This window comes from Streptomyces smaragdinus (assembly GCF_009604385.1).
Classification (GTDB): domain Bacteria; phylum Actinomycetota; class Actinomycetes; order Streptomycetales; family Streptomycetaceae; genus Streptomyces; species Streptomyces smaragdinus.
Genome location: NZ_WEGJ01000019.1, coordinates 1 through 56,815 on the forward strand (window position 1 = coordinate 1; position 56,815 = coordinate 56,815).

The window sequence follows — 56,815 nt, forward strand, 5'->3', positions numbered from 1 at the left end:
GTCTCGTACAACAGCCCCCCCGCCGCCGGCTACGCCAGCCCCGCCGCCCCGAAACGGGCGGCATGTGGGTGGGCAAACCGCCCCGCGCCGCCAGGCGCGGGGAGCCGGCGGCCGACGCCGCCAAAATCCCCCGGAAGCAGAACCGCCCCCGCGCAGCGCCCGCACCCCAGCCGGCTACGCCCACCCCATCACCCCGAAACGGGCGGCCGTGGGTGGGCAACCCGCCCCGCGCCGCAGGCGCGGGCAGCCGGCGGCGCTGCGCCGCACCCCCGACGCCCGCCCCGAGGGACCTACGCCCCCGACGCAGCCGCCGCGATATCCCCCCGGTAATGCGACCCCTCCAACCCAATCCCGGCAACAGCCCCATACGCCCGCGAGCGCGCCTCCGCGAGGTCAGCCCCCACCCCCACCACCGACAGCACACGCCCCCCCGCCGACACAACCCGCCCGGCGTCAACCCGCGTCCCCGCATGCAGCACATACGCCGACGGAGAATCCGAACCCAGCCCCGTGATCTCATCCCCCGTCCGCGGCGCAGCCGGATACCCGGCCGACGCGATCACCACCGTCACCGCCGCCCCCGCACTCCACCGCAGCGGCTCGAAGGACGAAAGCGTCCCCGTGGCCGCCGCGTACAGCAGCCCCGCCAGGGGAGTCTCCAGCCGGGCCAGGACCACCTGCGTCTCGGGGTCCCCGAACCGCGCGTTGAACTCGATCACCCGCACGCCGCGCGACGTCAGCGCCAGGCCCGCGTACAGCAGGCCCGAGAACGGCGTGCCGCGGCGGCGGAGTTCGTCCACCGTCGGCTGCAGCACCGTCCGCTTCACCTCGTCCACCAGGCCGGGGTCCGCCCACGGCAGCGGGCTGTACGCGCCCATCCCGCCCGTGTTGGGGCCCTCGTCCCCGTCGTACGCCCGCTTGAAGTCCTGCGCCGGCGTCAGCGGCACCACTGTCTCGCCGTCCGTCACCGCGAACAGGCTGACCTCCGGCCCGTCCAGGTACTCCTCGATGACCACCCGCGAACACGCCGCCGCGTGGGCGCGGGCCTCCGCGAGGGACGACGTGACGACCACGCCCTTCCCCGCCGCCAGCCCGTCGTCCTTCACCACGTACGGCGCCCCGAAGGCGTCCAGCGCCTCGTCGACCTCCGCCGGCGTCGTACACACGTACGACCGTGCGGTCGGGACCGACGCCGCCGCCATCACGTCCTTGGCGAACGCCTTCGACCCCTCCAGCCGGGCCGCCTCCCGCCCCGGCCCGAAGACCGGGATGCCGGCGTCCCGTACCGCGTCCGCGACGCCCGCGACCAGCGGGGCCTCGGGACCCACCACGACCAGGTCCGCGTCCAGCGACTTCGCCAGGGCCGCGACCGCGGCGCCGTCCAGCGCGTCGACCGGGTGCAGCGTGGCGTCGGCCGCGATGCCCGCGTTGCCGGGGGCGCAGTGCAGACCGGTGACCTCAGGGTCCGATGCGAGTGCGTGGCACAGGGCGTGTTCGCGGGCGCCACCGCCGATGACCAGAATCTTCACGGGGCTGAGCCTATCGGCTGGTCACACACGCCCCGGACGCACACGACCACACCGTAGCCAGATCCGATAAAAGTGCTATGCACCCCGTTCGGGCTAATTATCCGTCCCGGGTCTCCCCGGATCGGCTCCACGGCGGTAGGAACGGAACGCCAATCGCACCATCACCCGATGTCACAAGGGAGCCCAACCGTGTCGGAGGAGAGCCCGGGTACGTCCCCGGAGGCCGGACGCGATCTGCTCGGGCGGCCTTTCCCCCGGGGGGACTGGGGCGAGCCCGTCCAGCGGCTGGACGAGGTGTACGCGTGGGTGGAGGACCGGGCGCTGCGTACGGTCGCCTGGTATCTGGGTGACCGGCGGCGCAAGCGCCGCACCGCGCGCGTGCTGCGGGTGGCGGCCGGGGCGGCGGGAGCGCTGGGGGCCGTGCTGCCCCTGGTCGACGGGGCGGGGGGCTGGCCGGATGCCGCCCCCTGGGGGTTTGTGGCGCTGCTGGTCGCCGCCGGGTGTCTGGCGGTCGACCGGTACTACGGGTTCACGGCGGGATGGATGCGGGATGTGGCGACCGCGCAGGCTGTGCAGCGGAGGCTGGAGGCCCTGCAGTTCGACTGGGCGACCGAGAACATCCGCGAGGTGCTGGGGCCCTCCCAGGGGACCGCGGCGGAGGCCGCCGACCGGAGCCTGGCGGTGCTGCGGCGCTTCACGGAGGATGTGACGGAGCTGGTGCGGGCGGAGACGGCGGACTGGATGCTCGCGTTCCGCGCGGGCCCGGCGCCGCTGATGACACAGTCGCTGGCCTGGGCCCCCGTCCCGGAGCCGGGCGGCCCGTCGCACTTCCCCTTCCCCCCGCCGGGCATGCGCCCGACGATGCCCCGCCAGCGCCCGCCGGAGCCGCCGCGCTGAGAACTACCGCAGCCCCATCCGCTTCTCCTGCAGCGTCGTCAGCCGCTGTACGAGCACCACCCCGAGCCCCGCCGACAGCACCGTCGCGAAGTCCGCGAACATGTTGACCGCCAGCGCCTGCTCGGCCGCGTCCACGCTGCTGCCGTCCTCCCACAGCTCCCAGTTGAACAGCCAGCAGGCGAGCGTCACGACCCACGCCCACCACCACGCGTTCAGGATCGCCCGCGCCGCCGGCGGCGGTGCGGTGACCCGCACGATGTCGTTGGCTATCTGCTTGGGGAACCACCACCACACCACGGGTATGAACCAGCTCCCGCCGGCCATCCCCGTGCCCATCCGCAGCTGTCCGGGCGCGAACGCCTCCGCGTTGCACCGGGCGCGGTGGAACCAGATCGGGAACACCACGATCGTCGCCAGGAACGAGAAGAAGCCCAGGGCCAGGAAGGTGTCGTACGTCTCCACCCGGTCGTACCACTCGCCGGAGAGATAGAGGTCCTCCAGCTGCCCGTACGTGATCATGAAGTACAGCAGCTCCGCGAGCTGGATCAGCCCGCACAGCCCCAGCAGAATCGACGTCGTCGTGGCCAGCCCGCGCAGCGGCAGCGCCACCTGCGGCCGGTTCACCACGCCGTACACGGGCGGCGGCGTCTGCCAGCCGGGCTGCTGCCCGGCGTACGGCGCCGTCCCGTAGGACTGCGGCGTCGGGGGCCCCTGATGCGGTGGCGTGTGCGGCGGGGTCTGCGGCCCCACCGGCACGTACGGCACCGGGCCTCCGCCGGACGCGGCGGCGGCCGGCTGCGCGGCGGCGGCCTGGGTGCGGGGCATCGGGGTGCGCGTCGTCGTCGGGGACTCGGCGTCCAGCAACTGCACCGCGCGGCGGCCCAGATGCGCCAGCAGCTCCCCCGGCAGCCAGGGCCGGCCGGCGGCGGCCGCCTCCGCCTCGGGGGCCGTCGTGCGCAGCAGCTCCGCGATCGTCGGCCGCTGGTCGGCCTCCTTGGCCAGGCAGTCGCGTACGAGCTCCAGCAGCCGGCCCTGCAGGCCCGTGAGGTCGGGCTCCTCCTGCGCGATGCGGAACAGCAGCGCGTGCGCCCCGCTCTCCTGCGTGCCGAACGGCATCCGGCCGGTCGCCGCGAACGCCAGCACCGAGCCCAGGCAGAACACGTCGGACGCCGGGCCCACCCGCTCGCCGCGGACCTGCTCCGGCGACATGAACCCGGGCGAGCCGATCACCGCGCCCGTGTGCGTCATCCCGCCGGCGCCGGTGGACACCGAGTCCAGGGCGCGGGCGATGCCGAAGTCGATGACCCTGGGGCCGTCGATGGTGACGAGGATGTTGGACGGCTTGAGGTCGCGGTGCACCAGCCCCGCGCCGTGGATCGCCTCCAGCGCCCGCACCAGACCGGCGGCCAGGGACAGCGCGCTGGTCTCGGGCAGCGGGCCGAACTCCCGCGACACCACGTCGTACAGCGAGGGTCCCGCCACATATCCCGTGGCCACCCAGGGCGTCGCCGCCGTCGTGTCGGCGTCCAGCACCGGGGCCGTCCACTCGCCGCCCACCCGCTGCGCCGCGCTGACCTCGGCCGCGAACCGGCGGCGGAACTCGGGCTCCCGGGCCAGCTCCTCGCGCACGAGCTTCACCGCGACCGTACGGCCGCGCTCCGACCGGGCCAGATAGACCCGGCCCATGCCACCCTCGCCCAGCCGGCCGAGCAGCCGGTAGGCACCCACCCGCCCGGGGTCGTCGGGGCCCAACTGTTCCATGGTGAGCGCTCCCCCTCGCGATCTGCCGGTCGCCAGACTACCGGCCGCCGCCGACAGCGCGCCGGTGCCGGGAAAGGCCGTAGCAGCCCCGTTACCCGGGGCCGGAACGGCGGGACCTGTCGGACCCAGGCCCTAAGGTGGTGGAGCGTCACCCTCCGGAGGAGCACCCCCCTATGTCGTCCATCGTCCGCCGCGACACCCTGCGCTCGCAGCTCGCCGACGCCCTCCGGGACGAGATCCTCGCCGGACGGCTGGCCCCCGGGCAGAACATCACGGTCAAGCAGCTCGCCGAGCAGTACGGCGTCTCCGCCACCCCGGTCCGCGAGGCGCTGGTGGACCTCGCCGGGCAGGGGCTGCTGGACGTCGAGGAGCACCGGGGGTACGCGGTGCACTCGTTCACCGCCGACGACTTCCGGACGATGGTGCAGGCGCGGGCGGTGGTGTTCGAGGGCATCTTCCGCTCCTCCTGCCAGGGCATCCCGCACGCCGCGACGCCGGCGGCGGTGGCCGCGATGCGCCGCCGCGGGGAGGAGGCCGAGCGGGCGGCGAAGGCCGGTGACCTGGACGTCCTCGTCCACTACGACCTGCGCTTCTGGCGGGAGATCGGCCGGCTGGCGGGGAATCCGTATCTGTCGGAGTTCCTGCACGGCATCCGGGTGCGCTGCTGGGTGTTCGCGGTGCCCCTGCTGCGGGACCGGCCGGATCTGACGTCCGTGTTCTGGCAGAGCCAGGGGGCGTTGGTGGACGCCATCGAGCAACGGGACACGGCCGCCGCGGAGTCGATCATCCGCACGCACAACGAGCACTCCCTGGCCCTGATCGAGCGCCTCACCACCGCCGCCGAAGCCGGGGACGACTACGCTGGCACGGCACCGGACGCCGATCCCGGATTTCCCGGATAGGAGCCTTCCTTGGCCTGTGACCTGTGGCTCGTTCCCCTCGTCGACGTGCTCTGCTCGAGCCCCGACAACCCGTTCGCGGAGGATCTCGCCCGGTACGACAAGGCCCTGGGCGACGCCGGCCTGCCGCCCGTGCCGGTGCACAGCTACATGCCGGGGCTGTCCGGCGACGTGGCGCCGGTCGCGGGCTTCGACTACGACGCGCTGCACTTCCTGCGCCGGGCGTATCTGCTGCGGCTGTGCGGGCTGGAGGTGACCCCCGTCGGGGAGCTGGGGTCGGACTACGAGCAGCTGCTGGAGATGTTCGAGTCCACGGCGCGCCAGTCGCATCTGGTGTGGCACTTCGACCACGCGGGCGCGTACGTGCCGCTGGACTTCCCGGCGCCGCTGAGCAACGACGAGCTGCTGGCGGAGGGCGGCCCGCTGGGCTCCTCGCAGGGCCTGCTGCGCGAGCTGGTCGCGATCGCCCCGGCCCTCGGCCTGGACCCCGACAACCCGCCCCCGCCGCCGCCCGCGCCCCCGGGCCCGACGGAGCTGGGCGAGCCGGCGTCCGTCCGGTACGAGGAGGGACCCTTCGGCCGGGAGCGGCACGTGTGGCTGGGGCTGCACGCGGCGGCGACGCGGAGTCTGGCGCAGGGGTCGATGATCGTCTTCAGCTGAGGGCGCCCGGTACGTACCGGGCGCCCCGACTGTTTGTCCGGCTGGGGGTCCGGGGGTTATCCCCCGGGAAAAATCAGAGGAACGAGTTGATCTCGATCGTCTCGTCCCGCCCCGGACCCACCCCGATCGCGGAGATCGGCGCGCCCGACATCTCCTCCAGCGCCTTCACGTACGCCTGCGCGTTCTTCGGCAGGTCCGCGAAGGTCTTCGCCTTGGAGATGTCCTCCGTCCACCCGGGGAGGTACTCGTACACCGGCGTCGCGTGATGGAAGTCGGTCTGGCTGTACGGGAGTTCCTCGACCCGGCGGCCGTCGATCTCGTACGCCACACAGACCGGGATCCGCTCCCAGCCGGTGAGGACGTCGAGCTTGGTGAGGAAGAAGTCCGTGAGGCCGTTCACCCGGGTGGCGTAACGGGCGATGACCGCGTCGAACCAGCCGCAGCGGCGGTCGCGGCCCGTGGTCACACCGCGTTCGCCGCCGATGGTGCGCAGCTTGTCGCCGTCCTCGTCGAGCAGCTCCGTCGGGAACGGTCCGGCGCCCACACGCGTTGTGTAGGCCTTGAGGATGCCGATCACTCGGTTGATCTTCGTGGGACCGACCCCCGCGCCCGTGCAGGCACCGCCCGCGGTCGGGTTGGACGAGGTGACGAAGGGGTACGTGCCGTGGTCCACGTCGAGCAGCGTGCCCTGGCCGCCCTCGAAGAGGACGACCTTGCCCGCGTCGATGGCGTCGTTCAGCAGCAGCGTGGTGTCGGCGACGTACGGGCGCAGCTTGTCCGCGTAGCCCAGCAGCTCCTCGACGACCTGGTCGACGGCGATGGCGCGGCGGTTGTAGAGCTTGGCGAGGACCTGGTTCTTGAAGTCGAGCGCGGCCTCGGCCTTCTGCCGCAGGATCGATTCGTCGAACAGGTCCTGGACCCGGATGCCGACCCGGTTGATCTTGTCGGCGTAGGCCGGGCCGATGCCGCGGCCGGTGGTGCCGATCTTGCGCGTGCCCAGGAAGCGCTCGGTGACCTTGTCGAGCGTGGTGTGGTACGGCGTGATCAGGTGGGCGTTGCCGCTGATGAGCAGCTTGGACGTGTCCACACCGCGGTCGTTCAGCCCGCTCAGCTCGGAGAACAGGACCGACGGGTCGACGACGACGCCGTTGCCGATGACCGGCGTGCAGCCCGGCGAGAGGATTCCCGAGGGGAGCAGGTGCAGCGCGTATTTCTGGTCGCCGACGACCACCGTGTGACCGGCGTTGTTGCCCCCCTGATAGCGGACGACGTAGTCGACGGAGCCGCCGAGCAGGTCGGTGGCCTTCCCCTTGCCCTCGTCACCCCACTGAGCGCCGAGCAGCACAAGTGCGGGCACAGGCGTACACCCCTTCCGGGCGGGGCATGTCCAACGTTGGCGGGGGCTCCCCGCGCTCCCTCGCGCCTTGAGGACCACCGTGGCCGGGCTGGACCGCGCCCCGGAATAGACGAAGCCCCTGGCGTCTGTGCGCAAGGGGCTCTTGCACCGAGATATTACCTGAGGAAAGGCCCGCAGTGTCAGCTGTGTCGCTGCTCGTGGTGGTGGACCCGGCCGCACGGCGTACGGACGCGGAGTCCGTACGGATCGCGAAAGACGTGCTCAGCGCGGGGGCGGCGACCAAGATCTGCTACCCCGAGGACCCCTCCGAGCTCGAGCGGGCGTTCGCCCATCGGGGGGCCAAGCGGCCGGTGCTGATCGGCGACGACCTGGCGCTGCTGCGCACCGTACGGCTGCTCCACCGGGAGCGGGCGCTCGGCGAGGCGGCGCTGTCCGTGGTGCCCGTCGGGGCCGCGGCGAACCTGACGCTGACCCGGCGCCTCGGGGTGCCGCAGGACACCGTGGCGGCGGCGCGGGCGGCGCTGGACGGGGTCGAGAAGAGCCAGGGGCTGCTCACGGACGACTCCGGGGGCGTGGTCCTCGGCGGGCTGCGGATCCCGGCGTTCGCCCCGGAGCCGGGGCGGCCCGCGCACCCGGTGCCGGCGCGGCGCTGGCCCCGGCTGCGCGAGCGGGCGCGGCTGCGGCGGGGCGACGGGGGCTGCGAGGCGGACGGGGCGGCCCCCACGGCGCGGCTGCGGGTGGAGGCGGACGGCGTGGTGCTGGCCGACCTCGACTCCCCCGTGTCGCAGGTGCGCGTCTCCCCCGGCGAGGCCGACGGCCTGGCGGAGGTGCTGGTCGCGGGCGGCGGGGAGCCGGTGCGGGCGACGGCGCGCAGCGTGCGGGTGTCCGGGGCCGACTTCCGCTACCGGGCGGACGCGGTGGTCGGCGGGCCCGTACGGACGCGGACGTGGACGGCGCATCCGGGGGCGTGGCGGCTGACGCTGCCCCGGTGAGCGCGGGGGGCGCCGGCGGGTGATCGTGGACGCATGAGCGACATACGGCGCAACCACCGGCGCCTCAAGGCGGCCACGACGCTGGTGGGCGCCGTGGCCCTGTTCGGCGGGGGCGCCGCGCTGGGAAACGTCCTCGCCGAGAGCGACTCGCCGCCGGTGGAGACCGTCGCGCTGTCATCCGTTCGGACGCACGAGCTGGGGGAGGTCTCCGCCACCGCCGACCAGGAGGGGACGCAGCGCGCCGCCGCCGCGCGGACGGACATCACCGCCGCCGCGAAGGCGGCCGTGGACCGCGTGGCGGGCGCCGCCACGGAGGCCACGCTGGAGAGCGAGCAGGGCAGCCTCGTCTGGGAGGTCGGGGTGCTGGCCCCCGACGGCGACTGGCACCAGGTCACGGTCGACGCCGGCAACGGGAAGGTCGTACGGGAACGCACCGAGCACGACGAGGACGACCGTACGGACGCCGCCCTGGCCCGGCAGGCGAAGGTAACCCTGGCGGACGCCGTCGACACGGCGGTGCAGGCCGTGCCGGGCCGCGCGGACGAGGCGTCGCTGGACGCCCAGTGGGACAGCGGACGGCGGCTGCACTGGAGCGTGGAGATCCGTGGCGAGGGCGGTCGTACGCATCAGGTGTACGTGGACGCGCTGACCGGCCTGATCATGGACAGCCGGTGAGCCGTCAGAGCTTGCCCTCGGCCACCAGCTCCGCGCGCCGCTGGAGCCACCGGTCCATCAGGGTGCCCAGCTCCCCCTGGAGGAACGCGAAGAAGTGCCGCGCCTCGGCGATCCGGTGCCCGGCGGGGGAGTCCGGGCCGACCGCCCGGATCCCGTCGGCGAGCACGCCGTCCCACCGCTTGAGGACGACCTCCCGGGAGCCGAAGCTCTCGAACCACTGGTCGGCACGCACCTGGTACCGCTCCCGCCGGCTGCCCGGCTCGCTCTCCCGGCCGACCAGGCCCACCTGCGACAGATACCGCACCGCCCCGGACACCGCCGCCGGGCTGACCGACAGCTGTTCGCCCAGCTCGGCGGCCGTCAGCGCGCCGGCCGGCGAGGACAGCAGGGCGGCGAAGATCCGCGACGCCATCCGCTGCATCCCCGCGTCGGTCAGCTCCGCCGCGAACCGTTCGACGAACCGCTGCCGCTCGACCTCGCTCATGGGCCCATTGTCCTTCCCGCGCCGCTTCCTGCTCCAGGATTCTAACGCTTCTTTAACTTCACAAATTTGTGAAAGGAGCGTACGTTGAAGGACATGACCAAAGCGATCACCGTCGCCGGCCTCACCAAGTCCTTCGGCCGGACCCGCGCACTCGACGGCCTCGACCTCGATGTCGAGACGGGAGAGGTGCACGGCTTCCTGGGCCCGAACGGCGCCGGCAAGTCCACCACCATCCGCGTCCTGCTCGGCCTGCTGCGCGCCGACTCCGGCACCGCCCAGGTGCTCGGCGGCGACCCCTGGCACGACGCGGTCGCACTCCACCGCCGCCTGGCGTACGTACCGGGCGACGTCGAGCTGTGGCCGGGCCTCACCGGCGGCGAGTCCATCGACCTGCTCTCCCGGCTGCGCGGCGGCATCGACAAGGCCCGCCGCGACGAGCTGATCGAGCGGTTCGACCTGGACCCGACGAAGAAGGGCCGCGCCTACTCCAAGGGCAACCGGCAGAAGGTCGCCATCGTCGCCGCCCTGGCCTCCGACGCCGAGCTGCTGTTGCTGGACGAGCCGACGGCCGGCCTCGACCCGCTGATGGAGGTCGTCTTCCAGGACGTCATCGACCAGGCGAAGGCCGCCGGCAAGACCGTCCTGCTCTCCAGCCACATCCTGGCCCAGGTGGAGAAGCTCGCCGACCGGGTGAGCATCATCCGCCTCGGGAAGATCGTGCAGTCCGGCTCGCTCTCCGAGATGCGCCACCTCACCCGTACGACCGTCGAGGCCGAGACCGAGCGCCCCGTCCCGGGCCTCGCCGACCTGCCCGGCGTCCACACCGTGCGTACCGACGGGAACCGGGTGCACTTCGCGGTCGACGGCGCGCAGCTCGACGGCGCCGTCAAGCTGCTCGGCGCGTCCGGCGTACGCAGCCTCATCGCGCACCCGCCGACGCTGGAGGAGCTCATGCTCCGCCACTACGGCGACGAGCTCGCCGCCAACGGCCACCGCGAGGACGAGGCGGCGGACCGATGACCACCGTCACCTCGGCGCCCCGGACGGCCGCGGCCCGGGACGACTCCCACCGCCCCGGCGCCTTCGCCGGCACCCGGACGCTGATCCGGTTCAACCTGCGGCGGGACCGCATCCGGATCCCGGTCTGGGTACTCGCGCTCTTCGTCGGCACCGTCTCCACCATCGGCAGCTTCACCGCGTCGTACGGGACGCCCGAGGACGTGGAGAAGCTGGTCAGGAGCATGGACAGCCCCGCGGCCCTGGCCATGACCGGACCGCGGCACTACCTCGACGACTACAACATCGGCGCCATGCTCGGCCACCAGATGCTCGGCTTCACCGCCGTCATGGTGGGCATCATGAGCGTCCTGTTCGTCACCCGGTACACCCGCGCCGAGGAGGAGACGGGCCGCGCCGAGCTGGTCCGCTCCACCGTCGTCGGCCGGCACGCCCATCTGGCCGCCGCCCTCGCGGTGACCGGCATCGCCAACGCCGCCCACGCCCTGCTGCTCTTCGCCGGCCTGGCCGGCAACAGCGCCGAGGGCATCGACGTCCCCGGGTCGCTGCTGTACGCGGTGGCGCACTTCGCGATCGGCATGTTCTTCGCCGCCGTCGCGGCCGTCACCGTGCAGTTCACCGCCCACTCCCGGGGCGCGTCCGGGATGGCGATGGCCGTCGTCGGCGCGGCGTACGGACTGCGTGCCGCCGGCGACGTCGGCAACGGCGTGCTGTCGTGGCTCTCGCCGATCGGCTGGGTGCAGCGGACGTACGTCTACGTCGACAACAACTGGCTGCCGGTCCTGCTCACCCTCGCCGTGGCCGCCGCCCTCGCGTACGCCGGCTTCCGGCTGTCGCTGCGCCGCGACGTCGGCGCGGGCCTGCGCCCCGACAAGCGCGGCGCGGGCACGGGCTCGCGGGCGCTGACCTCGCCGCTGGGCTTCGCGGTGCGGCTGCACCGCGGGCTGTTCATCGGCTTCGGGATCGCGACGTTCGTCCTCGGCGTGATGTACGGGTCGATCATCGCCGACGCGGAGGACATGGTCGGCGACGTCAAGGAGATCCAGGAGGCGCTCGAGGAGCTCGGCGGCGCCACCGTCGCCGAGTCGTTCGCCTCGATCGTGATGATCGTGATCGCGATCGTGTCCGCGGTGTACGTGGTGATGGCCGCCCTGCGAGCGCGCGCCGAGGAGACCGCGGGCCGCGCCGAGCCGCTGCTGGCCACGGGCCTGTCCCGGACCCGCTGGCTGGGCAGCCACATCGTGGTCGCCGCCGCGGGCGGTACGGCGACGCTGCTGCTCGCCGGGCTGGGCTTCGGGATCGCGGGGGCCGGGTCGACCGGCGACGGCGGCATGGTGCTGAAGCTCACCGGCGCCGCGCTGGCCTTCGCGCCCGCGCTGTGGGTGACGGTCGGGGTCGCGGTGCTGCTGTTCGGCTGGCTGCCGCGGGCGACGGCGGCGGCGTGGCTGGTGCCGGTGTACGCGTTCGTCGTGGGCTATCTGGGCCAGATCCTGCAGTTCCCCGACTGGACGAACAACCTCTCCCCGTTCGGGCATGTCCCGCAGCTGCCGGCCGAGGACATGTCCTGGACGCCGCTGCTGCTGCTGACGCTGGTCGCCGGGCTGCTGATCTGGGCGGGCCTGGTGGGCTTCAACCGCCGGGACCTGGAGACGAAGTAGGTCACAGCCGTACGAGCAGTTCCGCCGGTCCCCGGATGACGAATCCCCCGGCGTGCCGAGGCTCCGACGCGAGTTCCAGCGTCGGGGCCTCGCGCAGCAGCGCCCCGAAGGACGCCTGGAGTTCGATCCGGGCGAGGGGGGCGCCGAGGCAGTAGTGGATGCCGGCGCTGAAGCTGACGTGGGGGTTGTCCGTACGGGCCAGGTCCAGGGCGTCGGGGTCGGCGAAGGCGGCGGGGTCGCGGTTGGCGGAGCCCATGAGGCAGGCGATCTCGGACCCGCGGGGGAGGACGACGCCGTCGATCTCGATGTCGTCGAGGACCCAGCGCTCGAAGAGCTGGAGGGGGGTGTCGTAGCGCAGCAGCTCCTCCACGGCGGTGGGGAGCAGCGCGGGGTCGGCGCGGAGGGCGGCCAGCTGGTCGGGGTGCTTGAAGAGGGTCCACCAGCCGCCGGAGGTGGTGTTGACGGTGGCCTCGTGGCCGGCGTTGAGGAGGAGGACGCAGGTGGAGATCATCTCCTGCTCGTTCAGCCGCTCCCCTTCGTCGTACGCGGCGATGAGCCCGCTGATCAGGTCCTCGCCCGGGTTCTTCCGCCGCTCACCGATCAGCTCGCGCAGATAGGCGGAGAACTCCTCCGACGCCCGGACGGCCCTGGCGGCTGTCTCCGCCGAGGGGTTCAGCTCGTACATCCCGCAGATGTCCGCGGACCACGGCCGCAGCAGGTGCCGGTCCCCGTCCGGGATGCCGAGCATCTCGGCGATGACGGCGACGGGCAGGGGCTCGGCGACCATGGCGTGCAGATCGCCGCCGCCATCCCGTACCAGCTCCGCGACCAGCTCATCGGCGATGCGCCGCACGGTGGGCGTCAGCCGCTCCACGGTCCTGGGCGTGAACGCCTTGCTGACGAGGCGCCGGATCCGGGTGTGGTCCGGGGGCTCGAGGTCGAGCATGCCGTGGTCGTTGAGCGTGTGGAACGGCTCGTGCTCGGGGGGCGGCGGGGTCCGGCCGAACTCCTCGTGGCCGAAGCGGTGGAGGTACGTCCGCCCGAGCCGCCGGTCCCGCAGCAGGGCGCTGACGTCGGCGTGGTGGGGGACGAGCCACTGCCGCGTCGGCTCGAACCACAGCGCCCGCCCCCGCGCCCGCAGCTCCGCGAAGGCGGGGTAGGGGTCGGCGACGAAGTCGGGGTCCCAGGGGCGGAAGGGGAGGTCGGCCATGGGGGCGACGGTACGCGGGAGCCGAGGGTTCGGGCCAGGCGGTCAGGAGACGTAGTTCTTGAGGACGGTGGTGTCCAGCTCAATGTTCACGGGCTCCGGAAGCACGATCCGTTCTCCGAAGGACACGGTGTGCACGTCTCGGTACCGGTCTTCACCGGGGTTTCGGTAGACGCTGATCGTTCCGGAACGCCGGTCGATCAACAGGTATACAGGAATCCCGACTTCCGCGTACGCGACGGGCTTCTCGCGGCAGTCCCGCTGGTGCGAGTCCCGGTCGTGCGACGTGACCTCGACCGCCATCAGCACGCCCTCGGGATCGCTCCATTCGCCGTTCCCGGCGAAGTGCGCCTCCGGGACGAGGACACTGTCCGGTCTGGCCCGCCCGGTTCGGTATCCCTCCACGGCCAGCCCTCGCTCCAGATACATGTCCAGCTCCGGCCTGGCCCGCATACACCGCTTGGCCAGCCAGATGACGATCGAGTCGTGATCTCCGTCCGGCACCGCCTTGACCCCGATCCGTCCGTTGATGAACTCGAGCCTCACGGACTCGGGAGCGGCGTCGGCGAGCTGTTCGAACTCCTCCACATGCATCTGCATGTACTGCGGCTTGCGTACGGACATGACGACCATGCTGCCCCTCCTCTCCAGTGATCGCCAGCATGTACGGGGTTCGGCCGGTATCGCGTGGGATCTTCCGTTCATCACTCGATCGTGGGGCACGCGGACGCCGACGCCTACCGCCCCCGCACCACCTCCCGCAGCACCCCGTACGCCCCCGTCCCCGGCGTCACCGGCGCGTAATGCCCCACGGCGTCCAGCACCCGCAGGTCCGCCCCCACATGCCGCGCGTACCGCCGCGACAGCGCGACGGGCACCGTCGTGTCCAGCGAACCGTGCAGCAGCGTCACCGCCGGCGCCGGCGACCTCATCCGCATCGGATCCGTCTCGTCGAGGCGCGCCGCGACCTGACCCCCCAGCAACCCCGACACCGCACCGTCCGACAGCCGGAGCTCGTGCGCCATCCCCAGGTCGGACACCGCCGACACCCCCACCACCGACGCCACCGCCGACGGACACCGCGACGCCGCCCACAGCGCCAGGTGGCCCCCCGCCGAATGACCGACCAGGGTCACCGGCCGCGCCCCCGGCAGGGCGGCAAGCGCAGGCGGCAGGTCGTCGAACGTGGCGGGGAACCCCCCGCCACCCCCGACCCGCCGGTACTCGACCAGCGCCACGCACCGCCCGAGGTCGGCGGCCAGCGCGGCGGCCAGCGGCGACAGATGCGTCCGGTCGTACGCCTCACGCCAGAAGCCCCCGTGCAGCAGCGCGATCACCGGCTCCCCGGCCCCGTACAGGTCGACGACCTGCGACGGATGCTCCCCGTACGCGAAGCTCCGCCGCGGAGCCACGGGCGCCAGCCCCAGCAGGGCCTCCGCCTCCACATCGTCGACCGTCACCGGAAACCCTCCTGACCGAGCACCGACCCCAGCACCCGCGCCGCCGTACACGCGTCCTCGAAGGACGTATACAGCGGCGTGAACCCGAACCGGAGCACATCCGGCTCCCGGAAGTCCCCGATCACCCCCCGGCCGATCAGCTCCGCCATCACCTTCCCGGCGTCCGCGCACCGCAGCGCGACCTGGCTCCCCCGCTCGGCATGCTCGAAGGGCGTCAGCGACGACACCACTCCCGCGGGGACAAAAGCAGACACACACCGCAGGAAGAAGTCCGTCAGCGCCAGGCTCTTGGCCCGCACCGCCGCGATCTCCACCCCGTCCCACACCTCGAGCGCGGCCTCGAGCGCCAGCATCGACAGAATGTCCGGCGTCCCGACCCGCCCCCGCACGGCCCCGTCCGCCGCCTCGAACGACGCCCGCATCCCGAACGGCTCGGCGTGCCCGTTCCATCCGGGCAGCGGCGAGTCGAAGGCAGACTGCAGAGACTTACGGATGTAGACGTACGCGGGCGCCCCCGGCCCCCCGTTGAGGTACTTGTACGTACACCCAACAGCCAGGTCGACCCCATACGAATCCAGCCCCACCGGCAACGCCCCCGCGCTGTGGCACAGGTCCCACACCGCGAGCGCCCCCGCGGAGTGCAGGGCGGCCGTGATCGACGGCAGATCGTTGAGCCGCCCCGTCTTGTAGTCCACGTGGTTGACCAGCGCCGCGGCAGTACGAGGCCCCGCCGCGGACGCGATCTCCGACGGCGGCACCGCCCGCAGCGTCGCCCCCGTCATCCGCGCGGCGGACTCGGCGATGTACCCGTCCGTGGGGAACGTCGTCCCGTCGACCAGGACCTCGTCCCGCCCGCCGCTCATCCGTACGGCGGCGACGACGGCCTTGAAGACGTTCACGCTGGTCGAGTCCCCGACCACGATCTGCCCGGGCGCGGCCCCGACCAGCGGCGCGATCCGGTCCCCGATCCGCTCGGGCGCCGTCCACCAGCCGGACTCGCCCCACGAGCGGATCCGCAGCCGCCCCCACTCCCGCTCGACGACGTCCGCGACCCGTCCGGGCACGCCGGCCGGCAGCGCGCCGAGGGAGTTCCCGTCGAGATACACGGCGTCGTCCAGGACGAAGCGGTCGCGTACGGAACGCAGCGGATCGGCGGCGTCCAGCGACGCCGCCTCACGCATGAGGTCAGACATGGGAACGGGCACTCCACAGCTCGGGGAAGACGTTCTTCTGCGCGCGCTTCTCCAGCCAGGCCACCCCGGCGGAGCCGCCCGTACCGACCTTGGAGCCCATCGCGCGCCGGGTGGCGACCAGGTGATCGTTGCGCCATCGCCACACCAGCTCGGCGACCTCCGTCAGCGCCTCCCCGAGCCGTACGAGCTCCGACTCCGGGTCACCGGCGTACACCGCGGTCCACGCGGCCTCCACCGCCGGATGCGATACGTGCCGGGCGGCCGGGTCGCGGCGCAGCACCTCGTCGGGGATGGGGTGGCCGCGGCGGGCGAGGAGGTGCAGCACCTCGTCGTACAGGGAGGGCTCCGTCAGGGCCTTCGCCAGCTCGTCGTGGACGCGCGGGGCGCCCCGGTGCGGGACCAGCATGGACGCCGACTTCTCGCCGAGCAGGAACTCCAGCCGCCGGTACATCGCCGACTGGAAGCCGGAGCCCTCGCCGAGGGCGGCACGGTAGGCGTTGAACTGGCCGGGCGTGAGGTGGGCGATGGGCTGCCAGGAGGCGTTGAGGGACTGCAGCTCCCACGCGGAGCGCTGCAGCGCGGCCATCGCGACGGGCAGGTCGTCGCCGCGCAGGGCGCGGGCGGCGGTCTCCCACTCGTGGACGATGACGGTGAACCACAGCTCCATCACCTGGGTGGTGACCAGGAAGACCAGCTCGCCCGGATCGTCCGAGCGGGGGTGCTGGAGGTGGGTGAGGACGTCCGCCTGGACGTAGTCCTCGTACGGGGTGGTCCCCGCGAAGTCGAGGTGCGGGGTTTCGGGGTCGCTGTCCGGTTCGTGACCGGAAACGGCGTGCTCAGAGGACATGGCTGTCTCCACACAGACGTGCTGCCGGGTAGCGGTCCGCCCCTTCTACTCCGGCAACAGGGCCCCGGTCCCCTCGATCCCGGCATGGACCGGGCTCACCTCGAATGATGCGCGGTGATCGAGAAGAGGGCAAGGGCGGGCCCGTACGGGCCCGCCCGGGGCTCACGACAGCGTGTCCGCCGCCGTCGCCGAGCTGTCGCGCAGGAACGTGGTGCAGCGCGTGTACTCCTCCGTCTCCCCGATCTTCTCCGCCGCGCGGGCGAGGGCGTGCAGGGAGCGCAGGAAGCCGCGGTTCGGCTCGTGCTCCCACGGCACGGGGCCGTGGCCCTTCCAGCCGTTGCGGCGCAGGGCGTCGAGGCCGCGGTGGTAGCCGGTGCGGGCGTACGCGTACGACTCGACCGTCCGGCCGCCCTCGAAGGCGTCGTCGGCGAGCTGGGCCCAGGCCAGGGAGGACGTCGGGTACTTGGCGGCGACCTCCGCCGGGTCGGCCCCGGCCGCGAACAGTTCGCGGGGGCCCGGCTCGTCGGGGAGGTGGGTGGGGGGTGGTCCGGCAAGCAGGTTCTCGTTGATGGCCATGGGGCCAGCCTACGGCGGACCGGGACGGCGAAGGGCCCGGCGCCCATCAGGTGCCGGGCCCTCGTGAACAGCCGGGGTTACTTCAGCTTCGTACCCGTCGAGCGGAGGTCCGCGCAGGCCACGATGACGCGCTCGGCCATCGACGTCTCGGCCAGCTTGCCCCAGGAGCGCGGGTCGTAGACCTTCTTGTTGCCGACCTCGCCGTCGACCTTCAGCACACCGTCGTAGTTCTTGAACATGTGTGCCGCCACCGGGCGGGTGAAGGCGTACTGGGTGTCCGTGTCGATGTTCATCTTGACGACACCGTTCTCCAGCGCGGTCGCGATCTCCTCGCGCGTGGAGCCGGAGCCGCCGTGGAAGACGAAGTCGAACGGGTCGGCCTTGCCGTACTTCGCGGACACGCCGGCCTGCAGGTCCTTCAGCAGCTCCGGGCGCAGGACGACGTTGCCCGGCTTGTACACGCCGTGCACGTTGCCGAAGGACGCGGCCAGCAGATAGCGGCCCTTCTCGCCCAGGCCCAGGGCCTCGGCGGTGCGGAACGCGTCGTCGACCGTGGTGTACAGCTCGTCGTTGATCTCGTGCGTGACGCCGTCCTCCTCGCCGCCGGTCGGGGTGATCTCGACCTCGAGGATGATCTTCGCGGCGGACGTACGGGCCAGCAGCTCCTGGGCGATGGCCAGGTTGTCGGCCAGGGTCTCGGCGGAGCCGTCCCACATGTGGGACTGGAAGAGCGGGTTCCGCCCCTGGGCGACGCGCTCCTCGGAGACGGCGATCAGCGGGCGTACGTAGCCGTCGAGCTTGTCCTTCGGGCAGTGGTCCGTGTGCAGGGCCACGTTCACCGGGTACTTCTCGGCGACGATGTGCGCGAACTCCGCCAGGGCGACGGCGCCGCTCACCATGTCCTTGCTGTACTGGCCGCCCAGGAACTCCGCGCCGCCGGTGGAGATCTGCACGATGCCGTCGCTCTCGGCCTCGGCGAAGCCGCGCAGCGCGGCGTGCAGGGTCTGCGTCGACGTCACGTTGATCGCCGGGTAGGCGAACTTGCCGGCCTTCGCCCGGTCCAGCATCTCGGCGTAGACCTCGGGGGTTGCGATGGGCATCTGTCCGCTCCTTGGGAATGTGCGGGTTCGTTGCGTCTGGAGGTGCGACGTCGTCGTCGGTGCCGCCCCCATACTCCCAGATGTCCGGTCCGGGTCCAGCCCCGCTCAGTCCAGACCCAGCTCCGCCACCCCGTAGGCGAAGCGGTACGGGACTCCCGCGCCCTGTTCGATCTTCTCCGCGGCTCCGGTGGCCCGGTCGACGATCGTCGCGACGGCGACGACCTCCGCCCCGGCCTCGCGGACGGCCTCCACGGCGGTGAGGGGGGAGTCGCCGGTGGTGGAGGTGTCCTCCACGACCAGCACCCGGCGGCCCTTGATCTCCGGGCCCTCGACGCGGCGCTGCATGCCGTGGGCCTTGGCGGCCTTGCGTACGACGAAGGCGTCCAGGGTCCGGCCGCGGGCGGCGGCGGCGTGCAGCATGGCGGTCGCGACGGGGTCGGCGCCGAGGGTGAGGCCGCCCACCGCGTCGAACTCCAGGTCCTCGGTGAGGTCCAGCAGCACCTGCCCGACCAGGGGGGATGCCTGGCCGTCGAGGGTGATGCGGCGCAGGTCGACGTAGTAGTCGGCCTCCTTGCCGGAGGAGAGCGTCACCTTGCCGTGCACCACGGCCTTGTCCTTGATCTGCTGCAGCAGTGCGGCGCGGGGGTCAGTCATGGGTCCGACCTTACGACAGGCGTGGTCAGAGGGTCCGCCACGACCAGGTCATGGACGCCTCGAGGGGCTCGATGGGGGTGACGAGGCGGGGCTGCGTGTTCAGCCCGTTCGGCGGGCCGGTCTGCGGCTCCACGCAGACGGCCTCGGGCTGCTCGTCGTACACCACGACCCACTCCTCGCGGCTGGTGACCTTGAGCTCCAGGGCGCCGGGCCAGGTGAGGGTGACGTCGACGCCGTACGGCATGCCGAAGCAGTCGTCCCAGGGGCCGGGGCGGGGTTCGACGCGCTCGCCGGTGGGGAGGTGGTCGTCCCCGCGCTCCTCCTGCCAGGCGGCGTCGAACGCGATCTCGACCTCGCCGCTGTCGCCGAGGAAGCGGTTGAACCAGGGGTGCCAGCCGGCCTGCGCGGGGAAGGACACCTCGGCGGTCTCGACGCCCATGGTCACGGTCAGCCCGTCCGCCGCCAGCTCGAACCGCTGGGTGACGGTGCCCTTGTACGGCCAGGGGTCGCCGAGGTCGTACGAGAAGACGGCCGCCGTCCCCGGGTCGTCCCCGGTCCGCACCTGCCGCCACTCGACGTTGCGCCCGGTGCCGTGGCTGGCGTGGGGCGGGGCGTTGCGGGGCATCTGGTGCGTGATGCCCCCGGCCAGGAACCGGCCGTTCGCGATGCGCCCGCACCAGGGGACCATGGGGAAGGAGCCGAACCTCTCCCCCTGCCGGAGGAGTTCCCGCCCCCCGACCGTCAGGGACGTGATCCGGCACCCGAGGTGCGGGTCGATGGTCGCGACGGCTGCTCCGGCTTCGAGTCGTGTAGTCACGCGGTCGAGCGTAGTCGCCGCCCCGTCAGGCCATTTCCTTCATCTGGGCCAGCGCGGCCACCCAGAACCGCTGGCGGGCCGGGGTCTGGCCGACCAGATACGTGGCGCGGAGCTTGGGCGGGAGGTGGCGCAGCAGGCGGGACACGGTCTTGGCGTGGCGTTTGAGCTGGGACACCTCGGCGTTGGTGAACAGGCGGTGCACCAGGTCCGTGTCGTTCGTACCCTCCGTGGAGGTCTCCGAGGCGGCGGCCAGCCGGGCCTCCCAGGCGGCCACGTCGCGGGTCAGCTCGGCGAGGCCGATACGGGGCTCCTCCGCGCGCTTGGCGAGCCGGGCCTCGAGCTGGGTGAGCGACACCGGCGCGTACTCGCCCTCGCCCAGATAGATCAGGCCGGGCTCCAGGGGCTGGTCGTGTGTGTGCAGCTTGATCAGGCGCTCCAGGGTGCGCTTGGAGATCCACTCCCGGCCCTCGTCGTCGATGTCGTTCTTCCACCACTCCAGGACGGTCTCCGCGACCTCGCCGTAGGTGGAGATCAGCCATTCGTTGGCGGGGATGTCCTCCGGGCGCACCTCGTAGCTGACGGTGAAGCGGCTGGCCTGGGCAATGTTGTTGGTGCTGACCTGGAGTCTGCGGCCCAGGTGGTACGGCGGGTTCTGCAGGGCGATCTGGGCGGCGAGCGCCTCGATGGGGCGGCCGGCCAGGGTCCACTCCTGGGTGATCTCCATGAGTTTGGCGAACGTGGCCTTGTCCTTGGGGCGGTTGTACTCGTCCCAGACGATGACCTTGGGCTTCGGGCCGGCGAGGCTGCGGGTGAGGAGGGTGTCCAGGGTGCCGTCCGGGGTGGGGACGGGCACGCAGAGGTCCTCCACGTTGGTGACCGGCAGCGAGAAGTAGACCGGGTCGGTGCCGGTCTCCTCCCGTACGACCGCCTTGGCGATCTCCGTCTTGCCGCAGCCGGGCGGGCCCTGGAGCAGCACGGCCCACTGCTCGCGGACCGCGGCGCGCAGGATCCGGTTCACCGGGTCGGCGATCGTGGCCGGGTTGGGGCGGCCGATCGCGGCGGCGATGTCGTCCAGGATCTCCCCGGTGCGGTCGGGGCCGGGCTTGCCGTCCGCCTTGGTGTCCCGCAGGGCGAGGCGCTGCCCGTTCACCAGGGGCAGCCCCCAGGCCAGGGGGAATCCGGCGCGGGCGCAGTCCAGGACGTGCTCGAGGGTGCGCGGGGAGAGGGCGGCGCGCAGCGTGGGGGTGAGGCCGGCCCAGACGCGGAAGACGCCGGTGAGGTCCCAGTCGGGGTAGCGCTCGGCGAGCTTCTCCCGCCAGGGGGTGTCGTTCGCCGTGATCCGCAGGGTGACCATGCGGTCCAGCACCGCCAGATCGCCGCGGCGGGCGCTGGTCTCCGCGAGCGATTCGTTGTCGGTGAGGAAGACGCCGACGCAGCCCAGCTCGCGCAGATCGTGCTCGCCCAGGCTCCAGTTGCAGGCGATCTGCATCAGCTGGGACTGGATCGTCTCGCCGGCCTGCAGCGAGTCGTCGATGAGCAGCACGAACGGCGCACCGGGCCGGAGCTGTTGCATGATCAGCTGGGTCAGCACCAGCTCGCCGCTGTCCCGTTCCCGCACGGGCGCGTTGACCAGCAGGTCGTCCGGGGTGAGGTTGGCCGCGGGGATGACGACCACCTCGGTGCCGGGGTGGGCCTCGGGGACGTGGGTGAGGAACGTGGACGTCTTGCCGATGCCGTGCTCCCCGAACACCTGGCCGGTCTGGCCCATGGCGATCATCGCGTCGATGAAGCGGCCGAGGCGGTGGCCCGTCGTGGGGCTGGTCATGGGTGGGTGCTCTTTCTCGTAGGACGTCACGGAGGGGTCAGCTGTCACCGGTGGTCACCCGGTGGCACGCCATCGGCGGGTCGTGCCGCTCGGGCCAGTCGTCGCCGCCGTCCGTGATCAGCCAGATCCAGCGGTCGGGGCGCTGCGGGGTCACGGCGGGCGCGTAACCGTCGGTCACCATGATCACGGCGTCGGCGGTCTCCTCGAACCGCTTGCCGTCGACCTCCAGCCGGCCCTCGACGTAGTCCACGACGTGCCCGAAGTTCGTACCCCCGCCACCGGCCACGCGCTCGCCCGGGACGAACGGCATCACCGCGCCGTCGAAGCTCAGCCAGTGGCTCTCCACGCCGTCCGTACGCCCGACGAGCGTGGTGAGCCAGTCGACGACCCGGTCCGGCATCGAGCCCGAGGTGTCCAGCGCGACGACCACGACCTTGGTGCGCTCGGGGCCGCGCCGGGAGAGCATCGGCTCGTGGCCCAGCGCCAGCAGCACGGCGCCCTGCTTCTTCGGGTAGACCAGCCGCTCGCCCTCGCGCAGCTTGGAGGCGAGGGTGTCCGAGAGCCAGCGCTTCCACCACTCCACCCGGCGGGTCTTCTGCGTCTCGCCGCGCAGCGCGGCCAGGCCCAGCCGGCCCCACATCCTGCCGAGCCGCTCGCCGCCGGACTCCGAGCGGTCCGCGAGCCCCAGCATCTCGTCGCGGGCGAGGCCCCCGGAGCGCAGCGCGGCCCGCATCGTCTCGGTGAGCGCGTCCTCGACCACCCGGCCCACCGTCTCGTCGTCCAGCGCGGGCCCCTCGCCGTCCGGCGCCAGGTGCACGCAGAGCTGCGGCGGCGGCACCGGAGGGTTCCGCATGCGGCGCAGCTCGCCGTAGATCGTCAGGTCGGTGAGGACGAAGTCGTCGTAGCCCAGGGGCTCCAGGCCCTGCTCCCTGAGGTCGGCCCGGTAGCTCCGGTGGATCTCGCGGGGGTCGATGCCGACCCGCTCGGTCGTCACACCGCCGCGGCCGTCCGGGACCTCGCGGGTGGGCAGGCCCTGGCCGAGTCGCTGAGTCGCCACATGGTTGATGGCGACCTCGGCGGCCAGGGTGAACACCGGGTCGGCCCGCAGCTCCGGCTCGGCGTACAGATGCCGGTGGATGAGGTGGCGCGCCTCGTGGAAGAGGACGAACCGCACACCGCCAAGGCCGATCTCCGTGAAGAAGCCGGGGTTGTACAGCAGCAGACAGGTGCCGTCGCCGCCGGCCACCACCGCGGCCGTCTCCACCGCGGTGGTCGGTATCTGGTAGTGGCACTTGGCGTACAGCCAGGCGGCGACCACGCTCTCCTTGATGCCGAAGTCGAGGAGCGCCGCCTCCTTGAGCCTGCGCCCCGCCTCGGTCACCTCGGCGTCGTCGGGGCGGCAGGCCAGCAGGGCGCGGCGGTCGGCCAGATCGATGAGCGGGCGGCGCCGGGAGGCGGCGTCGGTGGCACGTCCTGTCCGGCCCGCGGTCGCGGAGCTCGCATCCATATGGATCAAGTTATCGGTGGGGTACGACAATTACCCGCCGATCCCGGGGGCTCCCCGTCATCTGTCGGTGCCCGCCGGTACGTTGATCGTGGTCGTCGTCCCGGCAGTCGCCGCGACCTCGCGCCGGCTTCGCGCTTCAGCAACCCGGGGAACCCACCATGACCTACGTCCCGCACGCCGTCACGTCCGCCGTCTACGACCTGGCCGACCGCGCCCTCACCCGCGCGCTCCTGACCCGGATCCCGACGGAGACCGCCGCCCTGCTCGCGGACGACCGCCGCCGGCTGCCGCCGCTGCTCGTCGACGAGGTGATCGCCTCGCGGGTGCCGGAGCTGCGCACGGCGCTCGCCGCGTCGGCTTCCCGCCGGGCGGGCGACGTCTTCGACCGGCTGGCGGCGCTGGGCGACCCGGCCCTCGCGGAGGGGCTGCACGGCATGCGGGAGGCTTACGTGGGCCGCGTTCCCGAACAGCGGCGCGCGGTGTGGGCGGGCGCGGCGGCCACCGCCGACGATCCCGGCTGGCGGGCCCCGGACGGGCTGGTCGCGAAGCTGCTCGAGTCCAAGGATGCCGATCTCCTGCAGTCCGCGCTCGACAGCCCCTTCCCCGATCTGGTGGCCCACGCGGAGGCGGTCTGCAAGGAGCCGGAGACGCCGCCCGAGCCGGTCACGCCCGCCCGCCGGGCCGTACCCTCCGCCGAGCAGCGGCCGGAGACGACGGCCGAGTTGATCGACGTCCTGCGGGTCAGGAGACGGCGGTACAGCAGCACGTATCTGGTGAACGGACCCGAGAAACTGGACTGGGAGGCCCTGCTCGAGGCGCACCGGGCCGAGCCCTTCGACCACGCGGCCCTCCGCGCACTCTGGGAGGCGGGAGAGGACTGCCCCCAGGAGCTGGCCGTGGCGTCCTTCGCGGCCTATCCCCCCACCCGGCACGGGGACACCAGAAAGGGCGGCGGGCCCCTGTACTGGCCGATGCTGACGGCCCTCGACTTCAGCCGCCACGAACACGCCCTGCGCGCCGTCCTCCCGGAGGGGATCGCCTCCGGTGTCTTCCCCGTGGACCGCGTCCTGGCGGAGATCAAGCCGGCCCGCCATGTCCTGAACGAGCTGCCGCACTCCGACGAGCGGGTCCGCGCCGCGCTCGCCGCGCAGGTGGCCCGCCTGGGCTCCGACTTCGCGAACTGGCGCGCGCTGCACCACCTGCTGCCCCGCTTCACCGGCACCGTGCCCGCCCTGATCGACGCCGCGCTCGCCGCGGCCCCCCGCCACGCGGGCAAGACCTGGCCGAATCCGATGGGACCGGAGTTCCCGCCCCGGCGCAACAGCCTCGGCCGGACGGCCTGGCTGCACCTGTTCGACCGGGCCGACCAAGCCGTCCAGCTCGACCTCAGCGAGCGCATGGACGCCCGGACCATCCAGTACCTGCTGATGTGGCACCTGCCCGACCAGTCGGTACGCGACCACATCGTCGCCACCCACGGGGCGGCCGTCCTCGCCGGCCTGGCGTCGCACTGGGCCACCTCCGCCGAGGTGATCGAGGACCTGATCACCTACGACGACCCCGAGGTCAACGCCGCGCTCTTCCTGCACACCAACCTCACCGACGCCCAGCGCCGGCACGTCCTCGCCGGCCTGCGGTGGAAGCAGGGGGCGGCCACCCCGGCGGCCGAACGCCTGCCGCTCACCCCCGCCCTCCTCCAGGGCCTGAGGGAAAGCGCCCGCCGCAACTGGCTGCTGCCCGCCACCGAGTCCGGCGACCCGGACGTGTGCCGGATCCTCCTCGGCAACCAGCGAGTCAAGGTCCACACCGACCCCCAGCACCTCCTCATGCTGGTGCGCCTCTGGGAGCGGCACGGGCCGGACGAGGTACGGGCCCTGCTGGACGAGACGGACTTCCCGCCGCGCAAGAAGGGCAAGCACCCCGTGCCCCCGCAGGTCCGCGAGGCGGCACAGGCGGCCCTGGACGCGTCCGACGGACTCGAGGTGCTGCGCGCCGCGCAGGCGGCCGCCGCCGGCCCCGCGGGACTGGTCGACCATCTGCGGATCAACGGCCCGCAGCGGGATCTGGCGAAGTACCTCGACCTCTGGGCGGAGGAGAACGGCTCGGCCGAGCTGCCGTGGGCCGGCCTCCTCGCGGCGCACCGCGCCGAGCCGCTGGACGACCGTCTCCTCGTCGACCTCCACAGACTGGAGGGCTGCCCCGCCGACCTCGTCGAGGCCACCGCGACGGCGCGGCTCCGGCTCTCCCACCGCAACTACACCCCCCGCAAGGGCAAGCGACCGCCCACGCTGCCCGAGATGCTCCGGACGCTTCCCCTGCCGGAGTACGCGGGCCGGGACAACTGGCCGGCGGAGGCCCTCCACAGCGGTCAGGTCACGGCGGCGGACATCCTGCGCGACGCGTTTCCGGCCCTGGCGTGCGTGACGTACCTCGGCGACGAGACCCCCGCGCAGGACACCCGCCCGTGGGCCCACGCCGTGGCGGAACTCGTCGAGGCGATGGGCGCACTCGTCCGCGAACACCTGGGGGACGACCCCGAGGGCTGGACGATGGCCCTGCGCCTGATGCCCGACTTCGGGGGCACGCTGCCGGATCTGCTCGCCACGGCGAAGGCGGTGGTCAGCTGAGGTCCTCCCCGCCGGCCCGGATCGAGCTCCGGGGTATCCGACTCTGACTACGCTCAGAGCATGAGCGTCGCGCACGCGGAAGCCGAGTCCGTCACCTTCACCGACCTGTCTCGTAACCCGAGGGCAGTGGCCGCCAGGGCCGCGGCTCTCGGCTGCCTTCGCGTGACCCATCGGGACGCCCCTGACATGGTGTTGACCACGGCAGTGAACGCCGAGCGCACGGCGGAGAATCTGACAACCGCGTCCCGGCTCTTCCTCGCGTTGATGAAGCACGACGACGGAGCCCGATCGATGCTGCTGGCGCTGCCGGAAGTCTTCCCCTGGGCGCGGCATCTGTCGGACGAGGAGATGCGCGCCTTCACCGTGGAACTGCTGGATGCGCTGTCCGACGCCGCCGAGCCGGGAGTGAGGGAGGCCGTTCACGACACCCTGGTGTCCTGGCGGGCAACGGCTCGCATCAAGGCGGATCCGGTCCAGCTCGAGGAAGCCCTGCGCCCGCTCGACGGGGATGATCCGGGTCCTGCCCAGTTGCCTGAGTGAGCCCCAGGAAAGGCGACCGGGTCGGCGTTCCGCCCATCGCGCGACAACTGGGATCGCCGGCACCAACTCCGGGGAGATCTCGCCACGAGGGTCTGGAAAGACTCCGCCCCGGAGCAGTGGGAGTACGAGATCACTGGCAGCGGGCGGGTGCGGTATCTGGTCAGTCCGGAGACCTCGACCGTCATCCTTGTGTATGCGTCGACCGGGCATCCCAAGGACACCGAGTAATGGTGTTCGGCCGGGTGACGGCGACGATAAGCCCGGCTCAACGGGGTGAGCCGGGCCTCGCCGTCAGACGGTGCCGAAGTCGCCGTGGCGGATCGCCTCGACGAACGACGTCCAGGCGGTGGGGGTGAAGGCGAGCGTGGGGCCGGAGGGGTCCTTGCTGTCGCGGACCGGGATGACGCCGGAGGCGGCGTACGACGGGGCCCATTCGACGCAGTTTCCGCCGCCGTTGCCGCTGTGGCTCGACTTGATCCACACCGCGTGAGTCGGATCGGGCGTGGTGCTCATGCTGGATACACCTCCATGGCGGAGCGGATGAATTCCGCCGAGTCCGCTGGCGACAGGGCGGATGCCCTCAGCAGATCGTAGGCCCGCTGACGATCGGCGACGCTGTCCACGTCCTCCATCAACGTGCCTGTGCTGATGCTCTCTTCGTACGCGACCTGCACACCCTTGTCCAGGGTCATGAGGAAGAGGGAGCCGCCGGCCAGAGCATGTCCCCCGGCCTCGAGCGGGATGACCTGCAGCATGGTCAACCGCGTGAGGGCCAGTTCCGCGAGATGCGCCAACTGTGCTCGCATGACAGCCGGATCACCGAAGCCCCGCCGGAACATGGCCTCGTCCAGCACCGCCGAGTACCGGCGCAGGATGCCGGACCGGAACGCCACCTGACGGCTGCGGCGAGCGACGACCAGTTCCTCGATCCGGTCCTCCGTCTCCCAGGGACTCGTCGTCCTGAACTGGGCGCGTGCGTAGTCCTCCGTCTGCAGGAGTCCCGGCACGATCTGCGAGCTGTACTCCCCGATGACCCGCGCCTTGGCCTCGAGCTCCATCCGCCGGCGGAACTGATCCGGATGGATCTCCTTGCTCGCCAGCACGTAGAGCTCCTGGAAAATGCCATCCGTCCCGAACGCCACATCCAACCGCGGCGGCAGGTCCGGAGGCGGCATCGCCTCCGCGGTCTCGATACGGGAGAGGTGGCTCCGGCTGATGTTCACCACCTCCGACAACCCCTCGAGGCTCATTCCCGCCCGCTCCCGGTGCGCACGCATCTTCGCGCCGAAGAGGTGGCGGGCACTGCGGTCGGGCGTGAGTTCACGCGGCTTGGCGGACATGCGGGACTCCCGTCTCCCCTGTGTCGGCGGGGGATGTGGATGCCTGGTGCGGCGACGTCGCCATGGGTGACGATGTCTCTACGCAACGTAGTGGAGTCCCGCAAGGGACGGCAGGCGAACGCAAGGAACGGACGGTCACCGCATGACGACTTGGGCCAAGGCAGCCGCGTACGAGAAGGTCAGGGACGCGGAGTCGGTACGCGACGAACTGGACCGCGCCCTGCGCGCGGCGGGCGTCGCCCTCCCGTCCCTGGGCCTGGACGGCGTCTCCTGCGCCGGCCTGGTCCCGTACCCCCTGATCGACCTGGGCCGCTGCAACGTAACGACGGCCCGCGCCCTGACGGCGGCGCTGCAGGGGGAGACGCGGCAGTGACGCGCCAGGAACGCCCCACCACAGCCGAGCTGAGCCAGAGGGTGACCGACCTGACCCGCCAGATCAACGCCCACCTGAACCGAACCCCGCCGGACGTCACCTGGCATGTAACCGTGTCGGCCACGGTGACTTGGCAGGCGGTAACGGGTGGCTGTGCGGGTGGGACTATCCCTGCGCCGAAGGCGCAGGGGGCCGACACCCCGTAAAGGTCACCGCCGCCGGCGCAAGGCCCGCCCCACAACAACAACCGCCGCGACGACAACCGCCGCCGCAGGCGCAGCCCACCGCAACCGATCCACCGCCGACACCGCCTCCCCCGAAGGCGAAGGCGCATACCGCCCCCGCGGCGGCGCATGATCAACCTCCTCGGTGGACCGCCCGATCATCGTCCGCCGAGCATGCGCCGCCTCAGGCTCATCATCCGGATCCGGCACATCCTCGATCTCCTCGATGATCTCGGGCCCGAGATCCTCCTCGACGAGATCATCGGCCAACGGATCCAACGCCGAAGGCGGCACCTCACCCTCGACGACAGACGCCTCCTCATCCGGCGGCTGCCGATCGGGCCCCGGGATCCCGGGGATGACGCGCTCGTTGTCGTCGGAGGAGGAGGACGAACCGGCCTCCTCCCCGGACGCGGCGCCACCCTCCGTATCAACGGAACCCTCGTCGGACGACACCAACGGCGAACTGGCCAGCCCCGATGCCAGCCCCTCCCCGAACCGCTCCAGCAACCGCACCCCGGCCCCCCGCGCCACCTCACCGTCCACGGAAGCCAACCGCCCCTCCGCCCGGACGGACCCGGCACACGCGAGCGTCGTCCCCCCGTCCGCCGGCCGCGGAGTGAGCGTCAGCTCAAGAGCCACCGACCCCCCGCCCCGCGCCTCGGCCCCCTCCCCGGACACCGTGACCGCATCGCCGTCCCCCGGGCTGACGCGAAGACTCCCCCGGTACGTGATGGTCGACCCGGCGATCCGCAGCCGCAGCCGCCCGGCCAGGGGATCGGACTCGGCGGCGTCGGCCTGAAGGCCGGGGACGGCGCGTGCGACCCGCGCCGGATCGCACAGGGCGGCGCGGACCGTCGCGGCGGGATACGGGACGTACACCTCGTGCTCCATGCCGGGAGCCTACCGAGGTCCCGCCGGGACCGCCCAGGAGCCGCAGCCCGGGACCGCCTGAGAACCCTCACCCCGGATACCGCGGCCGTACCAGCGTCGACGCCGCCACCTCCGGCCCCGCGGCCCCCACCCCGGCGGCAGCCGCCCGCAGTCGCGCCGCCGTCAGCCAGCGCACCCGCGGCATCCCCCGCGGCAGCTCCAGCACGGGGACCCCGTCCCGCGCGGCGAGCACCAGACCCCAGTCGCCGCGGTCCGACGGCACCCGCAGGCCCGCGGTGCGGAAGCCCGCCGCCCGGACGGTGGACGTGACCGTCCAGTACACGCGCGGGCGCTTCCCCGCCGATCCGGCGTGCACGCTCAGCCGGCCGCCCGGCGCGAGCGCCCGCCGCGTGAGCCCGTAGAACTCCTGCGAGTACAGCTTCATGCCCGCCGCCCCGCAGGGGTCCCCCAGGTCAGCGACGATCACGTCGTACGCCCGGCGGGGCGCGGACCGGCGCAGCCAGCCGAAGGGCTCGGCGGTGACGGAGCGCAGGCGGGCGTCGCCGTAGACCTTGCCGTTGAGGGCGGAGAGGCGGGGGTCGGTGCGGGCCAGGCGGACGACCTCCGGGTCCGGTTCGACGACCGTCACCGACCGTACGTCCGGGTAGCGCAGCACCTCGCGGGCGGCGAGGCCGTCGCCGCCGCCGAGGATCAGCACGCGGGCGTGGGGGCCGGTCATCGCGGGGTGGACGAGGGCCTCGTGGTAGCGGTACTCGTCGCGTTCGCTGACGCGCAGGCGGCCGTCGAGGTAGAGGGCGAGGGGCTGGCCGGGGCGGCCGGTGAGGACGATCTCCTGGACGTCGGTCCGTAACGCGACGCGGACCGCGTCCCCGTACACCGCCCGGCGCGCGGCCTGCTCGAAGGGGCCGGCGAGGGTCGCGGCGGTGAGCAGGGCGGCCAGGACCAGCGCGTTGCCGGCGAGCAGGGCGTAGCGGGCGCGGGGGCTCATGTCGCGGCGGAACAGCCACAGGACGACCGCCCCGCCGACGGCGGCGTTGACGGCGCCGGTGGCCAGGGCGCTGGTGATCTGGCCGAGCCACGGCAGCAGCAGGAACGGGAACGCGAGGCCGCCGACCAGCGCGCCCACGTAGTCCGCCGCGAAGAGGTCGGCGACGGCGCCGCCCGCGTCCTGGCGCCGGATGCGCTGGATGAGCGTCATCAGCAGCGGCACCTCGGCCCCGATCAGCACCCCGATGGCCAGCGAGAACGCCACCAGCGCGGGCCGCGACTGACCGAGCCAGGCGAAGCACGCGTACAGCCCCATGGCCGACATCCCGCCGACCAGCGCCAGCGCGCCCTCCATCAGCCCGAACGCCACGGCGGCCCGGGGCCGCAGGCGTTTGGCGAGGAGGGAGCCGGCGCCCATCGCGAAGACCATCACGGACAGGACGACGGACGCCTGGGTGACGGAGTCGCCGGCCAGATACGAGGCGAGGGCGACCAGCTCCAGCTCGTAGACGAGGCCGCAGGCGGCGCAGACGAAGACCGTCGCGAGCACGAGCAGCCGCCCGGTCGCCGGCCGCACGGGAAGCGGGAGCCGGGGCGGGGGGCGGTCGGACTCGAGGCGATCGGCCCCGGTCGTAACCCCGGACCGATCGGCCCCGTCCGCCCCACCACCCTCAGCAGAATCGTTTCCCTCGCGGCCGGACCTGACCCCGGCCTGGGTTCGGGAGGTCCGTCGCATGGCGGCGGACCCGGGTCAGGCCGGCTCCGCCACCCGCGCCCCCACTCGGCTCCGGGTCGTGACCAGCCGCCCCTCCTGGGGGTAGGCGTGCCACGTCCGCCAGCCGAGCCGGCCGCCCTGGCGGTACATGAGCAGGGCCGTGAAGGCGTAGGGGCTGCCGGGGAAGACCCCGGCCAGGCCGTGCGGGTGCTCGGCGACGAGTGCGAGGAGCTCCTGGGCGCGGGCCTCGAAGGCGGACTCGCCGAGGACTTCGACGCGGGCGCCGAACTCGTAGTCCCAGTCGCCGACCTGCTTGGCGACCCCGAGCGGCAGCGGGGTGCTGCTGCCCGGCAGGCAGGCCACGGTCTCCGAGCAGTCGCCGTCGGGGCCGTCGAGCAGCACCTGGTGCGACGCGCCGAGCAGGCGCAGCTCCACGTCCGTGGTGTCGAATTTCAGGGGCAGCACGGCCAGGGCGGGCAACGGCTCGAGGCCGAGCCGCCAGGCGAGGTCTGCCGCACGAGTGTCGGTGTACGAGGTTTTCAGAGTGGTGAGCATGGGTCGGCTCCGCTGACGCAGTACTGGATGGGCCGGCCCGCCTCACAGGAGGACCTGGAATGGAAGGCGCGGGCGGTACCGACTGACACGGAACCACGAAGTGACAGGCGGCCACAGCGCTTTTACCCACATTCTCCGATTTTCCATCCCCCCGGGTAGTCCACTGTTCACATGTTCAACGAGCTGTCGTCCTACGACCGTTCGCATACATGAGGCGACCACTTTCCGCTTGTTTCGGACAAAGCCCGTCAACTGCCGCCGCACCCACCGCCACCGCCGCAGCCCCCGCCGCCGCACGACGAACCGCCCCCGCAGGACGACCCCCCGTCCCCGCCGCCGCACGACGAACCGCCGGACCCGCCGTCCGCCCAGGTGCGCCCGTTGCCGCTGCCGCTGCGGGAGCGGCGACGGCGGGACCGGGCGGCCGGAGAGATACCGCTGATGCCGACCAGCCCGGCCACGACTATTGCGAAGAACACCAGGAAGAGCACTATTGCGCCCATGCTCGTCCCCCCTTTTCCAAACCTGCTCGGGCCCCCCGTGGGTCCGGTGCTCCGGTGGTGCCCGCACCGGGCGGCGCCCAAAGCCGATTTGAGCCAATCCAGAGCTTCCGCCGGACCGGGCGGCGACGCGCCGCGGACCGGCCGCCCCGCGCTCCCCCGGCGTCCCGGCAATGGCCCCGCGCACCGCCCGGACGCTACGGTGCTCATATGGAAAGACCGCTGCTCAACCGCCGCCTCGCCGAGTTCACGACGACGATCTTCGCGGAGATGTCCGCGCTCGCCGTGCAGACGAACTCCATCAACCTGGGCCAGGGCTTCCCCGACACGGACGGCCCCGACCAGGTGCGGGACGCGGCCGTCCGGGCGCTGCGCGCGGGCCACGGGAACCAGTACCCGCCCGGCCCCGGCATCCCCGAGCTGCGCCGGGCGGTGGCGGAGCACCAGCGGCGCTGTTACGGCCTGGAGCTCGACCCGGACACGGAGGTGCTGGTCACCACCGGGGCGACGGAGGCGATCGCGGCGTCCCTGCTGGCGCTGCTGGAGCCGGGCGACGAGGTGGTCGCCCTGGAGCCGTACTACGACTCGTACGCCGCCTGCATCGCGCTGGCCGGCGCCCGGCGGGTCCCGGTCACGCTGCGCCCGGACGGCGACTCGTACGTCCTGGACCTGGACGAACTGCGCGCCGCGATCACACCGCGCACCCGGCTGATCCTGCTGAACACCCCGCACAACCCGACCGGCACCGTCCTCACCCGTGAGGAGCTGGCGGCGGTGGCGGAGCTGGCGGTGGAGCGGGACCTGCTGGTGATCACGGACGAGGTGTACGAGCACCTGGTGTACGAGGGGGAGCACATCCCGCTGGTCTCCTTCCCGGGGATGCGGGAGCGGACGGTGAGCATTTCGTCCGCGGGGAAGACTTTTTCGTTCACCGGCTGGAAGGTCGGCTGGGTGACGGGGTCGCCGGAGCTGGTCGCGGCGGTGCGGGCGGCGAAACAGTTCCTGACGTACGTCGCCTCCGGGCCGTTCCAGTACGCCGTGGCGGAGGCCCTGGCGCTGCCCGACGCGTACTACACGACCCTGCGCGCCGACCTCCAGGCCAAGCGGGACCTGCTGGCGGCGGGGCTGGCGGACGCGGGCTTCAAGGTCTACCGCCCGGCGGGCACGTACTTCATCACGACGGACATCCGCCCGCTGGGCGAGTCGGACGGCTTCGCCTTCTGCCGCTCCCTCCCGGAGCGCTGCGGCGTGGTGGCCATCCCGAACGCCGTCTTCTACGACCACCGCGAGGAGGGCGAGCACTTCGTCCGCTTCGCGTTCTGCAAGCGTACGGACGTGCTGACGGAGGCGGTCACGCGGCTGAAGCAGCTGGCGGGGTGAGGGCCCGTCCCCGGGCCCTCACCCCGTACGTCAGGTGACGGTGAATCCGCCCGAGACCAGGTTGAGGTTGCCGGTCATGGGGAAGCGGGTCGATCCGTTCCACCAGTGCCAGACGGCGAACTTGTTCCCGTCCGCCGAGGAGAAGACGTCGAAGCCGCCGGGGCCCTGGTGGTTGCCGGGGAGGCCCCGGTACGGGTTGAGGCCGCCGGTGCCCGTGTAGCCGAAGTACGGGCGGGCCACGCCGTCGCCGATGGGGGTGCAGCGGGAGGCCGGGAGGGGGGTGGCCGTACCGCAGTCGGCGAGGCCGGTGGCGTAGCGGGGGCTGTCCCAGTTGTTGCCGGCGTAGGCCAGGTACCAGTGGCCGTTGCTGGACTTCCACATCGAGGGATTCTCCACGACGTGCGTGGTGCCGCTGATGTTGGTGGTGTCCCAGCTGATGTCGGTGCTTTTCAGCATGTCGCGGCGGGTGTCCCAGACCGCGCGCCCCTCGCTGTCCGTACGCACCGTCGAGATGCCGGTCTCCGCGCCGGAGGCGATCGCGTCGTCCCGGTACGTGACGTACAGCTGGCCGCCGTCGGTGAACGGGTTGGCGTCGAGCGCCCAGCGGCCGGCGGGGGGACAGGCCCATTCGCCCTGGTTGACGAAGGGGCCGCGGGCGCCGGAGGCGATGGCGCGGCCGATGCACTTCTGGCCGGAGTCCTTGCGGGAGGCGGTGTAGAACATGAAGTACCGGTCGCCGAACCGGGCCACGCCGGGGGCCCAGATCGCGCCGCCGGGCTCGGCCCAGGCGCCGGGTCCGCCGGGGAGGGCGTCGCCGGAGGCGCAGTCGGCCATGCCGGGGCTGTTGCCCGAGCCGTGGATCAGCATGGGGACGTAGAGCTTTCCGGTGGGCGCGCCGCTGCAGCGCGCGCCCTTTCCGGCCCCGACGGTGGTGCCGTAGGTGATGAAGCGGCCGTCCTTGGCCAGGACGGTGTCCGGGTCGGCGAGGGCGAACGTCGATGACACCGCGGTCGCCGATACGTCGCCGGTCGCGTCCGCGGGGGCGCCTTGTGCGGTGGTGGTGAGGGCCAGGACCAGGGCGGCGATGCCGCCGCCGAGGGCGAGCCTCCGTCGTAACCAGTGCGTTCGCTGCTGTCCCATGCCGTTCCCTTCCCCGTCGATTGTCAGGATCGCGACAAGAAATCCGTGGGACGGCAGTCTACTGGCGGGACGACGGCGCGGGTAGGAGGCGCGGACCCCCGCCCCTCGTGTCGCGGGGCGGGGGTCCGTTTCGTACGTACGAGGGCTAGCTCCGCGCCCTCCGCCACCGCGCCGCGACCCAGGCCACGCCGCCGAGGCCGATCGCCAGCAGCGACAGGCCGCCGAGGGTCCCGAGGCCGCCGGCGCCTGTGTCCGCGAGATTGCCGCGGTCGCCCTGGCCGCTGGGGGAGTTGCCGCCGGTGGTGGTCGAGCCGCCGGAGCCGGTGCCGGGCTTTCCGGTCAGCACGAACTCCGCCGTGTTGTTCGTCTGCTTCCGGTCGAATGACTCCGCCCCGTCGACGGCGGACCCCGTGGTGACGACGACGGGGCCGGACGCGTCCTTCACGACCTTGTCGATCTTCAGGCCGAAGCCAAAGGAGACCTTCTCGCCGACGTTGACGTACGGGCTCGAGACACACGTGTACACCGGCGCCCCGAGCTGCGGCTCCGCCTTCCGGCCCGAGGAATCCAGCCCCGTGCAGCTCGCGGGCTTGCGTACGACCCGCGCACCCTCCGGCACCGTGAACCGCGTGGCCCCGGCGGCGTAACCGTGGTGGCCGATCCACGCCGGACCCCGGTTCGTGAACCCGACCGTGGCCGTCACCGTGTCGCCGACCCTGCCGGTCGCCTCGCCGGCGTGTGCGACGAGGTCGGCCGTGTTGACGGCCGTGAACTGCGCCTCCGCATCGGTTCCGGTCCAGGTGTCGGCCTGCTCCTGGGTCTCGCTCGTGTCGGGGAGCTTCGTCAGCGTCAGCTCGGGGCCGAGCCCCCGGACGAAGTCGCCCCCGCCCCGGGCCTCCTCGCGCGCCGCGTCGGTGTTCTCGGCCACGTGGACGTGGAGCCGGTCCCACATCGCCCGCTCGCTGACACCGAACCGGAGCTTCTCCGCGACGGTGTAGTACGTACGGGGCTCGAAGGTCAGGTCGAAGGCGCAGATCGCCTTCGAGACCGTCACCTTCTCCTTCTCTCCGGCGCGCACCGGCTGACTCGCGGTGCCGTACTCGCAGTTGGAGTACCGCGTCGTGAAGTCCAGGCCGCCGGTGGCGTCCACCTCCAGGAGGAGCCCGTCGGCGGTCGTGTTGCCCCAGTTGGCGAAGCCGAGGTTCTTCTCGATGGTGTCGCCCGGCTGCGTGCGCCGGGGTTCGCCGATGTACTCCAGCGGCGATACGCCGAGGTCGGCGCGGGCGTCGAGGGTGACCTCGACCGTCAGCTCGTTGAAGGTGACGCCGTCGGCCCGCGCGATGACCCTGACGGTGCCGGTGGCGCCTTCCTCGGCGCCGGGGATCGAGGTCACGTGGATGGAGTCCGCCAGGTCCTTGCCGGAGCGCAGGCCGTCGTGGACACAGGTGGCGATCCCGGCGGCGGACCTGCACTGGGACGAGCCGCCGCCGGAGTCGATCTCGGCGATCGCGACGCCGTCCAGTCCGGTGAAGTCGTAGGTGAAGGTGACGTCGCCGACGATGTCCGCGCCCGGGTTGTCCGCGTTCACCTTGACGTCGGCCGAATCGGGGTTTCCGGGGTACTGCGGATACAGCTTGAGCTCGGCCGGCGAGGCGCTGAGCGTCACCGCCGGATCGTCGGCGTGCGCCGCGCCCGCGCCCGCGAGTCCCGCCGCCAGGAGAGCCAGGATCCCCAGTCCGCCGGACAGACGCCACATGGCTGTTCGGTGAATTCTCATGCCCCGTGTGACTGGTGGGGCGGTTGATTGGTTGTCCCGTACACGGTCATGGGCAAGCAAAACCCGCCCTCACCGGGTGGGGCGGGTTTTCCGTTCGTACGGGGGACGCGCGGGCTCAGGCCTCGTCGCCGTCCTGCTTGTCGTCGTCCGAGCCGTCGACCTCCGAGGTCAGGCCCAGGGTCTCGACCAGCCAGCGGTCGAACTCCACCGACGCCTGGATCCAGCTCACGGTGGAGGTGACGAACTGCTGCGGGGCGACGCCCATGCCGATCAGCATCTGGGCCTCGCCGATGAGGCGGACGGAGCCGTCGTCGTGGGTGTGGGTGTAGACCTTCGGCCACAGGGTGCGGCGGTTCCAGTCGTCGATGGACTCGAGCAGCGCGGGCTTGTCGTCGAGGGAGTGCTCGCGGTCGTAGAAGGTGCGGACGGAGAAGACCTGCTGCTCGTCCTCACCGCGGAACATGAAGTACGTGCGGAACTTCTCCCACGGGGCGGCGAGGTCGCCCTCGTCGTCGAGGAGGTACTTCAGCTCCATCTGCTCGAGGATCTGCTTGACCAGGTCCTGGTCGGGAACGACCGGCCCCTGCGGGGCAACCGGCTGCTGGGGCTGGCCCCCGAAGTTCGGAATCGAGGACGGGTCGATACTCACCGTGAGTTTCCCTTCATAGCGTGCGGCCATCCTCCCCCATGGGGGGCGGGGGCTGGCAAGCGCCACCCGTGCGCTGGGAGCGGAACACGTTCGCGGGGAGTCACCGGGTGACATGATCGCGCCATGGCGCGGAGGGCGTGGATCCTGTGGGGTGTGTTTGCGGCGATCGTGGTGCTGCCCGTACTGCTGGTCACTGGTTGGCTGATCCGGACGGCGGTCGTCGTCATCGAGGAGATGGCGGACGGCGTTCCGTACGACTCCAGCTCCGCCGTCAGCTGCGCCGACGCCATGGAGTGGGCGAAGGCGAAGCTGCCGGCGGACACGCACGACGAGGACTGCCGTAAGGACGGCTTCATGGACCCGTATCAGTACGGCAGCTTCCGGATGGACCGGTCCGAGGTGGAACCGTGGCTGCGGAAGGAACTGCCCGAGCTGCGCCCCGAGGACATCTGCCCCATGCCCGCGGCCGACGAGGGGCAGCCGGCGGCCGACCGGTGCTGGGTCTTCGAGGACGACACCCTCGCGTTCTACCCGCAGGGTGGTCCGTACGGTATCGAGCTGGCCGTGGCGTACGAGGACGAGACCACCGCCCTCGTACGCTTCGCGGCCTACACCGCCTAGTCCGGCTACCGCCCGACACCCATGAACCGCTGGATCTCCAGCGCCACCGCCCGCTCCGCGGGATCCGCCGCCAGCCGCTCGGCGTCCGCCCGGGCCCGGGCGTACTGCTGATCCCGGTGCGCGGTCAGCAGCGCGTACCGCACCGCCGCCGTCCGCGTGCCGTGCTCCCGCACCAGGGCGTCGAGCGCCGTCTCCATGGCCGCGTCCGTACGGACCCGCAGCGTGCCCACTACGCCGCCCTCCCCACCAGCAGCCCATCCCCCGCGAGGTCCACCCGGACCGTGTCGCCGTCCCTGATCTCCCCCGCCAGGATCTCGCGGGCAAGCTGGTCGCCGATCGAGGTCTGGACCAGGCGGCGCAGGGGGCGGGCGCCGTAGGCGAGGTCGCCGGGGGCGCCGCCCAGGGTGGCCAGCCAGGTCAGGGCCTCGTCGGAGACCTGGAGGGTGAGGCGGCGGTCCGTGAGGCGGTGCTGGAGGTGGGCGATCTGGATCGCCGCGATGCGGCGGAGGTCGTCGTTGCCCAGGGCGTGGAAGACGACCTGGTCGTCGAGGCGGTTCAGGAACTCCGGGCGGAAGGAGGCGCGGACCGTCTCCAGGACCCGCTCCTTGCGCTGGGCGTCCGTGAGGGACGGGTCGACCAGGAACGTCGAGCCGAGGTTGGACGTCAGGATCAGGATCGTGTTGCGGAAGTCGACCGTACGGCCCTGGCCGTCCGTGAGCCGGCCGTCGTCGAGGACCTGGAGCAGGATGTCGAAGACCTCGTGGTGCGCCTTCTCCACCTCGTCCAGGAGGACGACCGTGTACGGGCGGCGGCGGACGGCCTCCGTGAGCTGGCCGCCCTCCTCGTAACCGACGTACCCGGGAGGCGCGCCGACGAGGCGGGCCACCGAGTGCTTCTCGCTGTACTCCGACATGTCGATACGGACCATCGCCCGCTCGTCGTCGAAGAGGAAGTCCGCCAGCGCCTTCGCCAGCTCCGTCTTGCCCACGCCCGTCGGGCCGAGGAAGAGGAACGACCCGGTGGGCCGGTTCGGATCGGCGACCCCGGCGCGCGAGCGGCGCACCGCGTCGGAGACGGCCCGTACCGCCTCGGTCTGGCCGATGAGCCGCTTGCCGAGCTCGTCCTCCATCCGCAGCAGCTTCTGGGTCTCGCCCTCCAGGAGGCGCCCGGCGGGAATGCCGGTCCAGGCGGCGACGACGTCCGCGATGTCGTCGGGGCCGACCTCCTCCTTGACCATGGTGTCCTTCTTGGCCTCGGCCTCCTCCTCGGAGGCGGCCGCCAGCTCCCGCTCCAGCGTCGGGATCTCCCCGTACAGCAGCTTGGACGCGGTGTCGAAGTCGCCGTCGCGCTGGGCGCGCTCGGCCAGACCCCGCAGGTCGTCGAGGCGTTCCTTCAGCTCGCCGACCCGGTTGAGGCCCTCCTTCTCCTTCTCCCAGCGGGCGGTCAGCCCCCGCAGCTCCTCCTCGCGGTCGGCGAGGTCGCGGCGGAGCTTGTCGAGGCGCTCGCGGGAGGCGGCGTCGGTCTCGTTCTTGAGCGCGAGCTCCTCCATGTGGAGGCGGTCGACGGCGCGCTGCAGCTCGTCGATCTCGGTCGGGGAGGAGTCGATCTCCATCCGCAGCCGGGAGGCGGCCTCGTCGACGAGGTCGATGGCCTTGTCGGGGAGGAAGCGGGAGGTGATGTACCGGTCGGAGAGCGTCGCCGCCGCGACCAGCGCGGAGTCGGCGATCTGGACCTTGTGGTGCGCCTCGTACCGGCCCTTGAGCCCGCGCAGGATGGCGACGGAGTCCTCGACGCTGGGCTCGGCGACCAGCACCTGCTGGAAGCGCCGCTCCAGGGCGGGGTCCTTCTCGATCCGCTCGCGGTACTCGTCCAGCGTGGTCGCGCCGACCATACGGAGCTCGCCGCGCGCCAGCATGGGCTTGAGCATGTTGCCGGCGTCCATGGAGGAGTCGCCGCCCGCGCCGGCACCGACGACGGTGTGCAGCTCGTCGATGAACGTGATGATCTGGCCGTCGGAGTCCTTGATCTCGGCCAGGACGGTCTTCAGCCGCTCCTCGAACTCGCCGCGGTACTTCGCGCCGGCGACCATCGCGCCGAGGTCGAGGGAGACGAGGCGCTTGTTCTTCAGGGACTCGGGGACGTCGCCCTTGACGATGCGCTGGGCGAGGCCCTCGACGACGGCGGTCTTGCCGACGCCGGGCTCGCCGATGAGGACGGGGTTGTTCTTCGTACGCCGGGACAGCACCTGCACGACGCGGCGGATCTCGGAGTCGCGGCCGATGACGGGGTCGAGGCGGCCCTCGCGGGCGGCGGCGGTGAAGTCCGTGCCGAACTTCTCCAGCGCCTTGTACGTGCCCTCCGGGTCCTCGGAGGTGACGCGGCGGCCGCCGCGGGACTCCTCGAAGGCGGTGAGCAGCTTCTTCGCCGTGGCGCCCTGCTGCTCCAGGAGGGTGCCGGTCTGGCCGCCCTTCGCGGCGATCGCGATGAGGAGGTGCTCGGTCGACACGTACTGGTCGCCGAGCTCCTTCGCGCGCTGCGCGGCGTCCGCGATCACGGCGAGGAGGTCGCGGGAGGCCTGCGGCGGGGAGACCGTGGAGCCCTGGACGGAGGGCAGGCCGGCGAGGACGCGCTCGGCGCCGGAGCGCAGGGCGGCCTGGTCGGCGTCGACGGCGCTCAGCAGGTCCTGGATGTTCTCGTTGTCGGCGCCCTCGAGCAGGGCGAGGAGCAGATGGGCCGGGGTGATGTCGGGGTGTCCGCCGGACACCGCGCGGGTGTTCGCCCCGCTGATCGCCTCTTTGCTCTTGTTGGTCAGCTCCGCGTCCACTGCGTGTGCTCCTCCTCGCGAGGCCCTGTTGGTGCGTAATACTGCCGTGTAATGCGTAGGTCAACCTGAACTAACTTGAGTCTATTCCACTCAACCCTGCGGAGACCAACCCGCAGGTACCGGCACCTTCCAGAGTCCGCCGTCGGACCGGGGTACGCCACCGGCACATGCCTCCCGGCAACCCCCTTCACCTCATGTGTCACACGTCACACCGCCATCGCGCGGTCCGTGCGGCGGTCATCCCGCGCACCTCGTACGCTGCCCTGCGTGACGATCGACGTACGCGCCCCCCACGCGGCATATCTGGCCTTCTGGCAGGAACGGCTGATGTGCACGCTGACCACGCAGCGCCTGGACGGCAGTCCGCATGTGGTGCCGGTGGGGGTCACGTACGACCCCGCGGCCGGGCTGGCGCGGGTCATCACGAACAAGGCGTCCCGCAAGGTGGCCAACATCCTGGCCGCGGGCGCCGGCGGGGCGCGGGTGGCGGTCTGCCAGGTGAAGGAGGGGAGCTGGGCGACGCTCGAGGGCGTGGCCCGGGTCACGTCGGATCCCGCGGCGGTGGCGGAGGCGGTACGCCGCTACGCCGACCGGTACGGCCGGCAGCCCTCGCCCAATCCGGACCGGGTGGCGGTGGAGATCACGCTCACCCGGGCCATGGGCCGGGCGGTCTGACCGGCGGGGGAATGCCTGCCCGGCACGATGCCGGTCGTTCCGGCGGGTGACCGCCGCCGGGAGGCGCGCGTCCGGAAAGGCAACGGCGGTGCCATCGCTGACTGCAGCAGCGATGGCACCGCCGGCGTAGCGCCCGGGGCGACGGTGTCCGGGGGGAATCGCCCGTCAGGCGCAGTGGGGGGTGGAGGTGGGGGTCGGAAGGCCGGCCTCGGCGGCTGCTCCCCCGACCGGAGGGGGCACCTCCTCGGAGAGGTTCACGAAGATCACACCGCACCGTATGACACACCGGGCCGCACGCCCGGAGCCTCTGTGGTGCGCTCTCACATCGCCGTCCTCGTCTCTGGTTATCGTGATCAGCCATCCGGAGATGGCCACAGTCATGGCGTCGCCGGGGTTGGGGATCGCGGTGTCCAGGTCGACCGAGTGCCATCCCGATCGATCAGTCATCGCCTCCACTCCCGTCGACACGATTGCCAAAAGGTCAGTCCCAGTGCGAGTCTGCAGGTACTACGTCCCAGTGCGAGTCCAGGGGTGCCACGTCCCAGTGGGAGTCGGCAACCACGGAATCCCAGTGGCTGTCGTCTCCACCCGAAACAGAAGCACCAGCCGCCGCAACTATCAGAGCTGCAACTGCGAAGGCGAGGCTGCACGCCGCTCGAATCATCCTCGACATCTCCGGACCCCTAGTTCATTCGAACACTGCCATCTCGTCCCCGGTTATGAAGATGACCCATGACAGGACACGTCCGCCACTCCGACAGGGCATCATGTTCTTGCAATTCATGAGGCTGAGGGGGTGCAGATCGGGTGATAGGTGAAGACAAGCCGCATTCTCATTCCCCGGCGGACCTTTGCGACGCGGGTCGCAGTGCGTACACGGCCGCCCTGCGAGCCGGCCGGCTGGCCCGGACGGCGGCCGAAGTCGCGCCCTGTCTGATGGACCTCGCGCTGCTCTACCCCGACCCGGCGGACAGCGACTGGCTGTTGCCGTTGCCCCCCTCGGCGGCGCTGTCCCAGCTCCTGATCCCCATCGAGCGGGAGATCCAGGACCGGCGGCGGCTGACGGTAACGCTCACGGACGTCTTCGAACCGTTCATGGCCATCACCGCCGAGGACGCCCCGACAACGCACGTGATCACCGTGTACGAGGGACTGGAGCGGATAAACGCGGCGCTGGACCGTGCCCTCGCCGGCGCCCGGGAGGAACTCCTGACCCTGCAGCCCGGCAGCGGCGGCAAGGCGAACTCCCTGGAGGCCGCGCTGAACCGGGACCGTCCGCTGCTGGACCGGGGCATCCGGATGCGGACGCTCTACCAGCACACCGCACGGCACGCGCAGACCACCCTGGCGTACATCGAACTCGTGGGCCAGGAACGGTTCGAGATACGGACGCTCGAGGAGATCATCGACCGGCTGATCATCATCGACCGCAGGGTGGCCTTCATCCCCGCCCGGGAGGACCGCCGCGTGGCCCTGGAGCTGCGTCATCCGGGCCTGGTCAACTATCTCGTGGGCGTCTTCGAGCAGTTCTGGCGTCTGGGCATCCCGTTCAAGGACGAGGTCAGTTACGGCCACACGCCCAAGCTGGCCGGCATCACGGGCGTCCAGCTCAGCATCGCCAAGCTGCTGGTCGAGGGCCATGTGGACGAGGCCATCGCACGAAGACTCGGGATGAACGTCCGCACCTGCCGCGCCCACATCGCCAAGCTCTCCGCCACCCTCGGCAGCAGCAGCCGGACACAGTTGGGCTATCTCATCGCGCGGTCCGGCCTCCTCGACGAACCCGCCTGAGCGTCACGCCCACTCGTCCACCAGTCCCGACCGTGCGATGAGATAGCCGAGCTGGGCACGGTTCCGACTGCTCAGTGCCGAAGCCAGTCGCGCCACATGACCGCGGACCGTACGAATGTTCAGGCCGAGACGCCGGGCTATCTCCTGATCGTCGTGCCCCTCGACCAGCATCCGCGCGATCACCCGCTGCATCGCGGAGACCCCGTTCCCACGGGACCCGTAGTCAACCGGCTCCCACAGCGGCGTACCGAGGCCCCACAGACTGTCGAAGCACCGGCGCAACGCCCGGACCAGGGGCCGGTGTCTGATCTCCAGTGCATCCGTCCGTTCGTCGTTCGCCGGAATGAACGCGACCTTCTCGTCGGCGACGATCATCCGCTCGCTAACCCCGGGCAGGGTGCGGACCTGCACCGGAAACTCCCGGATCCGCTCCTGGTAGGCCATGACCTCGGGGACGAATCGCGACGCGTGTACGTACAGCGTGCGAAGCCGGACACCGCGCTGCAGGAGCGGCACGTCACGGGCACCGGCAAGCTCCAGCCTGCCGGTCCGAGCGGCGGTCGGCTGCATCGTCAGCAGCTCGCCCTCGCACTCGGCCACCGCGTTGTCCAGCCGCTCGTTGATGCGCTCGACACCCGCCACCCGGAGCACGCTCCCGTCCCGGGTGGAGGCAGGACGCGCCGACATACTGCCCAGGCTCTCCGTCAGCTGGGTCATGTGTTCCTGGTACTCACGTCTGCGCCGGGCCAGCAGCAGCCCGACACCGAGACTGGGCGGCACCGGCCGCAGCAACCCGGGATCATCGGCGTCCGGCTGTACCAGGCCGGTCAACAGCAGGCACGGCACGCCCGCCGCCGCCTCCCTCGACAGCACCTCTTCCGAAAGGGCACGCTCGTAGAGGCGTTTACCCTCGGTACAGACGTCCGTGTGCGGATGCGCATGCTGGAGTTCTCGATCAGTCACGATCTCACCCCTCGTTACCCGACCGGAGCATGACACAACTGGCAGTAACGTGCCACTGGGCCTGCGCCTTTGCAGTCGGCGGGCCCCCCGGATAACTTCGGACAACCTGGGAGGCAGTGCTCGGCCGTCTTCCGGCCGACTGAGAGCCCACTGCTGCGACAGGCTGCTCACGCCGACAGGAGAGGGTCATGAGCACGGAAACTCCGCACCAGCCTCATCCACACCAGGTGGTATGCGAATTCGGCCGCGAGATCTACACGCAGGCTCTCACGCGTGGCGGCGTCCGGGCTGAGGTCGCGCACGTCGCTCCCTGCCTGCTCGAGTCCGGCCTACTCAAGTCCGACACCGACGAATCCGGCCTGTTCCGGCCGCTGCCCCCGAGCGCGGGTCTCGACCTGTTGATGAACCGGCACGAACGCGCGTACCTGCGCCAGGCCGCCGAACTCGTCGCCGACTTCCAGGGGATGGTCGAGCGTACCGACCGCACCCCCACCGGCCTGTCTGTCTTCACCGTGTCCGGCCTGGACCGGATCAACGAACGGCTGGACGCGCTGATGCTGGAGGCCACGGACGAGGTGCTCGTGATGCAGCCCGGAAGCCGCCCGAGGGAGGACGCCAACACGCTCGGCCGGACGCTGTCGATGCTCGAACGAGGCGTGGCGATGCGCACCCTGTACGTACACGCGGCGCGCTACGCCAACGAGGTCCTGGCCCATCAGCGGCGGCTGGCCCGGCACAACGTCCAGATCCGCACCGTCGACGAGGTCTTCGACACCATGCTCGTCGTCGACGCCGAAGTGGCCGTGCTGACCGCCGACAACGACTTCACCGTCCTGGAGATCCGGCACGCACCGGTCGTCTCCTTCCTCCGCCGCACCTTCGACGTGCTGTGGGAGCACGGCAAGTCCCTGGGCACTCCACTCGAACGGGTCGGCTCCATGGACGGTGTCTCCCCGGTGCAGATCCAGATCGCCCGGCTCATGGTCGCGGGCAACGACGACCAGGAGATCGCCGCACGGCTGGGGATCAGCATCCGCACCGTGCGTGGCCATATCGCCAAGCTGTCCGCCGCCCTGGGCAGCAACGGAAGGACGCAGCTGGGGTATCTGCTGGCCGGCTCCGGCCTCATGGACGAGGGCGACAAGGCCGGAGACTGACGCGGGTCGTCAAGTCGCCGAGTGCCGGGCGTGGTTGTCGGGGGCTGCCTTACGCTTGGCCCACGATCACCGCGCCGCGCCCCGGGGGAGGACGGATGGAGCCCGTTGAGCTGAGTGTGCGGCTTGCGTCCAAGGTCGTGGGGCCGCTTGTCGCGCGGCTGTTCGTCGCCGATGGGGTGGGGGCCGGGCTTGTCGAGCGGCCTGTGCGGCTGTCGGGGTACGTGAGCTTCCGGGGGCAGAAGCGGAGCCTCGGGGAGCAGGAGCTGACGCGGCTCGCCGGGGAGCTGGCCGAGCGGGGGGCGCCCGGGATGGAGGAGGGGGAGCGGAGCGCCGTCGCGGGGGCGCTCGCGCGGACCCTGTACGCCCTCGGGGATCTGACGCTCACCGACGTGGAGGCCGTGGGGCTCGGGCACCGGGAGTTCGCGCGGCGGCTGCGGGCGGCGGCGGGGGCGCCGGAGCGGGGGCTCAGTGGGGACGGGGAGCTGCTGTACGAGGGGCTGCTCGACGCCGCATGCCTGCACATCCTGCATTTCTTCAGCCAGCGGTCGGAGTTCGTCGCCCGGACGGTGATGGAGCAGTCGCGGACGCTGCACGAGCTGGTGGCCAGGACGGACGCACTCATCGCCCGGACGCCGCTGCCGGAGGTGCGGGACGCGGCGTTCGAGCGGGAGTGGCTGCGGCAGGTCGCGGTACGGCACGGGCGGCTGACGATCTACGGCATCGACCTGGCCCACTCCCCGGGGCGGTGGGCGCTGGACGCCGCGTACATGCGGCTGGAGGCGCTGGCGCCGGAGGGAGGCGCGGGAGGGGTCTTCGACGACCTCCGTACCTTCGGCGACCGCATCGAGGAAGGACTCCGTGCCATCGGCGGGCGCACTGCGGACGGCCTCGCCCCCACCACCCCCAACCCCCTCACCCTCCCCGCCGACCAGGCCCTCGCCCGCCACGACCGCGTCCTGCTGCGCGGCGTGGCGGGGTCGGGGAAGACGACCCTCGTGCAGTGGCTGGCGGTGTCCGCGACGCGGGCGGACGGCGACCCGCGCATGGCGTACCTCGACGGCCGCATCCCCTTCGTCCTCCCCCTGCGCACCCTCACCCGCCACGGCGAACGCCTCCCCGCCCCCGCCGACTTCCTCCGCGCCACCGGCTCCGCCCTGGCCGGCAGCCAGCCCCCCGGCTGGGAGCACCGCGTGCTGACGGCCGGCCGCGGGCTGCTGCTGGTCGACGGCATCGACGAGGTCCCGGAGGGGGAGCGGGCGCGGGCCCGCGAATGGCTCACGGAGCTCATCGACACGTACCCGGGCAACCGCTGGCTCGTCACCTCCCGCCCCTCCGCCGTACGCGAGGAGTGGCTGGGCGGCGAACGGTTCACGGAGTTCACCCTCGCCCCCATGGGCCCGGCGGAGGTCGCGACGTTCATTCGACGCTGGCACGAGGCGGCCCGTAGCGGCTCGGAGGATCCTGAGCTGGCCGCGTACGAGCGCCAGCTGCTCGACGCGGTGCGGGCCAAGCCGGATCTGGGGAGACTGGCCGTCAACCCGCTGATGTGCGGCCTGATCTGCGCCCTGAACCGGGACCGGCACGGGTATCTGCCGCGCGGGCGGAAAGAGCTGTACGCCGCCGCGCTGTCGATGCTGCTGATACGGCGGGACCGGGAGCGGGGCGTGGATTACGCCGAGCTGGGGGAGGAGGCGCAGATCCAGCTGCTGCAGCGGCTGGCGTACTGGCTGATCCTCAACGGGCGTACGGAGATGGACCGCTCACGGGCGGTGGGCATCCTGGCGGAGGCGCTGCCGTCGGTGCCGGAAGCGCGGTCGTTCGGGGACGCGGAGGCGGTGTTCGATCACTTCCTGCAGCGCAGCGGGCTGCTGAGCGAGCCTTCTCCGGACACGGTGGTGTTCGTCCACCGGACGTTCCAGGACTATCTGGGGGCCAAGCGGATCGTCGAGGCGGGGGACTTCGGGCTGCTGGTGCGGCAGGCGGCGGACGATCAGTGGGAGGACGTCGTACGGATGGCGGTCGCGCACGCGCGGCCCCGGGAGCGGGCGGAGATCCTGCGGGGGATGCTGGACGCGGCGCGGGGGCCGCAGGACCCCGACCTCCCGGACTTCCGCGCGGCGCGACTGCGGCTGACGCTGCTGGCGGCCGGCTGCCTGGAGCTGGCCGCCGAGCTGCCGCCGGAGATCGCCGCGGAGGTCCAGGAACGGGCGGAGGCGCTGATCCCGCCGCGCACCCGCGAGGAGGCGCAGGCGCTGGCACTGGCGGGGCCCGTACTGCTGGACCTGCTGCCCGGCCCGGAGGGGCTGGACGCGGCCACGGCGGAGGCCGTGGTCATCGCGGCGAGCCTGGTGGAGTCGGAGCGGGCGCTGCCGTACCTCGCACGTTTCGCCGAGCACCCGGATCTGGCGGTACGACGCCAGCTCGGCGGCACCTGGCGCCGCTTCGACACCGAGGTGTACGCGGAGGAGGTCATCGCCCGGCTGGACGCCGACGGGCTGTTCTTCACCGTCCACAACGACGCCGAGCTGCACGCCCTGCGCCGGATCGGCGGCCGTCCGCTGACGGAGACACGGGAGGCGGTGTCGCCGGAGGCACTGACCGCGTACACGGACGCCGTCCAGCTGACGCGGCTGCTCGTACGGGACAACATCCTCGTCACCGACACGGACTTCGTCCGCGGCCAGCACCGGCTGGAGCATCTGCGGATCACCGGCTGCCCCGGGCTGGTCGACCTCGAGGGGCTGCGCGGGCTGCCGGCGCTGCACACGCTGATCCTGGACGAGCTGTACGCCGGGATCGAGCTGTCACCGCTCGCCACGCTGCCCGAGCTCGGCATCCTGTCCCTGTCACCCCGCGACGGCTGGTCGCTCGACGACCTGCCCGCGCTGAGCCGGCTGGACCACCTGAACCTGCGCACCGCGCCCCGCCCGCTGGCCGGGCTCGCCCCGCTGGCCGCCTTCCCCGGGCTGAGCACCCTGTGGCTCGGCCTGCACACGAGCCCGGGCTCCGCGCAGGACTGGGCGCCCCTCGGCGCCCTGCCGGGTCTGCGCCGGCTCGAGATCTACGCGGAGGCCTTCGGCACCGTCCCGCAGGATCTCGCCCTGCCCGGCGTCGAGGAACTGACCGTCCGGGACGCGCCGCTGCCCGTGTTCGAGGTGCCGGACCGGCTCGCGTCGCTCTGCCCCGGACTGCGGGAGCTCACCGTGGACTGCTGGGCGGACGCGTTCGATCTCACCGCGCTGCGCGGCCTGCCGGACCTGAGACAGGTCACCGTCCCGCGCACCGAACGAGACCCGTACGTCGTCCACGACCTCGGCCCGCAGACGAGGCTCGTGTTCGTCGAGGAGGCCCGCTGAGTCAGCTCCCCCGCTTGGGCCGCGGCTTCCACACCACCAGCGCACTCGTCGCCTGCACCTGCTGATACGGCACCAGATCCCGCCGGTACGACGCATGCACCTGCGCCTCCCGCTGCTGCATCACATCGGCGACACCGTCCAGCGCCCCCTGCAGCTCGGCGACCCGCTGCTGCAGCGCCGCCACCTGGTTCTCCAGCTCGATGATCCGCTTGATCCCCGCGAGGTTGATCCCCTCGTCCTGCGACAGCTGCTGCACCTGCCGCAGCAGCTCGATGTCCCGCGCGGAGTACCGCCGCCCGCGCCCCGCGGTGCGATCGGGGGAGACCAGACCCAGCCTGTCGTACTGCCGCAGCGTCTGCGGATGCAGACCCGACAGCTGGGCCGCGATGGAGATGACGTAGACCGGGGTCTCGTCGTTGAGCTCGAATGGGTTGCGGCCCCCGCCGGAACCCCGTCCTGCCGTCGCCATCGGTCAGTCTCCCTTCGCGGCCTGGAACAGCGCGGCGCGCGGATCCTCGCCCTCGGTGGCCTTCTGGTAGGCCTCCAGGGTCTGCTGGGCCTTGTCGGCCAGCTCCGTGGGCACCGTCACCTCGACGGTCACCAGCAGATCGCCCCGCGTGCCGTCCTTGCGCACGGCGCCCTTGCCGCGGGCGCGCATGGTGCGCCCGTTGGGGGTGCCCGGCGGCAGCTTCAGCTTCACCGGGGGGCCGCCCAGCGTCGGTACGGAGATCTCGCCGCCCAGCGCCGCCTCCGGGAAGGTCACCGGGACCGTCACCGTGAGATTGTCGCCCTTGCGGCCGAACACCGGGTGCTTGTCGACGTTCACCACCACGTACAGGTCACCCGCCGGGCCGCCGCGCTCGCCGGGGCCGCCCTTGCCGCGCAGCCGGATCCGCTGGCCGTCGGCGACGCCGGCGGGGATGCGGACCTGCATGGTGCGCGACGACTTGGCGCGGCCGGAGCCCTTGCACACGTCGCAGGGGGTCTCGGCGATGAGGCCGCGGCCCTTGCAGTCGACGCACGGGTCGGTGAGCGAGAAGCCGCCCCCGCCGCCGCGCGACACCTGGCCGGTGCCCACGCAGGTGGGGCAGACGCGGGGGGTGCCGTTCTTGTCGCCCGTACCGGCGCACGCCTTGCACGCGGCGGACGACGACATGCGCAGCGGCACCGTGGCGCCCTCGACGGCCTCGTTGAACGACAGCGTGACCTCGGACTCGATGTCCTGGCCGCGCCGGGGCTGGGTACGGGTGCCCGTGCCGCCCCGGTTGAACAGGCCGCCGAACACGTCGCCCAGCCCGCCGCCGCCGAAGCCGCCCGCGCCCCCGCCCTGCTGCGTACCCCCGAAGAGGTCGCCGAGGTCGAAGTTGAACGAGCCGCCCTGGCCCCCCGCGCCACCGGGGCGGAAGCCCCCGTTGCCGAAGAGGGACCGCGCCTCGTCGTACTCCTTGCGCTTCTTGGCGTCGCCGAGGACGTCGTTCGCCTCGGAGATCTCCTTGAAGCGCTCCTCGGCCTTGGCGTCGCCCTTGTTGGCGTCGGGGTGATACTCCCGGGCCAGCTTGCGGTACGCCTTCTTGATCTCCGCCTCGGTCGCGTCCTTGGGGACGCCGAGGACCTTGTAGTAGTCCTTCTCGATGAAGTCCTTGGTGCTCATCCCCGGCGTCCCTCCTCTCGTCCGGACCGAGTGACGTCAGCCCTCGTCCGGGCCACCGTTCTCCTTGTCGCCCTCGTCCTGCTCGTCCTCCGCCGGCTCCGGCTTCGCCGCGCCCGGCTGGGGCTCGGCGACCGCGACCCGCGCGGGGCGGATCGTACGCTCGCCGATCCGATACCCCGGCTGGAGGATCTGCACGCAGGTCGTCTCCTCGACATCCGGGGAGTACGAGTGCATCAGCGCCTCGTGGATCAGCGGGTCGAAGGGCTCGCCCTCCTTGCCGAACTGCATCAGGCCCATCTTGGCGACGACCGTCTCCAGCGACTCGGCCACCGACTTGAACCCGCCGACGAGCTCACCGTGGTCACGGGCCCGGCCGACGTCGTCGAGGACCGGCAGGAGCTCGGTGAGCAGATTCGCCACCGCCACCTCCCGGACCGCGATCCGGTCGCGCTCGACCCGGCGGCGGTAGTTCTGGTACTCCGCCTGCAGGCGCTGCAGGTCCCGGGTGCGCTCGTCGAGCGCCTTCGTGACCTGGTCGAGCTTGGCCGTGACGGCGGGCGAGACACCCGGGTCCCCGGCCGGGGCCGCCTGGGCGGCCCCGTCCTCGGCGGCAGTGGCCTCGGTGGGGACGTCGGGCTTCTCGTTCTCGTCGAAGCCCTGGGTCTCCTCCGTCACGCCGCACCGTCCCTCTTGTCGTCGTCGACGATCTCGGCGTCCACGACATCGTCGTCGGCCTGGGCACCGGCGTCACCGGAGGGCGCGCCCTCGGCGCCGGGCGCACCCGCCTGGGCGTCGGCGTACAGCGCCTGGCCCAGCTTCTGGCTGGTGGCGGCGACCTTCTCGGTGGCCTCGCGGATGGCGGCGGTGTCCTCGCCCTTCAGCTTCTCCTTGAGGTCCGCGATCGTGGTCTCGACCTCGGTCTTCACGTCGGCCGGGACCTTGTCCTCGTTGTCCTTGAGGAACTTCTCGGTCGTGTAGACCAGCTGCTCGGCCTGGTTACGGGTCTCGGCGGCCTCGCGGCGCTTGTGGTCCTCGTCCGCGTACTGCTCGGCCTCGCGCATCATGCGGTCGATGTCGTCCTTCGGCAGCGCGGAGCCGCCGGTGACGGTCATCTTCTGCTCCTTGCCGGTGCCGAGGTCCTTCGCGCCGACGTGCATGATGCCGTTGGCGTCGATGTCGAAGGTGACCTCGATCTGCGGCACGCCGCGGGGGGCCGGCGGCAGACCGGTCAGCTCGAACATGCCGAGCTTCTTGTTGTACGCCGCGATCTCGCGCTCGCCCTGGTAGACCTGGATCTGCACGGACGGCTGGTTGTCCTCGGCGGTGGTGAAGATCTCGGACCGCTTGGTCGGGATCGTCGTGTTCCGCTCGATCAGCTTGGTCATGATGCCGCCCTTGGTCTCGATACCGAGGGACAGCGGGGTGACGTCCAGCAGCAGGACGTCCTTGACCTCACCCTTGAGCACACCGGCCTGCAGGGCGGCGCCGATGGCGACGACCTCGTCCGGGTTGACACCCTTGTTGGCGTCCTTGCCGCCGGTCAGCTCGCGGACCAGGTCGGCGACGGCGGGCATACGCGTCGAGCCGCCGACGAGCACCACGTGGTCGATCTCGCCGAGGCTGATGCCGGCGTCCTTGATCACGTTGTGGAAGGGGGTCTTGCAGCGCTCCAGGAGGTCCTGGGTGAGCTGCTGGAACTGCGCCCGGGTGACCTTCTCGTCCAGGTGCAGCGGGCCCTCGGCGGAGGCCGTGATGTAGGGCAGGTTGATCGTCGTCTCGGTGGAGGACGACAGCTCGATCTTCGCCTTCTCGGCGGCCTCGCGCAGCCGCTGGAGCGCCATCTTGTCCTTGGACAGGTCGACGCCGTGGCCGTTGGCGAACTGCTTCACCAGGTAGTCGACGACGCGCTGGTCCCAGTCGTCACCACCGAGGTGGTTGTCGCCGTTGGTGGCCTTGACCTCCACGACGCCGTCGCCGATCTCGAGCAGCGAGACGTCGAACGTGCCGCCACCGAGGTCGAAAACCAGAATCGTCTGGTCGTCCTTGTCGAGGCCGTAGGCCAGGGCGGCCGCCGTCGGCTCGTTGACGATACGCAGCACCTTCAGACCGGCGATCTCGCCGGCCTCCTTGGTGGCCTGGCGCTCGCTGTCGTTGAAGTACGCCGGGACGGTGATGACCGCGTCCGTGACCTTCTCACCCAGATACGCCTCGGCGTCCCGCTTCAGCTTCTGCAGGATGAAGGCGCTGATCTGCTGCGGCGTGAAGTCCTTGCCGTCGATGCCCTGCTTCCAGTCCGTGCCCATGTGGCGCTTCACGGAGCGGATGGTCCGGTCCACGTTGGTGACGGCCTGGCGCTTGGCGACCTCGCCGACCAGCACCTCGCCGTTCTTCGCGAAAGCGACGACGGACGGCGTGGTCCTGGCGCCCTCGGCGTTGGTGATGACGGTGGGCTCACCGCCTTCGAGAACACTGACGACAGAGTTTGTCGTGCCCAGGTCGATGCCGACCGCACGTGCCATTTCGCATTCCTCCGGATGTTTAGCTGGGTGGTGCCTTGAGCTTGGCTGGCTCAAGAGTGCCACGGGCTTCGCGCAGGGTCAAATGATGTGAGCGGGGTAGGCTCATGTTTTCTGCGTAATAGCTGGTCGGAGGGCGTTTTGGGGCTACGGCGAAGGCCGCCGCCCCGGAGTGGGACGGCGGCCTTCGGTGGCGTACGAGCCGCTACGGGGCGGGTGCGGGCTCCGGCTCGGCGGGCTCGGGCTCCGGGTCCGCGGGGGTCTTCACGGAGTCCAGGAGCAACTGGGCCACGTCGACGACCTGGAGGCTTTCCTTGGCCTTGCCGCCCGCGGCGGAGCCGCTGTCAGATGCAGCCTTCTTGCCGTTGACGGAGTCCGACAGCATCACAAGGCAGAACGGGCACGCGGTGGAAATGATGTCCGGGTTCAGCGACAGCGCCTCGTCGACCCGCTCGTCGTTGACGCGCTTGCCGATCCGCTCCTCCATCCACATCCGCGCGCCGCCCGCGCCGCAGCAGAAGCCCCGCTCCTTGTGGCGGTGCATCTCCTGCTGGCGCAGCCCGGGGACCTTGTCCATGATCTCGCGCGGCGGGGTGTAGACCTTGTTGTGCCGGCCCAGGTAGCAGGGGTCGTGGTACGTGATCAGACCCTCGACCGGGGTGACGGGGACCAGCTTGCCCTCGTCGATCAGGTGCTGGAGCAGCTGGGTGTGGTGGATGACCTCGTAGTGCCCGCCGAGCTGCGGGTACTCGTTGGCGAGGGTGTTGAAGCAGTGCGGGCAGGTGGCCACGATCCGCTTCTTCGACTGCTCGACCGTGATCCCCTCGTCGGCGTCCTCGCCGAAGGCCATGTTCAGCATCTCGACGTTCTGCTGGCCGAGCTGCTGGAACAGGAACTCGTTGCCCAGCCGGCGGGGCGAGTCACCGGTGCAGGACTCCTCGCCGCCCATGATGGCGAAGTTGACGCCCGCCATGTGCAGCAGCTCCGCGAAGGCCTTGGTGGTCTTCTTCGCCCGGTCCTCCAGGGCGCCGGCGCAGCCGACCCAGTACAGGTAGTCGACCTCGGTGAGGTCCTCGACGTCCTTGCCCACGACGGGGACGTCGAAGTCGACCTCCTTGGTCCACTCCAGGCGCTGCTTCTTGGCCAGGCCCCAGGGGTTGCCCTTCTTCTCCAGGTTCTTGAGCATCGTGCCCGCCTCGGACGGGAACGCGCTCTCGATCATCACCTGGTAGCGGCGCATGTCGACGATGTGGTCGATGTGCTCGATGTCCACCGGGCACTGCTCGACGCAGGCGCCGCAGGTGGTGCAGGACCACAGGACGTCGGGGTCGATGACGCCGTTCTCTTCGAGCGTCCCGATCAGCGGGCGCTCGGCCTCGGCGAGGGCGGCGGCGGGAACGCCCGCCAACTGCTCCGCGGTGGCCTTCTCCTCGCCCTCCGCGTCCTTGCCGCCGCCGGCCAGCAGATACGGGGCCTTCGCGGCGGCGTGCTCGCGCAGCGACATGATCAGCAGCTTGGGGGAGAGCGGCTTGCCGGTGTTCCACGCGGGGCACTGCGACTGGCAGCGGCCGCACTCCGTACAGGTGGAGAAGTCGAGGAGGCCCTTCCAGGAGAAGTGCTCGACCTGGCTGACGCCGAACTGGTCGTCCTCTCCCGGGTCCTCGAAGTCGATCGGCTTTCCGGCGCTGGTCATCGGCTGCAGCGCGCCCAGCGCACTGGCGCCCTCGGCGTTGCGCTTGAACCAGATGTTCGGGAAGGCCAGGAAGCGGTGCCAGGCGACGCCCATGGTGATGTTGAGGCCGATGACGATCGCCCAGATGAAGGAGACCGAGACCTTGATCATCGCGACCAGGTAGACCAGGTTCTGCAGGGTGCCGGTGTCCAGGTCGTGGAAGGCGACGACCAGCGGGTACGAGACGAAGTACGAGGCCTCGTACCCGTCGACGTGGTGCAGCGCGCCCTCGAGGCCGCGCAGGAAGAGGATCGCCAGGCCGATGACGGCGATGACGGCCTCGACGAAGTACGCCTGCCAGGTCGTCGAGCCGGCGAACCGGGACTTGCGGCCGGGCCTGGTGGCCTTCGACAGCTGGCGGATCGCGATCAGGACGAGGATGCCGACGATCGTCATCCCGTCGATGAACTCGGTGAAGATCTCGAACGGCGCCCAGTCGCCGATAATCGGCAGCAGCCAGTCGGCCCGGAAGAGCTGGCCGATGGCCTGGATCAGCGTCGGCACCAGGGTGAGGAAGCCGATGGCCACGAACCAGTGGGCGAAGCCGATGATCCCCCAGCGGTTCATCCGGGTGTGCCCCAGGAACTCGCGGATGAGGGTCACCGAACGGGCGACCGGGTCGTCGGTCCTGGTGCCCGCGGGAACGGGCTGGCCGAGCCGGACGAAACGGTAGATCTGCCCGGCGGCGCGGGCCAGTAGCGCGACGCCGACCGCTGTGATGACCAGCGAGACGACGATGGCGGCGAGCTGCATGTGAATGGCTCCTCGGGCCGGACTTCCGGAGCTGCTTACTAAGCGGTAACTTATCTGGTCTCCGGTTGAGATTACCCGGGTTTTCCGGGGTCCTGAAGCGGCGAGGCCGGTGATCTGCGTCGCCCCGGGCAGGGTTGCTGCACCGGGGGGACAAAACAGGTGGACGGCAGGGGTGGGCGCGACCCTACGTTGTTGCGTATGCGACAAGATGAGCTCTGGGACGCCGAAACCGCCAAGAACTATGACAGTCCGGGCACAGGGATGTTCTCGGACGAGGTCCTGACGCCGACCGTGGACCGGCTGGCCGAGCTCGCCGCGGACGGTGCCGCGCTCGAATTCGCGATCGGGACGGGGCGGGTGGCTGTGCCGCTCGCGGCCCGGGGAGTTCCCGTCACGGGGATCGAGCTGTCCACCGCGATGATCGAGCAGCTTCGTACGAAGGTGGACGAATCCACCATTCCCGTGGTCACCGGGGACATGGCGACGGCGACGGCACCGGGGACGTACAGCCTCGCGTATCTCGTCTACAACACGATCTCCAACCTGCTCACCCAGGACGAGCAGATCGAGTGCTTCCGCAACGCCGCCCGGCATCTCGGGCCCGGCGGCCGGTTCGTGATCGAGCTGTGGGTGCCCGAGCTGCGGCGGCTGCCGCCGGGGACGCCGGCGACGGTGGGGATCTCGGAGCCGGGGTACATCCTGCTGGACACGTACGACGTGCTGAACCAGCGGGTCGTCTCGCACCACTTCCACTTCGACGGGACCCGGCAGGCGCGGCTCGGGCGCAGCCCGCACCGGTATATCTGGCCGTCGGAGCTGGATCTGATGGCGCGGCTGGCGGGCTTCACGCTGGAGTCGCGGCACGCGGACTGGTCGGGCGGGGAGTTCACGGCGGAGTCGGCGTCGCATGTGTCGGTGTACCGGCTGCCCTGACGCCGGCGCCCCGCTTCCGTCCGTGTCCGCGGAATGTCCGCACCCTCGTCCGTATCCCCTCCGGCCGGTGGCGCCGCTCCTAGCCTGAGGTGTCGCCGGCCGGAAGGGGGACGCCGTGTGGGGGGAGAGCGGGCGGTTGTGGGACGAGCTCGACGCGGGGGACGCGCGGGCCCTGCTGCGGGTCGTCGAGGAGTGCGGGGGTGCGCGGGACGGGGAGGGGTTCCGGGAGGGGGTGCTCGAGGCTCTGGCCCGGTTCTTCGGGTACCGGCACACCACCTTCTTCCGGGGGCCGACCCGCGCCGAGCTCTTCGCCGACCCCAACCCCGCCGCGCGGGGGCGGGCGGTGCGGCTCGTGGGGCGGTACGTCGAGGAGGCGCACCGGTTCGATCCGTTCGCGCAGCCGGGGGCGGGGGCGCTGTTCGAGGCGTACGGGGTGGTGTCGCTCGACGCCGTACGGCAGTTGCCGCGGAGCCGGGGGACCCAGCGGTATCTGGACGACTTCCTGGGGCGCGGCGGGGTCCGCGCCAAGCTGGTCGTCCCGCTGCCGGGGGCGGGCGGGATCGGGCTGCTGGCGGAGGACGCGGGCGCGTTCGGTGTCCGGGATCTGCTCGTCGCCCACGCCCTGCGCCGGCAGCTGGCCGGCCTCGCCCGGCTGCATCTGGCGCCGGAGCGGCCCGCCGGGCCGACCGTACGGCTGACGGCGCGGCAGGCCGCGGTCGCGGCGCTGGTCGGTGAGGGCAGGACGAACGAGGAGATCGCGGCGGCGCTGACCGTCGGGGTCGGGACCGTGAAGAAGCATCTGACGGCGGCGATGCGCCGCGCCGGGTGCCGCAGCCGGGTCCAGCTGGCGATGGCGTGGCGGGACGGGCGGGTGGGGTCAGGCGGTCCTTCGCCTTCGGGGCAGCAGGAGCAGCGTGGCCAGGAGGGCGCAGGCGGCGTGGGCCAAGAAGACCGGCGCCCCGGCGGTCCAGGGTTCCTTCGGTGAAATCCCGTGCAGCCGCTCGGCGAGAGGAAACAGGACCGATTC

Annotated in this window: 51 protein-coding genes (1 of these 51 cut by a window edge); 18 read left to right on the plus strand and 33 right to left on the minus strand. The window is 71.7% G+C overall.

Going from position 1 to position 56,815, the window contains the following annotated elements:
• Positions 1-290 precede the first annotated feature (290 nt).
• Positions 291-1,529: a phosphoribosylamine--glycine ligase gene (gene purD / locus SRB5_RS21700; RefSeq protein ID WP_323378264.1), complete on the minus strand. Its 1,239-nt coding sequence runs from the start codon at positions 1,527-1,529 to the stop codon at positions 291-293.
• 168 nt (positions 1,530-1,697) lie between these two features.
• Between purD and SRB5_RS21705 the strand changes: the two genes are divergently transcribed.
• Positions 1,698-2,426: an SLATT domain-containing protein gene (locus SRB5_RS21705; RefSeq protein WP_153454606.1), complete on the plus strand. Its 729-nt coding sequence runs from the start codon at positions 1,698-1,700 to the stop codon at positions 2,424-2,426.
• A gap of 3 nt (positions 2,427-2,429) precedes the next feature.
• Here the strand turns inward: SRB5_RS21705 and SRB5_RS21710 are convergent, their stop codons facing one another.
• Complete coding sequence (locus SRB5_RS21710; protein WP_153454608.1) at positions 2,430-4,187, minus strand: protein kinase domain-containing protein; 1,758 nt, start codon at positions 4,185-4,187, stop codon at positions 2,430-2,432.
• Between the two features lie 173 nt (positions 4,188-4,360).
• Here SRB5_RS21710 and SRB5_RS21715 point away from each other — a divergent pair, with 173 nt between their 5' ends.
• On the plus strand, positions 4,361-5,089 hold the full coding sequence (locus tag SRB5_RS21715; RefSeq protein ID WP_153454610.1) for a GntR family transcriptional regulator: 729 nt from the start codon (positions 4,361-4,363) through the stop codon (positions 5,087-5,089).
• Positions 5,090-5,098: 9 nt separating this feature from the next.
• Positions 5,099-5,746: a hypothetical protein gene (locus tag SRB5_RS21720; RefSeq protein WP_153454612.1), complete on the plus strand. Its 648-nt coding sequence runs from the start codon at positions 5,099-5,101 to the stop codon at positions 5,744-5,746.
• 73 nt (positions 5,747-5,819) lie between these two features.
• Here SRB5_RS21720 and SRB5_RS21725 read toward each other — a convergent pair whose 3' ends face one another.
• Positions 5,820-7,103: an adenylosuccinate synthase gene (locus SRB5_RS21725; protein WP_323378266.1), complete on the minus strand. Its 1,284-nt coding sequence runs from the start codon at positions 7,101-7,103 to the stop codon at positions 5,820-5,822.
• A 152-nt stretch (positions 7,104-7,255) separates the two neighbouring features.
• Here SRB5_RS21725 and SRB5_RS21730 point away from each other — a divergent pair, with 152 nt between their 5' ends.
• Together SRB5_RS21730 and SRB5_RS21735 are read left to right on the plus strand one after the other, a co-directional pair.
• Positions 7,256-8,095: a diacylglycerol kinase gene (locus SRB5_RS21730; RefSeq protein ID WP_407703953.1), complete on the plus strand. Its 840-nt coding sequence runs from the start codon at positions 7,256-7,258 to the stop codon at positions 8,093-8,095.
• 33 nt (positions 8,096-8,128) lie between these two features.
• Complete coding sequence (locus SRB5_RS21735) at positions 8,129-8,770, plus strand: PepSY domain-containing protein (protein ID WP_153454614.1); 642 nt, start codon at positions 8,129-8,131, stop codon at positions 8,768-8,770.
• A gap of 4 nt (positions 8,771-8,774) precedes the next feature.
• Here SRB5_RS21735 and SRB5_RS21740 read toward each other — a convergent pair whose 3' ends face one another.
• Positions 8,775-9,254, minus strand: coding sequence for a GbsR/MarR family transcriptional regulator (locus SRB5_RS21740; RefSeq protein ID WP_153454616.1), 480 nt, complete (start codon positions 9,252-9,254; stop codon positions 8,775-8,777).
• Positions 9,255-9,347: 93 nt separating this feature from the next.
• Between SRB5_RS21740 and SRB5_RS21745 the strand changes: the two genes are divergently transcribed.
• Together SRB5_RS21745 and SRB5_RS21750 are read left to right on the plus strand one after the other, a co-directional pair.
• Positions 9,348-10,274, plus strand: a complete 927-nt coding sequence (locus tag SRB5_RS21745) for an ABC transporter ATP-binding protein (protein WP_153454618.1) — start codon at positions 9,348-9,350, stop codon at positions 10,272-10,274.
• Positions 10,271-11,929, plus strand: a complete 1,659-nt coding sequence (locus SRB5_RS21750; protein ID WP_153454620.1) for an ABC transporter permease — start codon at positions 10,271-10,273, stop codon at positions 11,927-11,929. The genes SRB5_RS21745 and SRB5_RS21750 overlap by 4 nt, the downstream gene beginning before the upstream one ends.
• Position 11,930: 1 nt before the next feature.
• Here SRB5_RS21750 and SRB5_RS21755 read toward each other — a convergent pair whose 3' ends face one another.
• From SRB5_RS21755 to SRB5_RS21805, 11 genes are all read right to left on the minus strand, one after another.
• On the minus strand, positions 11,931-13,139 hold the full coding sequence (locus SRB5_RS21755) for a cytochrome P450 (RefSeq protein WP_153454622.1): 1,209 nt from the start codon (positions 13,137-13,139) through the stop codon (positions 11,931-11,933).
• Positions 13,140-13,181: 42 nt separating this feature from the next.
• On the minus strand, positions 13,182-13,760 hold the full coding sequence (locus SRB5_RS21760; RefSeq protein ID WP_153454793.1) for a Uma2 family endonuclease: 579 nt from the start codon (positions 13,758-13,760) through the stop codon (positions 13,182-13,184).
• Between the two features lie 113 nt (positions 13,761-13,873).
• The gene (locus SRB5_RS21765; RefSeq protein ID WP_323378268.1) at positions 13,874-14,596 is read right to left on the minus strand and encodes an alpha/beta hydrolase; all 723 of its coding nucleotides are present in this window, start codon (positions 14,594-14,596) and stop codon (positions 13,874-13,876) included.
• Positions 14,593-15,789: a kynureninase gene (kynU, locus tag SRB5_RS21770; RefSeq protein WP_153454624.1), complete on the minus strand. Its 1,197-nt coding sequence runs from the start codon at positions 15,787-15,789 to the stop codon at positions 14,593-14,595. The genes SRB5_RS21765 and kynU overlap by 4 nt, the downstream gene beginning before the upstream one ends.
• Entirely contained in the window at positions 15,782-16,636 is an 855-nt protein-coding gene (locus tag SRB5_RS21775) for a tryptophan 2,3-dioxygenase family protein (protein ID WP_153454626.1), read from the minus strand. Before SRB5_RS21775 ends, kynU begins: the two co-directional genes overlap by 8 nt.
• Positions 16,637-16,798: 162 nt before the next feature.
• Positions 16,799-17,212: a DUF3151 domain-containing protein gene (locus tag SRB5_RS21780; RefSeq protein ID WP_153454628.1), complete on the minus strand. Its 414-nt coding sequence runs from the start codon at positions 17,210-17,212 to the stop codon at positions 16,799-16,801.
• A gap of 77 nt (positions 17,213-17,289) precedes the next feature.
• A complete protein-coding gene (gene fbaA, locus SRB5_RS21785; protein WP_153454630.1) occupies positions 17,290-18,312 on the minus strand; it encodes a class II fructose-bisphosphate aldolase in 1,023 nt (340 codons plus the stop codon).
• A gap of 105 nt (positions 18,313-18,417) precedes the next feature.
• Positions 18,418-18,966, minus strand: a complete 549-nt coding sequence (gene pyrE, locus SRB5_RS21790; RefSeq protein WP_153454632.1) for an orotate phosphoribosyltransferase — start codon at positions 18,964-18,966, stop codon at positions 18,418-18,420.
• Between the two features lie 25 nt (positions 18,967-18,991).
• On the minus strand, positions 18,992-19,783 hold the full coding sequence (locus tag SRB5_RS21795; RefSeq protein ID WP_323378269.1) for an aldose epimerase family protein: 792 nt from the start codon (positions 19,781-19,783) through the stop codon (positions 18,992-18,994).
• 25 nt (positions 19,784-19,808) lie between these two features.
• On the minus strand, positions 19,809-21,608 hold the full coding sequence (locus tag SRB5_RS21800) for an AAA family ATPase (RefSeq protein ID WP_153454634.1): 1,800 nt from the start codon (positions 21,606-21,608) through the stop codon (positions 19,809-19,811).
• Positions 21,609-21,645: 37 nt separating this feature from the next.
• Positions 21,646-23,115 (minus strand): DUF2201 family putative metallopeptidase, encoded by a 1,470-nt coding sequence (locus SRB5_RS21805; RefSeq protein ID WP_153454636.1) that lies wholly within the window; start codon positions 23,113-23,115, stop codon positions 21,646-21,648.
• A 158-nt stretch (positions 23,116-23,273) separates the two neighbouring features.
• Here SRB5_RS21805 and SRB5_RS21810 point away from each other — a divergent pair, with 158 nt between their 5' ends.
• Both SRB5_RS21810 and SRB5_RS21815 read left to right on the plus strand, forming a co-directional pair.
• Positions 23,274-25,742 carry a hypothetical protein gene (locus SRB5_RS21810; RefSeq protein ID WP_153454638.1) on the plus strand — a complete coding sequence of 823 codons (2,469 nt, stop codon included), beginning with the start codon at positions 23,274-23,276 and terminating at the stop codon, positions 25,740-25,742.
• Between the two features lie 60 nt (positions 25,743-25,802).
• The gene (locus tag SRB5_RS21815; protein ID WP_153454640.1) at positions 25,803-26,282 is read left to right on the plus strand and encodes a prevent-host-death family protein; all 480 of its coding nucleotides are present in this window, start codon (positions 25,803-25,805) and stop codon (positions 26,280-26,282) included.
• A gap of 291 nt (positions 26,283-26,573) precedes the next feature.
• On the opposite strand, the gene SRB5_RS21825 is transcribed toward SRB5_RS21815, so the two are convergent.
• Both SRB5_RS21825 and SRB5_RS21830 read right to left on the minus strand, forming a co-directional pair.
• A complete protein-coding gene (locus SRB5_RS21825; RefSeq protein ID WP_153454642.1) occupies positions 26,574-26,795 on the minus strand; it encodes a DUF397 domain-containing protein in 222 nt (73 codons plus the stop codon).
• Positions 26,792-27,622: a helix-turn-helix domain-containing protein gene (locus SRB5_RS21830; RefSeq protein WP_153454644.1), complete on the minus strand. Its 831-nt coding sequence runs from the start codon at positions 27,620-27,622 to the stop codon at positions 26,792-26,794. The genes SRB5_RS21825 and SRB5_RS21830 overlap by 4 nt, the downstream gene beginning before the upstream one ends.
• Positions 27,623-27,764: 142 nt before the next feature.
• Here SRB5_RS21830 and SRB5_RS21835 point away from each other — a divergent pair, with 142 nt between their 5' ends.
• Positions 27,765-27,995 carry a hypothetical protein gene (locus SRB5_RS21835; RefSeq protein ID WP_153454646.1) on the plus strand — a complete coding sequence of 77 codons (231 nt, stop codon included), beginning with the start codon at positions 27,765-27,767 and terminating at the stop codon, positions 27,993-27,995.
• 209 nt (positions 27,996-28,204) lie between these two features.
• Here SRB5_RS21835 and SRB5_RS21840 read toward each other — a convergent pair whose 3' ends face one another.
• From SRB5_RS21840 to SRB5_RS21855, 4 genes are all read right to left on the minus strand, one after another.
• A complete protein-coding gene (locus SRB5_RS21840) occupies positions 28,205-29,113 on the minus strand; it encodes an SRPBCC domain-containing protein (protein WP_153454648.1) in 909 nt (302 codons plus the stop codon).
• A gap of 67 nt (positions 29,114-29,180) precedes the next feature.
• Entirely contained in the window at positions 29,181-30,836 is a 1,656-nt protein-coding gene (locus SRB5_RS21845; protein WP_153454650.1) for a polyamine aminopropyltransferase, read from the minus strand.
• A 15-nt stretch (positions 30,837-30,851) separates the two neighbouring features.
• A complete protein-coding gene (locus SRB5_RS21850) occupies positions 30,852-31,370 on the minus strand; it encodes a DUF2617 family protein (protein ID WP_153454652.1) in 519 nt (172 codons plus the stop codon).
• Between the two features lie 248 nt (positions 31,371-31,618).
• Positions 31,619-31,873 carry a hypothetical protein gene (locus SRB5_RS21855; RefSeq protein WP_153454654.1) on the minus strand — a complete coding sequence of 85 codons (255 nt, stop codon included), beginning with the start codon at positions 31,871-31,873 and terminating at the stop codon, positions 31,619-31,621.
• A gap of 207 nt (positions 31,874-32,080) precedes the next feature.
• On the opposite strand from SRB5_RS21855, the gene SRB5_RS21860 reads away from it, so the two are divergent.
• The gene (locus tag SRB5_RS21860; protein ID WP_153454656.1) at positions 32,081-33,250 is read left to right on the plus strand and encodes a pyridoxal phosphate-dependent aminotransferase; all 1,170 of its coding nucleotides are present in this window, start codon (positions 32,081-32,083) and stop codon (positions 33,248-33,250) included.
• Positions 33,251-33,280: 30 nt separating this feature from the next.
• Here the strand turns inward: SRB5_RS21860 and SRB5_RS21865 are convergent, their stop codons facing one another.
• The 3 genes from SRB5_RS21865 to SRB5_RS21875 all read right to left on the minus strand — a co-directional run bounded on the left by SRB5_RS21865 (position 33,281) and on the right by SRB5_RS21875 (position 36,816).
• Positions 33,281-34,390, minus strand: coding sequence for a family 43 glycosylhydrolase (locus tag SRB5_RS21865; RefSeq protein WP_153454658.1), 1,110 nt, complete (start codon positions 34,388-34,390; stop codon positions 33,281-33,283).
• Between the two features lie 145 nt (positions 34,391-34,535).
• Positions 34,536-36,146 (minus strand): hypothetical protein, encoded by a 1,611-nt coding sequence (locus tag SRB5_RS21870; RefSeq protein WP_153454660.1) that lies wholly within the window; start codon positions 36,144-36,146, stop codon positions 34,536-34,538.
• Between the two features lie 136 nt (positions 36,147-36,282).
• Positions 36,283-36,816, minus strand: a complete 534-nt coding sequence (locus SRB5_RS21875; RefSeq protein ID WP_323378271.1) for a type III secretion system chaperone family protein — start codon at positions 36,814-36,816, stop codon at positions 36,283-36,285.
• A gap of 123 nt (positions 36,817-36,939) precedes the next feature.
• On the opposite strand from SRB5_RS21875, the gene SRB5_RS21880 reads away from it, so the two are divergent.
• Complete coding sequence (locus tag SRB5_RS21880) at positions 36,940-37,437, plus strand: hypothetical protein (protein ID WP_153454664.1); 498 nt, start codon at positions 36,940-36,942, stop codon at positions 37,435-37,437.
• Between the two features lie 5 nt (positions 37,438-37,442).
• Here the strand turns inward: SRB5_RS21880 and SRB5_RS21885 are convergent, their stop codons facing one another.
• A complete protein-coding gene (locus SRB5_RS21885) occupies positions 37,443-37,667 on the minus strand; it encodes a hypothetical protein (RefSeq protein WP_153454666.1) in 225 nt (74 codons plus the stop codon).
• The gene (gene clpB / locus SRB5_RS21890; protein WP_323378272.1) at positions 37,667-40,261 is read right to left on the minus strand and encodes an ATP-dependent chaperone ClpB; all 2,595 of its coding nucleotides are present in this window, start codon (positions 40,259-40,261) and stop codon (positions 37,667-37,669) included. The genes SRB5_RS21885 and clpB overlap by 1 nt, the downstream gene beginning before the upstream one ends.
• A 267-nt stretch (positions 40,262-40,528) precedes the next feature.
• Between clpB and SRB5_RS21895 the strand changes: the two genes are divergently transcribed.
• On the plus strand, positions 40,529-40,936 hold the full coding sequence (locus tag SRB5_RS21895; protein ID WP_323378274.1) for a pyridoxamine 5'-phosphate oxidase family protein: 408 nt from the start codon (positions 40,529-40,531) through the stop codon (positions 40,934-40,936).
• Between the two features lie 936 nt (positions 40,937-41,872).
• Positions 41,873-42,727, plus strand: a complete 855-nt coding sequence (locus SRB5_RS21900; protein WP_228390294.1) for a helix-turn-helix transcriptional regulator — start codon at positions 41,873-41,875, stop codon at positions 42,725-42,727.
• A gap of 3 nt (positions 42,728-42,730) precedes the next feature.
• Here SRB5_RS21900 and SRB5_RS37545 read toward each other — a convergent pair whose 3' ends face one another.
• Positions 42,731-43,690, minus strand: a complete 960-nt coding sequence (locus SRB5_RS37545) for a helix-turn-helix transcriptional regulator (RefSeq protein WP_153454668.1) — start codon at positions 43,688-43,690, stop codon at positions 42,731-42,733.
• Positions 43,691-43,917: 227 nt separating this feature from the next.
• Here SRB5_RS37545 and SRB5_RS37550 point away from each other — a divergent pair, with 227 nt between their 5' ends.
• Together SRB5_RS37550 and SRB5_RS21915 are read left to right on the plus strand one after the other, a co-directional pair.
• Entirely contained in the window at positions 43,918-44,847 is a 930-nt protein-coding gene (locus SRB5_RS37550) for a LuxR C-terminal-related transcriptional regulator (RefSeq protein ID WP_194292989.1), read from the plus strand.
• A gap of 95 nt (positions 44,848-44,942) precedes the next feature.
• Positions 44,943-48,203 (plus strand): NACHT domain-containing protein, encoded by a 3,261-nt coding sequence (locus tag SRB5_RS21915; protein WP_194292990.1) that lies wholly within the window; start codon positions 44,943-44,945, stop codon positions 48,201-48,203.
• A gap of 1 nt (position 48,204) precedes the next feature.
• Here the strand turns inward: SRB5_RS21915 and SRB5_RS21920 are convergent, their stop codons facing one another.
• From SRB5_RS21920 to SRB5_RS21940, 5 genes are all read right to left on the minus strand, one after another.
• Positions 48,205-48,672, minus strand: coding sequence for a heat shock protein transcriptional repressor HspR (locus SRB5_RS21920; RefSeq protein ID WP_153454672.1), 468 nt, complete (start codon positions 48,670-48,672; stop codon positions 48,205-48,207).
• A gap of 3 nt (positions 48,673-48,675) precedes the next feature.
• Complete coding sequence (gene dnaJ, locus SRB5_RS21925; protein WP_153454674.1) at positions 48,676-49,854, minus strand: molecular chaperone DnaJ; 1,179 nt, start codon at positions 49,852-49,854, stop codon at positions 48,676-48,678.
• A 36-nt stretch (positions 49,855-49,890) separates the two neighbouring features.
• Positions 49,891-50,529: a nucleotide exchange factor GrpE gene (grpE, locus tag SRB5_RS21930; RefSeq protein WP_323378276.1), complete on the minus strand. Its 639-nt coding sequence runs from the start codon at positions 50,527-50,529 to the stop codon at positions 49,891-49,893.
• Entirely contained in the window at positions 50,526-52,373 is a 1,848-nt protein-coding gene (gene dnaK / locus SRB5_RS21935; protein ID WP_153454676.1) for a molecular chaperone DnaK, read from the minus strand. Before dnaK ends, grpE begins: the two co-directional genes overlap by 4 nt.
• Positions 52,374-52,575: 202 nt before the next feature.
• Positions 52,576-54,855: a (Fe-S)-binding protein gene (locus tag SRB5_RS21940; protein ID WP_153454678.1), complete on the minus strand. Its 2,280-nt coding sequence runs from the start codon at positions 54,853-54,855 to the stop codon at positions 52,576-52,578.
• Positions 54,856-55,053: 198 nt separating this feature from the next.
• Between SRB5_RS21940 and SRB5_RS21945 the strand changes: the two genes are divergently transcribed.
• Positions 55,054-55,788 (plus strand): class I SAM-dependent methyltransferase, encoded by a 735-nt coding sequence (locus SRB5_RS21945; protein ID WP_153454680.1) that lies wholly within the window; start codon positions 55,054-55,056, stop codon positions 55,786-55,788.
• Positions 55,789-55,903: 115 nt separating this feature from the next.
• A complete protein-coding gene (locus SRB5_RS37555; protein WP_153454682.1) occupies positions 55,904-56,773 on the plus strand; it encodes a helix-turn-helix transcriptional regulator in 870 nt (289 codons plus the stop codon).
• Here SRB5_RS37555 and SRB5_RS21955 read toward each other — a convergent pair.
• On the minus strand, positions 56,666-56,815 hold the 3' end of the coding sequence (locus SRB5_RS21955; RefSeq protein WP_153454684.1) for a hypothetical protein. 1,227 nt of this gene lie beyond the right edge of the window; only the last 150 of its 1,377 coding nucleotides appear in the window; the start codon falls outside the window, past its right edge — the gene reads right to left on this strand; its stop codon occupies positions 56,666-56,668. The genes SRB5_RS37555 and SRB5_RS21955 overlap by 108 nt on opposite strands.

Coding starts and splice junctions, on each gene's coding strand:
- dnaK (WP_153454676.1), bottom strand. CDS start 52,373: ATGGCACGTGCGGTCGGCATCGACCTGGGCACGACAAACTCTGTCGTC.
- fbaA (WP_153454630.1), bottom strand. CDS start 18,312: ATGCCCATCGCAACCCCCGAGGTCTACGCCGAGATGCTGGACCGGGCG.
- SRB5_RS21865 (WP_153454658.1), bottom strand. CDS start 34,390: ATGGGACAGCAGCGAACGCACTGGTTACGACGGAGGCTCGCCCTCGGC.
- SRB5_RS21845 (WP_153454650.1), bottom strand. CDS start 30,836: ATGCGACGGACCTCCCGAACCCAGGCCGGGGTCAGGTCCGGCCGCGAG.
- SRB5_RS21735 (WP_153454614.1), top strand. CDS start 8,129: ATGAGCGACATACGGCGCAACCACCGGCGCCTCAAGGCGGCCACGACG.
- SRB5_RS21715 (WP_153454610.1), top strand. CDS start 4,361: ATGTCGTCCATCGTCCGCCGCGACACCCTGCGCTCGCAGCTCGCCGAC.
- SRB5_RS21840 (WP_153454648.1), bottom strand. CDS start 29,113: ATGGAGCACGAGGTGTACGTCCCGTATCCCGCCGCGACGGTCCGCGCC.
- SRB5_RS21760 (WP_153454793.1), bottom strand. CDS start 13,760: ATGTCCGTACGCAAGCCGCAGTACATGCAGATGCATGTGGAGGAGTTC.
- SRB5_RS21825 (WP_153454642.1), bottom strand. CDS start 26,795: ATGAGCACCACGCCCGATCCGACTCACGCGGTGTGGATCAAGTCGAGC.
- SRB5_RS21945 (WP_153454680.1), top strand. CDS start 55,054: ATGCGACAAGATGAGCTCTGGGACGCCGAAACCGCCAAGAACTATGAC.
- SRB5_RS21780 (WP_153454628.1), bottom strand. CDS start 17,212: ATGGCCATCAACGAGAACCTGCTTGCCGGACCACCCCCCACCCACCTC.
- SRB5_RS21775 (WP_153454626.1), bottom strand. CDS start 16,636: ATGTCCTCTGAGCACGCCGTTTCCGGTCACGAACCGGACAGCGACCCC.
- SRB5_RS21800 (WP_153454634.1), bottom strand. CDS start 21,608: ATGACCAGCCCCACGACGGGCCACCGCCTCGGCCGCTTCATCGACGCG.
- SRB5_RS21860 (WP_153454656.1), top strand. CDS start 32,081: ATGGAAAGACCGCTGCTCAACCGCCGCCTCGCCGAGTTCACGACGACG.
- SRB5_RS21880 (WP_153454664.1), top strand. CDS start 36,940: ATGGCGCGGAGGGCGTGGATCCTGTGGGGTGTGTTTGCGGCGATCGTG.
- SRB5_RS21850 (WP_153454652.1), bottom strand. CDS start 31,370: ATGCTCACCACTCTGAAAACCTCGTACACCGACACTCGTGCGGCAGAC.
- SRB5_RS21705 (WP_153454606.1), top strand. CDS start 1,698: ATGTCACAAGGGAGCCCAACCGTGTCGGAGGAGAGCCCGGGTACGTCC.
- SRB5_RS21835 (WP_153454646.1), top strand. CDS start 27,765: ATGACGACTTGGGCCAAGGCAGCCGCGTACGAGAAGGTCAGGGACGCG.
- SRB5_RS21855 (WP_153454654.1), bottom strand. CDS start 31,873: ATGGGCGCAATAGTGCTCTTCCTGGTGTTCTTCGCAATAGTCGTGGCC.
- SRB5_RS21750 (WP_153454620.1), top strand. CDS start 10,271: ATGACCACCGTCACCTCGGCGCCCCGGACGGCCGCGGCCCGGGACGAC.
- SRB5_RS21740 (WP_153454616.1), bottom strand. CDS start 9,254: ATGAGCGAGGTCGAGCGGCAGCGGTTCGTCGAACGGTTCGCGGCGGAG.
- pyrE (WP_153454632.1), bottom strand. CDS start 18,966: ATGACTGACCCCCGCGCCGCACTGCTGCAGCAGATCAAGGACAAGGCC.
- SRB5_RS21940 (WP_153454678.1), bottom strand. CDS start 54,855: ATGCAGCTCGCCGCCATCGTCGTCTCGCTGGTCATCACAGCGGTCGGC.
- SRB5_RS21830 (WP_153454644.1), bottom strand. CDS start 27,622: ATGTCCGCCAAGCCGCGTGAACTCACGCCCGACCGCAGTGCCCGCCAC.
- SRB5_RS21755 (WP_153454622.1), bottom strand. CDS start 13,139: ATGGCCGACCTCCCCTTCCGCCCCTGGGACCCCGACTTCGTCGCCGAC.
- SRB5_RS21805 (WP_153454636.1), bottom strand. CDS start 23,115: ATGGATGCGAGCTCCGCGACCGCGGGCCGGACAGGACGTGCCACCGAC.
- SRB5_RS21815 (WP_153454640.1), top strand. CDS start 25,803: ATGAGCGTCGCGCACGCGGAAGCCGAGTCCGTCACCTTCACCGACCTG.
- SRB5_RS21870 (WP_153454660.1), bottom strand. CDS start 36,146: ATGTGGCGTCTGTCCGGCGGACTGGGGATCCTGGCTCTCCTGGCGGCG.
- SRB5_RS21915 (WP_194292990.1), top strand. CDS start 44,943: ATGGAGCCCGTTGAGCTGAGTGTGCGGCTTGCGTCCAAGGTCGTGGGG.
- SRB5_RS21710 (WP_153454608.1), bottom strand. CDS start 4,187: ATGGAACAGTTGGGCCCCGACGACCCCGGGCGGGTGGGTGCCTACCGG.
- SRB5_RS21900 (WP_228390294.1), top strand. CDS start 41,873: ATGGACCTCGCGCTGCTCTACCCCGACCCGGCGGACAGCGACTGGCTG.
- SRB5_RS21810 (WP_153454638.1), top strand. CDS start 23,274: ATGACCTACGTCCCGCACGCCGTCACGTCCGCCGTCTACGACCTGGCC.
- SRB5_RS21920 (WP_153454672.1), bottom strand. CDS start 48,672: ATGGCGACGGCAGGACGGGGTTCCGGCGGGGGCCGCAACCCATTCGAG.
- dnaJ (WP_153454674.1), bottom strand. CDS start 49,854: ATGAGCACCAAGGACTTCATCGAGAAGGACTACTACAAGGTCCTCGGC.
- kynU (WP_153454624.1), bottom strand. CDS start 15,789: ATGTCTGACCTCATGCGTGAGGCGGCGTCGCTGGACGCCGCCGATCCG.
- SRB5_RS21745 (WP_153454618.1), top strand. CDS start 9,348: ATGACCAAAGCGATCACCGTCGCCGGCCTCACCAAGTCCTTCGGCCGG.